Consider the following 56,582-nt stretch of genomic DNA (forward strand, 5'->3'; position numbering starts at 1 on the left):
TATGTACCGCCTTGGAGTCACGTCGGTGACCCCCTCCCGCTGCCCGGTCGTCAGGTTGTCAAGATCGAGGCAATCAGCGTCACACGGGAGGGCAATCCGGGCATTCCGGGTTCGGCCGAGGGAGGGACGTGACGGGGTGTGGCAGTGCGAGACAATGACCGCATGGAGATGCCGAGCAACGATAGGTCGCCGGAGAACGCCCAGAAGATCCTGGTCGTGGGTCAGGATGGCATGGCACTCGGTGGCACGGACGCGGATGACGACTCCCGCGAGATCCCGGTGACGGAGATGGTGGAGCAGCCCGCGAAGGTCATGCGGATCGGCAGCATGATCAAACAGCTGCTCGAGGAGGTGCGGGCGGCTCCCCTGGACGAGGCGAGCCGGGTCCGGCTCAAGGAGATCCACGCGAGCTCGGTGAAGGAACTGGAGGACGGACTGGCTCCGGAACTCGTCGAGGAGCTGGAGCGGCTGTCCCTGCCGTTCGCGGACGAGGCGACCCCGAGCGACGCGGAACTGCGCATCGCGCAGGCCCAGTTGGTGGGCTGGCTGGAGGGTCTCTTCCACGGGATCCAGACCACGTTGTTCGCCCAGCAGATGGCGGCCCGCGCCCAGTTGGAGCAGATGCGCCGCGCCCTTCCGCCGGGCGCGAGCCACGAGGGCCTCGAGGACCCGCGCACGGTCGGCCGCACCGGTGGACCGTATCTCTAGATCAGCGGACGTGTGAGCACGCCACGGCCCTGTTCCGGACCCGAGGGTCCCGGAACAGGGCCGGTCGCTTCTCCCGGGTCGGGACGCGGGTCAGGACGGGGGGTTGCCCGTCGAGACGGTGAGCGTGATCTCGGGTACCGCCTTGGGGTCGACGTCCGTGCCGGCCGGCGGGAACTGCTCCCGGACCGAGCCCTCGCCGTAGGTGTTCTCGTCGACTTCCGTGATCTTCATCTTCCAGCCGGCCGCCTGGAAGCACTCCTTGACCGACTTGATGTACTTGAACTGGAAGTTGGGGAGCCGGACCTTGGTCGGGTCGTTGTACGACTCCTGCGGCTCGCTGCACTCCGTCGGGTCGATCGTCTTCGACGTGTCCGGGCCGCGATAGCCCGCCGCCTTGCCGTCCGATGCCGGTGCCGAGGCCGAGGTCGAGGCGCTCGTGCTGCTCCCGCCCTGTCCCCCGGTGTCGTCGCCGTCGCCGTTCATGTTGAGGGCCACGAGCAGACCGCCCACCGCGACGAGCGAGACGAGGACCGCCCCGACGACGACCGACCGGTTGCCGCCGCCGGAGGGCGCCTTGGCCGTCACGGTCTGCGGGGTGAGGTGGTACGGGGCGGGCGTGGACGGCCCGTGCTGCCCGGCGTACCCGGGCACCGGCGTCCCGTAGCCGCCCTGGTGCCCCTGGGGGGTCTGGTGCGCCTGCTGCGGGTAGCCGTACGCCGGACCGGGCGGCGTCGGCGCCGGGGTGCCGTACGGGCCGGGCGGGGTCGGCTGGTACGGCGTCTGCACCGGGCCGGTCGGCGCCGGAGTCGCCTGGTCGACCGGCGGGAACACCGCGGCACTGACACCCGCCCCGCTCGACGTCTGCGCCCCGGGGACGATGCTCGGCGCGGCCGCCTGGAGGGAGGCCGCCACCCGCAGGCACTCGTCGCGCATGGCGACGGCGGTCGGGAAGCGCTCGTTCGGGTTCTTCTTCAGCGCGCGGGCGATCAGCGCGTCCACCGCGGGCGGCAGCGCGCGGTTGATCGAGGAGGGAGCCACCGGCTCCTCCTGGACATGCGCGTACGCGATCGCCAGCGGCGAGTCCGCCTCGAACGGCAGCCGCCCGGTGACCAGCTGGAACAGCATGATGCCGACCGAGTAAAGGTCGCTGCGCGCGTCCACGCCCCGGCCGAGGGCCTGCTCGGGGGAGAGGTACTGCGGGGTGCCGACGACCATGCCGGTCTGCGTCATGGAGGTGACGCCCGACTGCATGGCGCGGGCGATGCCGAAGTCCATCACCTTGACGACGCCGCGCTTGGTCACCATCACGTTGCCGGGCTTGATGTCACGGTGGACCAGCCCCATCTCGTGGCTGATCTCCAGCGCCGCGAGCACGTCCGCGGTGACCTTCAGGGCCTTGTCGGCGGGCATCGCGCCGAGCGTGCGGACGTCCTCGTCGAGGACCGACCCGAGCGGGCGGCCCTCGACGTACTCCATGACGATGTACGGGGTCGTCGTCCCGTCGACGTCGTCCTCGCCGGTGTCGAAGACGGAGACGATGTTGGTGTGGGTGAGCTTGGCCACGGCCTGGGCCTCGCGGCGGAAGCGCTCGCGGAAGGCCTGCTCCCGGCCCAGTTCGGTGTGCAGGGTCTTCACCGCGACCTGGCGGTCGAGCACGGCGTCGTAGGCGAGGTGCACGGAGGCCATGCCGCCTTCGCCGAGCAAGTCGCGCAGCTGATAGCGGCCACCGGCGAGGGCCCGCCCCGCGTACCGGCCGTTCGCTCCGTCCTGGCTCATCTCCGCTTGTCCCCCATAGCCGTCCGCGCCGTGACCGTTGTTGATCGAATGACCCATTCTCGGCCAAGTCTGCCTCAGGGCACGGACACGTCAAGCTCGGTGCCCGTTCCGTGACCGTACGCGAAAGAAGCGTCGCGCAAGCGTTACAGGTGTCGAACCGGCGGTGCACAGGATTTGCGCGACAGCGCGTGCTACGGCTTTGATGGCCGATCCGTCCTCGGCCGATCGAGGGGGTCGCCCCGGACCGGAGGCTTGCGCCGAGGCTGTAGCGTGGCCGACGGAGACCGTGACAACACCGCGCGCACCGCGGGCAGAAACGACGGCGAGGACCGATGGCACAGCAGCAGCGCGCCCAGGGCCCGTCCGACCCCGAGGCGACTGGCGGCGGAATGTCAGATGCGCCGGAGTTGTGGGGTAACGGCGGACTGGTGGGGGACGGTCGGTACCGGCTCACCCACAGACTGGGCCGGGGCGGAATGGCCGAGGTGTTCGCGGCCGAGGACGTACGGCTCGGGCGCACCGTCGCCGTCAAGCTGCTGCGCGCCGACCTCGCCGAGGACCCGACCTCCAAGGCCCGCTTCACGCGTGAGGCACAGTCGGTGGCCGGCCTGAACCACCACGCGATCGTCGCCGTGTACGACTCCGGCGAGGACGTCGTGGGCGGCCAGTCGGTGCCGTACATCGTGATGGAGCTGGTCGAGGGCCGCACCATCCGCGATCTGCTGATCGACGCCGAGGCGCCGGGGCCCGAGCAGGCCCTGATCATCGTCTCCGGGGTGCTGGAGGCGCTCGCCTACTCGCACCAGCACGGCATCGTGCACCGCGACATCAAGCCGGCGAACGTCATCATCACCGACAACGGCGCCGTGAAGGTGATGGACTTCGGCATCGCCCGCGCCCTGCACGGGGCGTCGACGACGATGACGCAGACCGGCATGGTCATGGGCACCCCGCAGTACCTCTCCCCCGAGCAGGCGCTGGGCAAGGCCGTCGACTACCGCTCCGACCTGTACGCGACGGGCTGCCTGCTGTACGAACTCCTCGCGCTGCGCCCGCCGTTCATCGGCGAGACCCCGCTTTCGGTGGTCTACCAGCACGTCCAGGACATCCCCACGCCGCCGTCCGAGCACGCCGACGCCGCGCCGCCGGAGCTCGACGGGCTCGTCATGCGCTCGCTCGCCAAGGACCCCGACGACAGGTTCCAGACGGCGGAGGAGATGCGCGGCCTGGTCCAGTACGGCCTGCAGATGCTGTACGACCAGGGCAGCCACACCGGCACCTGGAACACCGGCCCGGTGCAGGCGCACGACGGCCGGCACGTCCAGCCGGCCGGATACGCGAACACGACCGTGCTGCCGCACGGCGGCGACGGCTCCGGCACCACGATGATCCCGCAGCCGATCCTGCCGGCCGGGTACGGCAGCGGTGACGACGGCGGTTTCGAGGGACACGGCAACCGGGGCAGCGGCCGCGGCAAGCTGTGGATCCTCGCCGTCCTCGCGGTGATCGCCGTCGTGGCGGGCGTGGCGCTGGCGCAGTACTCCGGTGGCGGCACCGGGAACGGCTCCGACACCACGCCGCCGCCGACCGTCTCGCACTCCGCCGTGGACGACAAGGCCACCGAGAGCCCGAGCGACGAGGCCACCGACGACTCCTCGGACACCTCGTCGGACGACCAGCAGGGCAACGGCTCGCACTACAAGCCGTCGTACACGCCGTCGTGGACGCCGTCCGCGACCGCCTCCAGCGAGCCGTCGTACGAGCCGACCGACGACCCGACCACCGGCGACGAGGAGACGTCCGACCCGGCGCAGCCGTCGTCGAACCCGTCCACCCCCGCGGTCCCGACCGACGGTGGCACGGACGCCGGCGGCGCTACGGACGGTGTGACGGGCGGCTGACCGCCCGTCGGCCCGTCCGACGCCATCGGCGGCCACCGGCCGCCCGTCGGCCCGTCCGGCAGCACCGGCACGCGCGCGTGGACCCGAGGACCGGGTGCACGCGCGCGTCGCGTCGCGGGCGCTCACCCCGCGAACGCCTCGCACACCGCGTCGTACTCCCGTGTCCACCACATCACGAGCGCCGAGGCCGCGGGGAACTGGGGATCCGCGCGGGTGTCGCCCCGCTCGTAGTGCCAGCGCAGCATCCAGAAGTCGTTCAGGCGCTCCCACCACACCCGGTGGACGGCCGCGGCGAGCTCCGAGGGGGTGGCCCCCGCCGAGCGGCGGTAGGCGCGCGCGTAGGCCCGCGCCTTCGGCAGGTCGAGGGCGCCCACCGGACGTACGAAGAAGATCGCGGCGGCGCGTACGGCCTCCTCGGCGCGGGGCTGCACGCCCAGGCGGTCCCAGTCGACGATCGCAGCCGGGGCGTCGCCCTTGTAGAGCAGGTTGAACGGGTGGAAGTCGCCGTGCACCCAGCCCACCGAGGCCCCGTGCGGCGGCCGCCGGTCCGCGTGCCGCTCCAGCAGGGCGCGGCGTTCCAGCAGCCGGTGCCGGGCCAGTTCGTCGAAGGGGTCGGCGGGGCGGTGCCGGCCGACCCGGGCGAGCAGGTCGTCGATCAGGGCGAACGTGGAGTCCGGATCGGCGCTCTCCACGGGATGGGGGCTCGTGGCGGGCCGGGTGCGCCCCTTCGGTGGCATCACGCGCTCCAGACAGGCGTGTACGGCCCCCAGGAGGCCGCCGAGGCGTGCGCACTGCCCGGTGGTCAGCTGGCCGCCGTGGCGGTGGCGGCCGTCGATCCAGGGGTGCAGGGCGTAGGCGTGGCCGCCGATCACGGCGACGGTGCGCCCGTCGCGGCCGGTCAGCGGCGGGGCCACCGGGACGCCCAGGTCCGCCAGGCGCTGGGTGGCCCGGTGCCGGCGCTCGATCGCGGCCGGGTCGGCGGTGTCGGGATCGAAGTGGTGCTTGAGGAAGTAGCGGCCGCGGGTGGTGCACAGGCGGTAGCCGCGGTTCAGCAGCCCCTGGTCGACCGGTTCGCAGGCGAGGGCGGACCCGGCGGCGTACTGGCGCAGGAGGGCGCTCAACGGCGGCGACGGGGGCGCGTGAGGTGCACGGGGTGGTACGGAAAGGCGCGGCACGCGCCAGATGCTAGGGCACCGGACAAGGCTGTGAGCTGGGCGTTGTCACAGTAAGTCGCGGTCAGTCGCTTGTGGTCACATAGTGTGCTCGAACCGGTCCCGGCGGCCGTCGACGGAGGTCCGGAGGGAGCCGGGGCGATCACCGCGCACGTGTGTTCACTTTTTTCCGGTCTGCATCCGGGCCACGAAGGCGGCGGCCTGGGAACGCCGCTGCATCTCGAGTTTCGCCAGCAGGCCCGAGACGTAGTTCTTGATCGTCTTTTCCGCGAGGTGCAGCCGCTCGCCGATCTGGCGATTGGTGAGTCCCTCGCCGATCAGGTCGAGGATCCTGCGCTCCTGCTCGGTCAGCCGGTCGAGCCGGTCGTCGGCCCCGGCCTGTCCGCCCTCGCGCAGGCGCTCGCGCACGCGCGCCGCGGCCTGCGGGTCGAGCAGTGACTTCCCGGCGGCGACGTCGCGGACGGCGGTCAGCAGTTCGTTGCCCCGGATGGCCTTCAGCACATAGCCGGAGGCGCCCGCCATGATCGCGTCAAGGAGGGCCTCGTCGTCCGCGAACGAGGTCAGCATCAGGCATCTGACGGAGTCGTCCCGGGACCGGACCTCCCGGCACACCTCCACCCCGCTGCCGTCCGGCAGACGTACGTCGAGGACCGCCACGTCGGGCCGGGTGGCCGGAATTCGCGCCAGGGCCTCGGCGGCCGTACCGGCCTCGCCCACCACCTCGATGTCGTCCTCGACGGAGAGCATCTCGTGGACCCCGCGGCGTACGACCTCGTGGTCATCAAGGAGGAATACCCTGATTTTTCCATCTTCGTGCACCCGGCCAGTTTCCCACGTCAGCTCTTCCCGTGACATGGGTGAGCGGGATAACGTGCCGTTGCTCCGGCCTCCTGCAAGGCTGTGACCAGCAACCTTCCCGTCCATCCCGATTTACTTGGAAATCCAAGCAAAATCGCAGGTCAGGAGGGGTTTCACAGAAATGTGGAGCACTGGGTAACGTGACTGTTGCAGGGCGCTCGCCGGGGCACCTGTCACGCCTGTTCCCGGCCGAGTGGCACCCACCCCGTGCACGGGTGCCGGAACAGGTGAGCCGCTCCCTCCGGCTCCAAAAAGGAGCAGGGGGGACCCGAGCCTGCCGGCAACCCCGGGGGCCGGACCGACGGAGGAGCTACACGTGACCGTGGAGAGCACTGCCGCGCGCAAGCCGCGACGCAGCGCCGGTACCAAGCGCACGAGCGCCGGCAGCACGCCGGGCACAACGGGCGCGGAGCCGGAGCTCGTCCAGCTGCTGACGCCCGAGGGGAAGCGCGTCAAGAACGCCGACTACGACAAGTACGTCGCCGACGTGACGCCCGAGGAGCTCCGTGGTCTGTACCGCGACATGGTGCTCACCCGACGCTTCGACGCCGAGGCCACGTCCCTGCAGCGCCAGGGCGAGCTGGGCCTGTGGGCCTCGCTGCTCGGCCAGGAGGCCGCCCAGATCGGCTCCGGCCGGGCCCTGCGCGACGACGACTACGTCTTCCCGACCTACCGCGAGCACGGCGTCGCCTGGTGCCGCGGGGTCGACCCCACCAACCTGCTCGGCATGTTCCGCGGTGTGAACCACGGCGGCTGGGACCCCAACAGCAACAACTTCCACCTGTACACGATCGTCCTCGGCTCGCAGACCCTGCACGCCACCGGCTACGCGATGGGCGTCGCCAAGGACGGCGCGGACTCCGCCGTGCTCGCGTACTTCGGCGACGGCGCCTCCAGCCAGGGCGACGTCAACGAGTCGTTCGTCTTCTCGGCGGTCTACAACGCCCCGGTCGTGTTCTTCTGCCAGAACAACCAGTGGGCGATCTCCGAGCCCATCGAGAAGCAGACCCGCGTCCCGCTCTACCAGCGAGCCCGCGGCTTCGGTTTCCCCGGCGTCCGGGTCGACGGCAACGACGTCCTGGCCTGCCTCGCGGTGACCCGCGCGGCCCTGGAGCGCGCCCGGCACGGCGAGGGACCGACGCTGGTGGAGGCGTTCACGTACCGCATGGCCGCCCACACCACCTCCGACGACCCGACCCGCTACCGCCGCGACGCGGAGCGCGAGGAGTGGGAGGCCAAGGACCCGATCCTGCGCCTCAAGGCCCACCTGGAGAACGAGGGCCACGCCGACGCGGCCTTCTTCGAGGAGCTCGAGACGGAGAGCGAGGCGCTCGGCAAGCACGTCCGCGAGGTCGTCCGGGCCATGCCCGTACCGGAGCACATGGCGATCTTCGACAACGTGTACGCGGACGGGCACGCGCTCGTCGACGAGGAGCGCGCGCAGTTCGCCGCCTACCAGGCGTCCTTCACGGGCGGAGAGGCCGAGTAATCATGGCTGTTCAGACGCTTCCCCTCGCGAAGGCGCTCAACGAGTCGCTGCGCAAGGCCCTGGAGACCGACCCCAAGGTCGTCGTCATGGGCCTGGACGTCGGCAAGCTGGGCGGAGTCTTCCGGATCACCGACGGCCTCCAGAAGGACTTCGGCGAGGACCGGGTCATCGACACCCCGCTCGCCGAGTCCGGCATCGTCGGCACCGCGATCGGCCTGGCGCTGCGCGGCTACCGGCCGGTCGTGGAGATCCAGTTCGACGGCTTCGTCTTCCCGGCGTACGACCAGATCGTCACCCAGCTCGCGAAGATGCGGGCCCGGTCGCTGGGCGCCGTGAAGGTGCCGGTCGTCATCCGCATTCCGTACGGCGGCGGCATCGGTGCCGTCGAGCACCACTCCGAGTCCCCCGAGTCGCTCTTCGCGCACGTCGCGGGCCTCAAGGTCGTCACCCCGGCGACCCCCTCCGACGCCTACTGGATGCTCCAGCAGGCGATCCAGAGCGACGACCCGGTCATCTTCTTCGAGCCCAAGCGCCGCTACTGGGACAAGGGCGAGGTCGACACCGACGCCATCCCGGGCGAGCTGCACAGGGCCCACGTCGCCCGCGAGGGCACGGACCTCACGCTCGTCGCGTACGGCCCGATGGTCAAGACGTGCCTGGAGGTCGCCGCCGCGGCCGCCGAGGAGGGCAAGTCCCTGGAGGTACTGGACCTGCGCTCGGTCAGCCCGCTGGACTTCGACACCGTCCAGGCCTCGGTCGAGAAGACCCGCCGCCTGGTCGTGGTCCACGAGGCGCCCGTGTTCTTCGGTTCCGGCGCGGAGATCGCCGCCCGGATCACGGAGCGCTGCTTCTACCACCTGGAGGCTCCGGTGCTCAGGGTCGGCGGCTACCACGCCCCGTACCCGCCGGCCCGCCTGGAGGAGGAGTACCTGCCTGGCCTGGACCGGGTGCTCGACGCCGTCGACCGTGCCCTGGCGTACTGAGGAGAGGGTCGTGACGACGATGACCGAAGGGTCCGTACGCGAGTTCAAGATGCCCGACGTGGGCGAGGGACTCACCGAGGCCGAGATCCTCAAGTGGTATGTCCAGCCCGGCGACACGGTGACGGACGGCCAGGTGGTGTGCGAGGTCGAGACCGCCAAGGCGGCCGTCGAACTCCCCATCCCCTATGACGGAGTGGTCCGCGAACTGCGATTCCCCGAAGGCACCACGGTGGACGTGGGCACGGCGATCATCGCGGTGGACGTGGCGGGCGGGGCCGCCCCCGTCGAGGCCCCGGCGCCCGCCGCGGCGCAGCAGGAGGAGCCCCCGGCACCCGAGGAGCCGGCGGCGCCGGCCCGCACGCCGGTCCTCGTCGGCTACGGCGTGGCCACCTCCTCCACCCGTCGGCGCCCCCGCAGGAGCACGCAGGCCCCGGGCCAGGCGGCCCAGGAGGCTTCGGCGGCGATCCAGGGCGAGCTGAACGGCACGGGCGGCCCGGCCGCCACCGCCGGGCAGCGTCCGCTGGCCAAGCCCCCGGTGCGCAAGCTGGCCAAGGACCTGGGCGTGGACCTGGCGCAGGTGGTTCCGTCCGGTCCGGACGGCATCGTCACGCGTGAGGACGTGCACGCGGCGGCCGCCGCCGCGCAGGCCCCGGCCGTCGCCGCTCCGGTGACCCCGGCGGCGTCCGCCCCGGCCGCCGCCCCGGCTCCGGTGCAGGCTCCGGCGCCGGTCGCGGCGTACGACGCCGCCCGCGAGACCCGGATCCCGGTCAAGGGGGTCCGCAAGGCGATCGCGCAGGCCATGGTCGGTTCGGCGTTCACCGCGCCGCACGTCACGGAGTTCGTGACGGTCGACGTGACGCGCACGCTGAAGCTCGTCGAGGAGCTGAAGCAGGACAAGGACATGCAGGGGCTGCGGGTGAACCCGCTGCTGCTGATCGCCAAGGCCCTGCTGGTCGCCATCAAGCGCAACCCGGACGTCAACGCGTCCTGGGACGAGGCCAACCAGGAGATCGTGCTCAAGCACTACGTCAACCTGGGCATCGCGGCGGCCACCCCACGCGGTCTGATCGTGCCGAACATCAAGGACGCGCAGACCAAGACGCTGCCGCAGCTGGCCGAGGCACTGGGCGAGCTGGTGTCCACGGCGCGTGAGGGCAGGACCTCGCCGGCGGCGATGCAGGGCGGGACGGTGACGATCACCAACGTCGGCGTCTTCGGCGTCGACACCGGTACGCCGATCCTCAATCCGGGTGAGTCCGCGATCCTCGCGGTCGGTGCGATCAAGCTCCAGCCGTGGGTCCACAAGGGCAAGGTGAAGCCCCGTCAGGTCACCACGCTGGCCCTGAGCTTCGACCACCGTCTGGTCGACGGCGAACTGGGATCGAAGGTGCTCGCGGATGTCGCGGCGATCCTGGAGGAGCCGAAAAAGCTGATCACCTGGGCGTGACGGTCGTCTCGACCGGATAGGCTCGACGCAGAGAGGGGCCGGCCGCAACTTCGGTTTGCGACCGTCCCCTCTCTGCCGTTCCGGGTCAGGTGTTCCGGATCAGGGCCGGTTGAGCACGTAGATCGGCGCCCCGTCCTCGCTTGCGCCCCGGGAGTGGATGCAGGCGTGCTTGCGCAGCATGCGCAGGCTGTCGTTCACCCGGTGCACCGAGAGTCCCGTACGGGCCGCGATGGACTCCAGCGGCTGACGCAGCTCACCCGTCTCGACCAGGACCGGGACGATCGCCACTGCCACCGCCCACACGTCCGACGTCACGGACAGCCGCCGCCGCCAGTCGGCCAGCACGGACTCGGTGGTCGGGTTCACCGGGCAGGCGGCGGGCGCCGGACGGTCGAGGGCCAGGGTGTCGAGCCGGTTCGCGATGCGTTCCAGGGCCAGCGCAACGGCCTGCTGCGCCGCGATGGCCTCGCGTTGCATCTCCAGCAGGGTGTGCTGCATCTCCATCATGCTCGTCTGGATGTCCACCGTGGTCCGTTGCAGGTCCACCATGGTGCGTTGCAGGTCCACCGTGGTGTGCTGAAGGTCCACCGTGGTGCGCCGCAGAGCGAGCGACTCCTGCCGGGTGACGGCGAGTTGCTCGTCCGCCTGGATGTTGCGCTCCTCGAGCCGGACGATGGCGTCGGCGACCTGCTGCGGCATGGCGTACGCGATGGGGGCGCCCGGTGCGGCGGGCTGCACCTCGGCCTCCTCCAGGGTGTACGAACCCTCGCGCTGGACGGTCTCGATCACCTCGGCGCACCACTGCTTGAAGGGCGCGCAGGCGGGCTTGGTGCAGCCGTTGACGAGCAGGATCAGACCCTGGAGATCGATGAGCTGCAAGTCTCGGCGCCAGTTCCTGCCTGGGGGAATGCTGAGACCGTAACTTCCAGTGACGGTCTCGAGATTGTCTCGATGTTCTTCGGGTACGTGATCGGAAAGAGCCTTCCGCGAGTTGGCGTACCCCAACTCCTTGCACACGTCGACCGCAGGGAACCAGTGCGCCCCGCCCGGCAGGGTCAGCCGGCGGACCCGGGCTCCCGTGGCCGCGTAGACGAAGTCGCCGACGTCGATCGCGTCGTACTGCTTGCCCGCGTCGGGCCGCTTGCTGGGTTCATTCATGTGAACCACCTCCGCTGCGGAACGTAGAGCGGAGGAAATCGAATATGCCAGCCAGCGCAATGATGTTCACCGTTGCGGGTGAAATCGGGCGGAAACGCCGAGGGGGGTCCTTCCGCCGCCGCGGAAGGACCCCTCCTCGATAGGTGTGCGTCAGGCCAGTCGCGCGAAGCCGTAGTTGAGGAGCTTCGTGGCGTCCGTGGCGCGCTGCGTCACGTTGGTGTCGGCGAGGATCGTGCCGATGACGGTCTTGCCGTTCCGGGTCGCGGCGAAGACGAGGCAGTACTTCGCCTCGGGGCCGGAGCCGGTCTTCACGCCGATGGCGCCGCTGTAGGTGCTGAGCAGCGTGTTCGTGTTCGTCCACGCGGCCATGGTGCGGGTGCTGCCGGTCTTGGTGATCGTCTTCGCCGTGTACGACTTGGTCTTGACGATCGCGCGGAAGTTCGCGCTCTTCATCGCGCTGCTGGCGAGCTTCGTCAGGTCCTTCGCCGTCGAGTAGTTGCTGCCGCTGCCGATGCCGTCGAACGAGTCGAAGTGGCTGTTCGTCATGCCGAGGCTCTTGGCGGTGGAGTTCATCTTGGCGAGGAACGACTTCACCCGCAGGGCCCTGGTCGAACCGGTGCCGTACTTGTCGGCCAGCGCGTACGCGGCGTCGCAGCCGGACGGCAGCATCAGACCGTAGAGCAGCTGGCGGACGGTGACCTTGTCACCGACGATCAGGTGGGCGGACGACGCGCCCTTGGCGACGATGTAGTCGCTGTACGCCTTCTGGATGGTGACCTTGGCGTCCAGGTTGAGGTTGGACTGCGAGAGCACGACCTTCGCGGTCATGATCTTCGTGGTGGAACCGGTGGACAGCTTGGTGTCCATGCCCTTGTTGTAGAGCGTCGCACCGTTCGCGTTGTTCATCACATAGCCGGTCTTGCCCAGGATCGACGGCGTGGTGACGGCCTGCGCGGGTGCGGCGGCGAAGGCTCCGGTGGCCAGCACGGCGCCCGCGGTGACGGCTACGGCGGCGACACGGCGGCGACGGATGCCCTTAATGCCCTTTATCAAGTGAGTTACCCCGAATAAGTTGAATGCCCCTGTTGTGCGGCCGAGTTGGCGGGCTACAGCGAGAGGGCCGCAAGTGTGTGACACGTAAGTAGCACAGAAGGTTGTGCGGTTGCTGGGGCCGAATTCCCTGAACGGGTGAAGAGGGAGAGGTTCGTCCGGTCCGGGGTCCGGATGCTGGAACGGACGCCACCATGCGTACGTGATGTATCTATCCTGTGGGCATGAGCCTGGCCGTCAAACAAGCACCCGCCGCCGACCGCGTCTACAGCCACGTCAAGCAAGCCGTCCTGGAGCGCCGTTACGAGGGCGGCACCCTGCTCACCGAGGGCGAGCTCGCCGAGGCCGTCGGGGTCTCGCGCACCCCCGTGCGCGAGGCACTGCTGCGGCTGGAGGCCGAGGGGCTGATCAAGCTCTACCCGAAGAAGGGCGCCCTGGTCCTGCCGGTCTCCGCGCAGGAGATCGCCGACGTCGTGGAGACCCGGCTGCTGGTGGAGGAGCACGCGGCGCGCAAGGCCGTACCCGCCCCCGCCGGTCTCCTCGAACGGCTGGAGGGGCTGCTGGCCCGCCAGAAGGCCCAGGCCGCCGCCGGGGACCTGGCGGGCGCCGCCGTCACCGACCGCTGCTTCCACGCGGAGATCGTCCGCAGCGGGGGCAACGAGATCCTCTCCCGCCTCTACGACCAGCTCCGCGACCGCCAGCTCCGGATGGGCGTGGCGGTGATGCACTCCCACCCCGACCGGATCGCCAAGACCCTCGCCGAGCACGAGGAGATCCTCGGCGCGCTGCGCGCGGGGGACGCGGAGGCGGCCGTCTCCCTGGTCCACCGGCACATCGGCTGGTTCTCCCATCTGGCCCGGGGCGAGGTCCGATGAGCGGCGGCTCCAGGCCCGTGACGGTGCTCCCCTCGGACCCGCCGGGCGGCCGTCGCGCCGTGGCCGTCTGGTCCATCGGCGTCGCCGTCTACTTCGTCGCCGTCATCTTCCGCACGTCCCTGGGCGTGGCGGGACTCGACGCCGCCGACCGCTTCCACGTGGGCGCCTCCGCGCTGTCCACCTTCTCCATCCTCCAGTTGCTGGTGTACGCGGGCATGCAGATACCCGTGGGGCTCCTGGTGGACCGGCTCGGCACCAGGAAGGTGCTGACCATCGGCGTCGTGCTGTTCACGGCCGGGCAGCTGGGCTTCGCGTTCTCACCGTCGTACGGCACGGCGCTCGCGTCGCGGGCCCTGCTCGGCTGCGGTGACGCGATGACGTTCATCAGCGTGCTGCGGCTCGGCTCGCGCTGGTTCCCGGCGCGGCGCGGACCGCTGGTCGCGCAGCTCGCGGGTCTGGCCGGCATGGCCGGCAACCTGGTGTCGACGCTGGTGCTGGCCCGGCTGCTGCACGGCGTCGGCTGGACGGCGGCGTTCGCGGGCAGCGCGCTCGCCGGTGTCGTGGTGCTCGTCCTGCTGCTGCTGTTCCTGGAGGACCACCCCGAGGGGTTCGAGCCGGAGCCGTTCCCGCACCGGGGCGCCGCCTACGTCCGCCGTCAGATCCTCGCGTCCTGGCGGGAGCCGGGGACGCGCCTGGGGCTGTGGGTGCACTTCACCACCCAGTTCCCCGCGATGGTGTTCCTGCTGCTGTGGGGGATGCCGTTCCTGGTCGAGGCACAGGGGCTCAGCAGGGCCACCGCCGGTGAACTCCTCACGCTGGTCGTGCTCTCCAACATGATGGTCGGCCTGGTGTACGGCCAGATCGTGGCCCGGCACCACGAGGCCCGGCTGCCGTTGGCGCTGGGGACGGTGGGGGCCACGGCCGTGGTCTGGGCGGTGACGCTGGCCTGGCCCGGCGCGCACGCGCCGATGTGGCTGCTGATCGTGCTGTGCGCGGTGCTCGGGGCGTGCGGACCGGCGTCGATGCTCGGCTTCGACTTCGCGCGGCCGGCGAATCCGCCGGAGCGGCAGGGAACCGCGTCCGGCATCACGAACATGGGCGGGTTCGTCGCCTCGATGACGACGCTGTTCGCGGTGGGTGTGCTGCTGGACGCCACCGGCGACGACTTCACCGTCGCCTTCTCCGCGGTGTTCGTCCTCCAGGCGCTCGGTGTCAGCCAGATCCTGCGCCTGCGGGGCCGGGCGGCCCGGCGGGAGCGGGAGCGGCTGGTGGCGTCCCGGGTGGAGACGGTGCACGTACCGGTGTGAGGGTGAGCGGGCCCACGGGCGGGTGTCCCCCGCCCGTGGCCGGCCCCACCGGGCCGGCACGCCTCCGCGTCACCGGGTCACCCGCGTCATGGGGTCACCGCGCCACGACGTCACCGCGCCACGACGTCACCGCGCTACGGGGTCACCCGCGTCACCGGGTCACCGCGAAGTTCCGCAGGATCGCCCCGGTGAGCTCCGGGTCGCCCTCCGTCTTGATCCGGTCCGCCACCGCGTCCGCTGACACCCGGCCGCAGGCCAGGCGCACGAAGGTCTCCCAGTCGAGGGTGAGGGTGGCGGCGGGGCCGAGGGCGGGGGCCGTCTCCAGGGTGCCGCGGCCCTGGATGTCGACGCGGATCGTGCGCAGGAACTCGACGGGCCCGTGCACGTCGAGGACGACCGCCGAACTGCGCGGAGCCTGCGCCTTGTCGGCCACGACCTGGGGGAGGGCGGCGAGCAGCACGTCGCGGGCGATGTGCGCGCCGGGGGAGTCGAGGTCGCCCGGACGGCCGAGGGCGGCCCGCAGGTCCTGCTCGTGCACCCAGACGTTGAACGCGTGGGTGCGCATGGACTCCTCGAGGGTGACCTCGGTGCTGAGGTGGCCGCGCACCTTCGTACCGGGATCGCGGGATTCGTTGCGCAGCTGGCGGTTGCGGCGGATGACCGTGTACTCCAGCTCCGACGTCATCTCCGGCGCCGTGTGGTGGCGGCGGACGTCGACCTGCATCTCCATGTAGCGCTGGTGCTCGTTGGTGACGTGGAACAGGTCCCGCGGCAGGGTGTGGATGGGGCGCGGGTCGCCCAGCATCTCGCAGTCCAGGCCGATCACATGCGAGACGACGTCCCTGACCGACCATCCCGGGCACGGGGTCCGCCGGTTCCACTCGCCCTCCACGAGCGGCTGGACCAGTTCGGATATCGCGTCGATGGAGTGGGTCCAGGCGTCGGCGTAGGGCTGGAGGGTGGGATGCAGACTCACGGAACGGGACCCCTCGGCGGTCGGTACACGGTTGGTTTACGGCGGCGTTGCCAGCGGGAGGTGACAATCGGTGGGTGCCTCGGCTCCCCCTATTCTCGGCTCCGCTCGAATCGGGGGGACCCCCAAGTTACGCTGCTGCGAGGCACCCCGGCAGTGCTTTCGTGTGACGATCGTAGGCCCGTGTGGACGGCTCGAATGCCAGGACGGTGGTAGTGTGCGCGCCTCTTTGATCCAAGTCGCCGTGGACGAAGGCGAATCGACCGCGTCACGGCGGGCCCGGGTGGCCTCTCTGGTACGGGATCGGGCGGGCGCCGCCGACCTGGTGATGCTGCCCGAGCTGTGGACCACGGGCGCCTTCGCCTACGAGCGGTTCGCCGACGAGGCGGAGCCGCTCGACGGGCCGACCCACGAGGCGATGGCGAAGGCCGCGAGCGAGGCGGGCGTGTGGCTGCACGCGGGCTCGATCCCGGAGCGGGACCCGGACGGCTCCCTGTACAACACCTCGCTCCTCTTCTCCCCCTCCGGAGAGCTCGCCGCCGCCTACCGCAAGATCCACCGCTTCGGATTCGACAAGGGCGAGGCCGTGCTCATGGGCGCGGGTACGGAACTGCGCACCGCGCGCCTGGCCGGCACCACGGCCGGTCTGGCCACCTGCTACGACCTCCGTTTCCCCGAACTCTTCCGCGGGCTCGTCGACGCCGGCGCCGAGGTGCTGCTGCTCCCGGCCGGCTGGCCGGAGCGCCGACGCGCGCACTGGACGCTGCTGGCCCAGGCGCGGGCGGTGGAGAACCAGGCGTTCGTGCTCGCGTGCGGAACGGCCGGGACCCATGCGGGAGTCCCCCAGGCGGGGCACTCGATCGTGGTCGATCCCTGGGGCGAGGTCCTCGCGCAGGCGGGCCCCGAGGAGGAGGTCCTCAGCGTGGAGTTCGACCCGGCGAAGGTCGCCGCGGTCCGGGAGCAGTTCCCCGCCCTGAAGGACCGGGTCCTGGGACTGGCCGCGCCCCTTCGCTGAGGAACCGGGATCAGTCCCGCACCCGTTCTCCCTCCCGCTCCTGCTCCGCCAGGTGGATGACGCACACCGCCACCGCGATCAGCAGCGCCGGATCGGCGTCCTCCCGTACGACGTCGACGCCGTACGTCTCCCGCACGTGCAGCCACCGCCGGGAGACGACGGCGAGCAGTTCGCCGTCGTACTCGACGGCGAACTCGCGGTCGAGGACCTTGCCGCCGACGTCCAGCTCGGTGCCGTCCACGAGCGACACCCGGTAGTGGTTGCGCAGCAGGGAGAGCCGTTTGCGGCGGATCGTCGCGAGCGGCTCGCCGTCCCGCTCGATCGCCATCGTGTCCCGCAACGTCAGCATCCTGCGGTGGAAGTCGATCAGGACGCGGCCGCGGGCGTCCTTCAGCTCGAAGGTGTCGCGCAGCCGCATCGCCTTGCCGTCGACGAGGAAGACCTTCTCGCCGTGCTCGTCCTCGATCCAGTAGTCGTCGCCGAAGCCGAGCAGCCGGTCGCGTACCAGGAATCTCATGCCCGCATGACTTCCCCGACGCGGACCGATCGTCACGGGGTGATCGCCCTGCCCGCCGTCCCGGCGCGGTGGGCAGGGCGGGACCACGTCCCAGCAGCGGTGATGGCACTCTGGGATCATGAGCGACTCCTCTCCCCGCCGTGTCCGTGTCCGTGCCCCCGAGCTGATCGGCAAGGGGGGCTGGATCAACACGGGCGGGAAGGACCTGAAGCTCGCCGACTTCCGAGGTCGCACATTGATCTTGGATTTCTGGACCTTCTGCTGCATCAACTGCCTGCATGTCCTCGACGAGCTGCGGGAGCTGGAGGAGAAGCACCGGGACACCGTCGTGATCGTCGGTGTCCACTCGCCGAAGTTCGTGCACGAGGCCGAGCACCAGGCGGTCGTGGACGCGGTCGAACGCTACGGGGTGGAGCACCCCGTGCTCGACGACCCGGAGCTCGCCACCTGGAAGCAGTACGCGGTGCGGGCCTGGCCGACGCTGGTCGTGATCGACCCCGAGGGCTACGTCGTCGCGCAGCACGCCGGTGAGGGACACGCGCACGCGATCGCGCGGCTCGTCGAGGAGCTGGAGGCCGAGCACGAGGCGAAGGGCACGCTGCGCCGCGGCGACGGGCCGTACGTGGCGCCGGAGCCCGAGCCGACGGTGCTGCGCTTCCCCGGCAAGGCGCTGCTGCTGCCCTCCGGGACCTTCCTGGTCAGCGACACGACCCGGCATCAGCTGGTGGAACTCGCCGAGGACGGCGAGACGGTCCTGCGGCGGATCGGATCGGGGGCGCGCGGGTTCGCGGACGGTACGGCGGACACGGCGACCTTCAACGAGCCGCAGGGTCTGACGCTGCTGGACGGGGCCGTGGTCGTCGCCGACACGGTCAACCACGCCCTGCGGCGCCTGGATCCGTCGACCGGCGAGGTGACGACCCTGGCGGGCACCGGCCGTCAGTGGTGGCAGGGTTCGCCGTCGTCAGGACCGGCCCGGGAGGTCGACCTGTCCTCGCCGTGGGACGTGGCCGTCTTCGGCGGCCGGGTGTGGATCGCGATGGCGGGCGTCCACCAGCTGTGGGCGTACGACCCCGCCGCCGGGACCGTCGCCGTCGCGGCGGGGACGACCAACGAGGGGCTCGTCGACGGGCCGGGGACCGAGGCCTGGTTCGCCCAGCCCTCCGGGCTCGCGGCCACCGCCGACCGGCTGTGGCTCGCCGACTCCGAGACGTCCGCGCTGCGCTGGGTGGACCTCGACGGCGTCGTCCACACGGCCGTGGGCACCGGCCTGTTCGACTTCGGGCACCGGGACGGGGCCGCCGGGCAGGCGCTGCTCCAGCACCCGCTGGGGGTGACCGCGCTGCCCGACGGTTCGGTCGCCGTCGCCGACACCTACAACCACGCGCTGCGTCGCTACGACCCCGCGACCGGCGAGGTGAGCACGCTGGCCACGGATCTGCGGGAGCCGAGCGACGCCGTGCTGGTGGGCGAGGACATCGTGGTGGTGGAGTCGGCCCGGCACCGGCTGACCCGGCTGCGGCTGCCGGAGGAGGCGGTGCGGGTGGAGTCGGTCGCCCACCGCACGCAGCGTGCGGCCACGGAGGTGCGGCCCGGCCGGCTGCGGCTGGATGTGATCTTCCAGGCGCCGGCGGGGCAGAAGCTGGACACCCGTTACGGTCCCTCGACCCGGTTGCTGGTCTCCTCGACCCCGCCCGGACTGCTGCTGGCGGGGGAGGGCGCGGACACGGATCTCGCGCGCACGCTGGAGCTGGACCCGGCGGTGACCGAGGGCGTGCTGCACGTCTCGGCGATGGCCGCGTCGTGCGACGACGATCCGGCCAACGAGTACCCGGCCTGCCATGTGCACCAGCAGGACTGGGGGGTTCCGGTCCGCCTCACCGAAGGCGGGGCGGACCGGCTGCCGTTGGTCCTGGCCGGCATGGACGACCAGGAGACGGCACGGGGTGCCTGACGGGTCGAACCCGTCGGCCTCGGACGCCCTGACGTCTCAGGGCGTCCGAGGAGCCGGGGAGCCCTGACCTCTCAGGGCGTCCGACGAGCCGGAACGCCCCGGTGGGCCGGGGCGTTCCGGCGGTTCAGCGGCGGCGCGGGCGCGGCGCCAGCTTGAACAGGGCCACTCCGGCCGCCACCAGCGTGGTGGCGGCAACCATCATGGCCATGCTGTTCATCCACATTCCGGTGGCGGCCAGCGTGGCCCCGCCGGCGCCGGTGGTGCCGACACCTATGACTCGTCCGTACATGGTCGTTCTCCTTGGTGCTGATGTGCTGTCGGAAGGTGTGGGGGGCTCATGTGGCCACCCACTTCTCCTCGCTGCGGCGCAACAGGCCCCACAGCGAGGCGAAGTAGACGGCGTGCTGGAACAGGTCGTAGAGCATCTCCGGGATCATCAGCAGCGCCACCAGGAGTGCCTTGGGGCCGGCGCGACGGACGGAGACGGTCTTCTCGACCACGAAGATCAGGCCGATCGAGGTCCAGAACGGGGACAGGCCTGGCAGGCCGTAGATCGCCGTGCACGCGATCATGAAGGTCAGGTAGACCAGGAACGAGAGCGCGCCGAAGCCCATCAGGAACTGCTGGACGAAGTAGCGGGCGGTGACCCGGGTCCAGCCGTAGTCGCGGAGGTTCTCCAGCGCTCCGCGCTGCCAGCGCAGCCGCTGGTGCCACAGCTTGGGCAGGGTGGGCATGACCTCGGTGACGACCTCGCAGCCGGCCGGGGACATGGCCCGGTAGCCGAGGGTCTTGACCGCCTTGGTCATCTCGTCGTCCTCGGTGAGCGAGGCGAGGCTGTAGTAGCTGTTGCCGCCGCCGATCGTGCCGGCGCGGCGGGCGGCGCGCACCTCGCGCAGCACCCGGGCCCGGAACATGGTTCCGGTGCCGGTCAGCACCTGGGCCTTGCCGCCGGTGCGGTCCAGCTCCCAGGCGTAGCGGTGGAACTCCATGCGCTGGAGCAGGCCGAGGAGTCCGCCGCCCTCCTCGCCGTAGAACACCCCGCCGACGGCGCCGACCTTGCGGTTGAAGGTGCTGATGGCGGTCTCGGTGAACCAGGGGTTCAGCACGGTGTCAGCGTCCTGCACCAGCAGCAGGTCACGGTCGTCGAGGTGGGGCAGGATCCAGGCGATGGCCTGGTTGAGGGCGCCGGCCTTCTTGTGGGTGTTGCCCTGGGTGTGGAAGACCTGGGCGCCGTGGGCGGCGGCCACGGCGGCGGTGTCGTCGGTGCAGTTGTCGGCGACCACCACGATCAGGTCGGGGCGCCGGTTCTGCCGCCACAGGCCGTCGATGGCGTCGGCTATGCGGTCCTGCTCGTTGTGCGCCGGGATCAGTACCGCGAGCCGGGGGTTCTCGGCCGGTTCCTCGTGCGCGGCGTGCGCGCGGCGGGCGCCGTGGCGCCCCGTCGGTGAACTGGTCGCGTTGCTCCTTGCGGCGGGGTCGCCGAATACCGCCAGGTCGTGCACGGCAGAGCTCCCCCGTCGTGGAATTGCAAGACTCCATGGCCTCTGCGCGGCAGAGTCTTCACGATAGCCACATTGTTTGACAATACGGGGTCAACGCTTCACGTTCCGTGACTCACATCGGGTGAACGGTCCGCCCGCGCGGCCGGGGACTGCGGCGTTGTGCCGGGATCACACGCCGTATCCGTCGGAATAGCCGTCGCGGTGGTGGTGCCGTTCCTCCTCGACGACGGTGGCCGCGGGCGGCACGACCACCCGCCTGCGCCGGGCGATTCCACTGAACGTCGCCACACCGATCAGTCCGACCAGCATGAGGATGAGTCCGACCATGTCGAGGTCGACCCCCTGCATGTGCCAGTCGGTCGCGAACGTGAGAATGGCTCCCACCGCGATGAGGATGATGCATCCGCCGAGGCCCATCAGGCTCGCCTCCCTGTCCGGACCGGTCGTTCCGGTCCTGGACTGCGGGTACCCCCGTTGGCAACACCCATGCCGCGGCGGGCTGTTGCTAGCCGGCCAGGAACGCCGCCAGTGCGTTCGCCAGCAGGTGCGGGTCGTCCGCGCCGCACAACTCCCGTGCGCTGTGCATCGACAGGATGGCCACGCCGATGTCGACGGTCCGGATGCCGTGGCGGGCCGCGGTGATCGGGCCGATGGTCGTGCCGCAGGGCATGGAGTTGTTGGAGACGAAGGACTGGAACGGGACGTCCGCCTTCTCGCAGGCGGCGGCGAACACCGCGCGGCCCGTACCGTCGGTGGCGTAGCGGTTGTTGACGTTCACCTTGAGGATCGGGCCGCCGTTGACGCGCGGGTGGTGCGTCGGGTCGTGCCGCTCGGCGTAGTTGGGGTGGACCGCGTGGCCGGTGTCGGAGGACAGGCAGACGGTGCCGGCGAAGGCGCGGGCCCGGTCCTCGTACGACCCTCCGCGGGCGAACACCGAACGCTCCAGCACGCTGCCCAGCAGCGGGCCGTCCGCGCCGGTGTCGGACTGCGAGCCGTTCTCCTCGTGGTCGAAGGCGGCGAGGACGGGGATGTACGGCAGGTCGTCCAGGGCCGCCACCGCCGCCAGCGCCGCGGTGCCGGCGTGCACCGACAACAGGTTGTCCATCCGTGGCCCGGCCACGAGGTCCTTGTCGCGGCCCAGGTAGGCGGGTGCCTCCACGGAGTGGACCATCAGGTCCCAGCCGGTCACCTCGCCCGCGGCGACGCCCGCCTCCTCCTCCACGAAGGCGATCAGGTCTCCGTCGCGCACCCGGTCGCCGAGGCCCCAGACGGGCTGGAGGTGGCGCTGCTTGTCGAGCTTGAGCCCCTCGGAGTTGACCGCGCGGTCGAGGTGGATGGCGAGCTGCGGCACACGCAGCAGCGGCCGGTCGACGTTGACCAGACGCGTCGAGCCGTCGCGCAGCGTCAGCCGTCCGGCCAGGCCCAGGTCGCGGTCGAGCCAGGAGTTGAGCAGCGGCCCGCCGTAGATCTCCACGGCCACCTGCCGCCAGCCGTGCGCGCCGGTGTCCGGCAGCGGCTTGACCCGCAGGTTGGGCGAGTCGGTGTGGGCCCCGACGATCCGGAAGGGGGTGTGCGGCGTGGCGCCCGCGGGGACGTACCAGGCCACGATGGCGCCGCCGCGCAGCACGTACTTGCCGCCGCTCGTCCCGTCCCAGGCGTCCGTCTCCGAGACCTGCCGGAAGCCGGCCTTCTCCAGCCGCTCGGCGGCGTTCGCCACCGCGTGGTACGGCGACGGGCTCGCGCTCAGGAAGGTCATGAGGTCGTCGGTGTGGCCGCGGTCGAAGCGGGAGGGTTCGCTCATGGGTTCACCTTAACGACGGACGAGGGCCCGTTCCCCATCACTGGGAACGGGCCCTCGTGAGGGCTTGGTGGAGCTGTTTCCGTACGGCCCGGGACCGGCGTGGACCGTCGCCCGCCCCCGGGGACCGGCGGCGGGCGACAGGGGACGGCGGGCGGGACTAGAAGGCGGCCTCGTCCAGCTCCATCAGGTCCAGGTCGACGTCCGTGGCCACCTTGCGGGCCAGGGTGACGCCGGGCAGGACGTTGGCCGCGAAGAACTTCGCCGCCGCGATCTTGCCGGTGTAGAAGGCCCGGTCCTTGGCGGAGGCCGTCTCCAGCTTCTCGGCGGCGACCGCGGCGCCCTTGAGCAGCAGGTAGCCGACGACCACGTCGCCGGAGGCCATCAGCAGGCGGGTGGTGTTCAGGCCCACCTTGTAGATGTTCTTGACGTCCTGCTCGGTCGAGGCGAGGTCGGTCAGCATCAGACCGACGATGGCCTCCAGCTCGACGGCCGCCTTGGCCAGGTGGTCGCGGGCGGCGGACAGCTCCTCGCCGCCCGTGCCGATGGCGAGGAACTTCTTGATGTCCTCGGCCAGGGAGTTCAGCGCGGCGCCCTGGTTGCGGACGATCTTCCGGAAGAAGAAGTCCTGGCCCTGGATCGCCGTGGTGCCCTCGTACAGGGTGTCGATCTTGGCGTCGCGGATGTACTGCTCGATCGGGTATTCCTGGAGGAAGCCGGAGCCGCCGAAGGTCTGGAGCGACTGGGCGAGCTGCTCGTAGCCCTTCTCGGAGCCGTAGCCCTTGACGATCGGCAGGAGGAGGTCGTTCAGGGCCTCGGCGGCGGAGGTGTCCTCGCCGGCGGCCTCCTTGATCTGGATCTCGTCCTGGACCGCGGCCGTGTACAGGACCAGGGCGCGCATGCCCTCGGCGTACGCCTTCTGCGTCATGAGCGAGCGGCGCACGTCGGGGTGGTGCGTGATGGTGACCTTGGGCGCGGTCTTGTCCATGAAGTTCGCGAGGTCGGTGCCCTGGACGCGCTCCTTGGCGTACTCCAGCGCGTTCAGGTAGCCCGTCGACAGCGTGGAGATGGCCTTCGTGCCGACCATCATGCGGGCGAACTCGATGATGCGGAACATCTGGCGGATGCCGTCGTGCTTGTCGCCGATCAGCCAGCCCTTGGCGGGGTGGCGGTCGCCGAAGGTCATCTCGCAGGTGTTGGAGGCCTTGAGGCCCATCTTGTGCTCGACGTTCGTCGCGTACACGCCGTTGCGCTCGCCCAGCTCGCCGGTCTCGAAGTCGAACTCGTACTTCGGGACGAGGAAGAGGGACAGGCCCTTGGTGCCGGGGCCGTGGCCCTCGGGGCGGGCGAGGACGTAGTGGAGGATGTTCTCCTCCATGTCGTGCTCACCGGAGGTGATGAAGCGCTTCACGCCCTCGATGTGCCAGGAGCCGTCCTCCTGCTGGATCGCCTTGGTGCGGCCTGCGCCCACGTCCGAGCCGGCGTCGGGCTCGGTGAGGACCATCGTGGAGCCCCAGCGCTTCTCGACGGCCATCGCGGCGATGTGCTTCTGGACGTCGTTGCCCTCCTCGAAGAGGATGCCCGCGAACGCGGGGCCGGAGGAGTACATCCAGACCGCCGGGTTCGCGCCGAGGATCAGCTCCGCGTACGCCCATATCAGGGAGCGGGGCGAGGTGGAGCCGCCGATCTCCTCGGGCACGCCGAGGCGCCAGTACTCGGAGTCCATGAACGCCTTGTACGACTTCTTGAAGGAGGCCGGCACCGGGGCGGTGTTCGTCTCCGGGTCGAAGACCGGCGGGTTGCGGTCGGCGTCGGTGAAGGACTCGGCCAGCTCGTTCTCCGCCAGGCGGGTCAGCTCGGCGAGGACGCTCCTGGCGGTCTCGGTGTCCATCTCCTCGAACGGGCCGCTGCCGTACAGCTTGTCGCGGCCGAGCACCTCGAAGAGGTTGAACTCGATGTCGCGGAGATTCGACTTGTAGTGCCCCATGGCGACGGCTCCGTAGAGGGATCGGCGAGGCGCTGAATCCTCGCGACTGTTTCACTTACCAACAAGTAGCTAGATGATGCTACCCGCCAGTAATAAGATGCAACCCCGATCGGGTCATCTGTGACTCGTTACTCTTTGGGGCATGTACGGCTACGACCAGAGCGCGGGTGCCCAGCAGGGGTACGCCCCGCCGCAGCAGCAGATGCCCGGCGGTGTCGGCGGTTACGGCCAGCAGCCGCCGCACTACCCGGAACCGTCGCCGCCCTCGCTGGTCGACGCGGTCCGTGCCTTCACCACCGGCCAGGTGGCCGCGGAGGACTTCCAGCAGGTCTTCGCCACCTCGAAGGTCTACTGCCCGCGCGGTGACAACCCTGGCTTCCTCGCGCTGCACAACACCCAGCAGCCGGTGATCCCGATGTTCAGCTCCCTCAAGGAGCTGCGCCGGTACGCGGGCAAGGAGTCCAAGTACTTCGTGATCACCGGAGCCGAGGTGATCGACCTGCTGCCGACCGGGTACGGGTTCGTCCTCGACATGGAGGGCGAGTACCGGATGGTCTTCGACGCCAAGGCCGTGGAGCAGATGGTCGAATTCGCGATGCGTCGCATGTACGGCTGACCGTCCGCCCAGGCCGCCCGATCCAGCCGCCCCGGCCGACCCCGATGCCACGACCCGAGCCCGGAGGGAATTCCCTCCGGGCTCTCTCCGTTGAGGGTGGCAGAAAGTTCAATGCTCAACTAATCTGGTTGCACAAGGAGGTACCGACATGCCCGCAGTAACCGTCGAGAACCCGTTGACGCTGCCCCGTGTGGCCGCTCCCGCCGATGCGGTGGCCCGCCCCGTGCTCACCGTGACGACCGCGCCCAGCGGCTTCGAGGGCGAGGGCTTCCCGGTGCGCCGCGCGTTCGCCGGGATCAACTACCGCCATCTGGACCCGTTCATCATGATGGACCAGATGGGCGAGGTGGAGTACGCGCCGGGCGAGCCCAAGGGCACCCCCTGGCACCCGCACCGCGGCTTCGAGACCGTCACCTACATCATCGACGGCGTCTTCGACCACCAGGACTCCAACGGCGGTGGCGGCACCATCACCAACGGCGACACCCAGTGGATGACGGCGGGCTCGGGCCTGCTGCACATCGAGGCGCCGCCGGAGTCCCTGGTCATGTCGGGCGGGCTCTTCCACGGCCTCCAGCTGTGGGTGAACCTCCCGGCCAAGGACAAGATGATGGCCCCGCGCTACCAGGACATCCGCGGCGGCAACGTCCAGCTGCTGTCCACCCCCGACGGCGGCGCGCTGCTGCGGGTCATCGCCGGTGAGCTGGACGGCCACCAGGGCCCCGGCATCACCCACACCCCGATCACGATGATCCACGCGACACTGGCCGCGGGCGCCGAGCTCACCCTGCCGTGGCGCGAGGACTTCAACGGCCTCGCCTACGTGCTGGCCGGACGGGGTTCGGTGGGCACCGAGCGCCGGCCGATCAAGCTGGGCCAGACGGCCGTCTTCGGCGCGGGCTCCTCGCTGACCGTCCGCGCCGACGCACAGCAGGACTCCCACACCCCGGACCTGGAGGTCGTGCTCCTGGGCGGACAGCCCATCCGGGAGCCGATGGCCCACTACGGCCCGTTCGTGATGAACAACCAGCGGGAGCTCCAGCAGGCGTTCGAGGACTTCCAGAAGGGCCGCCTGGGGACCGTTCCGGCGGTGCACGGGATGACCGAGGGCGGACCGCAGGCCTGACGCTCCGTCACCCGGGCGGGCCGTCCCGACGGGACGGCCCGCCCGTCGCGTGATCGGGTGGAGGTGTGCACCTGCTTCCCGATCCCGCCCGTCGGCTCGCCGCCTGGTGTGCCGTCGTCCTGCTGGTCGCCGGGGTCGGCTATCTCGGGATCCGGCTGTGCGCCGAGCTCCGTACGGCCGTGACGCCCGTGCTGCTCGCGCTGCTGGGGACCGCGCTGCTCGGGCCGCTGCACCGCCGGCTGGTGAAGGCCGGGGTCAACCGGTCCGTCGCGGCCGTGGTCACCTGTGTCGCCGTGGTGGCCGTCGTCGGCGGAGCCGTGTACATCGTCGTCGCGGCGCTCGTCCACACCGGGGACGAGATCGTCGCCTCGCTCAGGACCGCGGCGCGCAGCATCGCCGACCACTTCGGTGCCGCCGGCACCTCGCTGGACGACCTCGCCGGCCACAGCAAGGAGCTGCTCTCCCGGTTCGGCGGGACCGCCGCCTCCAACGTCATCAGCGGGGTCAGCGTCGTCGGCGAGACCATCGCCGTCGCCGTTCTGGCCCTGCTGCTCGTCTTCTTCTTCCTGCGCGACGCCCACCGGGTCTCCCCCGCGCTCAGGTCGCTCGCCCCGCGCGGCACCGCCGACACCGTGGAGGTGATGGCGCGGCGCGCCTTCGAGGCCGTCGAGGGGTTCATGCGCGGGACGACGCTCATCGCGCTGATCGACGCGGTCTGCATCACCGTCGGTCTGCTGATCCTGCGGGTGCCGGGGGCCATCGGGCTCGGCGCGCTCGTCTTCGTCGCCGCCTACATCCCCTACCTCGGGGCCTTTCTCTCCGGGTCGGTGGCCGTGCTGGTCGCGCTCGCCGAACGCGGATTCGTCATCGCGCTGTGGGCGCTCGGTGTGGTGGTGGGGGTGCAGCTGCTGGAGGGGCATGTGCTCCAGCCGGCGATCCAGAGCCGGACCGTGCAGATGCATCCGGCCGTGGTGATGCTGGCGATCACCGCGGGCGCGTCCGTGGCCGGGATCCTCGGGATGCTGCTGTCCGTGCCGCTGACGGCGGCCGTCTTCGGGGTCCTGCACGAACTGCGCACCCGTCACCTGCCGTCCGGGCCGTCCGGGCCGTCCGGGTCGTCCGGACCGTCCGGGCCGTCCGGGCCGTCCGGGCCGCCCGAGGTGCCGTCCGGGCCGTCGGAGGCATAGCGCGGGCCCCGAGGCGCTGTCCGGGCCCTCGCGGGGACCCGCCCCCGGACCTGCCGTACTAATGGTGGGGAGGTGATGACGGACCGGCCGGTAGGCTGGGGTGAGGTTTCACGTGAAACACGACCCCGATCCGCGAAGGCTGGATGAACGACGATGCATCGGTACAGGTCCCACACCTGCGGCGAGCTCCGCGCCTCTGACGTCGGCACCGACGTCCGGCTGAGTGGCTGGCTGCACAATCGGCGCGACCTGGGTGGCATCCTCTTCATCGATCTGCGCGATCACTACGGCATCACGCAGCTCGTCGCCCGCCCCGGCACGCCCGCATACGAGGCTCTCGACAAGGTGACCAAGGAGTCGACGGTCCGCGTCGACGGCAAGGTCGTCTCCCGCGGCAGCGACAACGTCAACCCCGAGCTGCCCACCGGTGAGGTCGAGGTCGAGGTCGGCGAGGTCGAGCTGCTCGGCGCCGCCCAGCCGCTGCCCTTCACGATCAACGCCGAGGACGGGGTCAACGAGGAGCGGCGCCTGGAGTACCGCTTCCTGGACCTGCGCCGCGAGCGTATGCACCGCAACATCATGCTGCGTACGGCGGTCATCTCGGCGATCCGCCACAAGATGACGGCGCTGGGCTTCAACGAGATGGCGACCCCGATCCTGAGCGCCACCTCCCCCGAGGGCGCCCGCGACTTCGTCGTGCCGTCCCGCCTGAACCCGGGCAAGTTCTACGCGCTGCCGCAGGCCCCGCAGCAGTTCAAGCAGCTGCTGATGATCTCGGGCTTCGACCGGTACTTCCAGATCGCGCCCTGCTTCCGTGACGAGGACGCCCGTGCGGACCGTTCGCCGGGCGAGTTCTACCAGCTCGACGTGGAGATGTCCTTCGTCGAGCAGGAGGACGTCTTCCAGCCCATCGAGAAGCTCATGACGGAGCTCTTCGAGGAGTTCGGCAACGGCCGTCATGTGACGTCCCCGTTCCCGCGGATCCCGTTCCGTGAGTCGATGCTGAAGTACGGCTCCGACAAGCCGGACCTGCGGGCCCAGCTCGAGCTGGTCGACATCACCGACATCTTCGAGGGCTCGGAGTTCAAGGCGTTCGCCGGCAAGCACGTGCGCGCGCTGCCGGTGCCGGACGTCTCGGCCCAGCCCCGCAAGTTCTTCGACCAGCTCGGCGACTTCGCCGTGACGCTGGGCGCGAAGGGCCTGGCCTGGGTCCGGGTCGCCGAGGACGGCTCGCTGAGCGGCCCGATCGCGAAGTTCCTGACCGAGGAGAACGTCGCCGAGCTGACCAAGCGCCTGTCGCTGGCGGCCGGTCACGCCGTCTTCTTCGGCGCGGGCGAGTTCGACGAGGTCTCGAAGATCATGGGCGCGGTCCGCGTCGAGGCCGCCAAGCGCGCCGGCCACTTCGAGGAGAACGTCTTCCGGTTCTGCTGGATCGTCGACTTCCCGATGTACGAGAAGGACGAGGAGACCGGCGCGATCGACTTCTCGCACAACCCCTTCTCGATGCCGCAGGGCGGTCTGGAGGCCCTCCGGACCCAGGACCCGCTGGACATCCTGGGCTGGCAGTACGACATCGTCTGCAACGGCGTCGAGCTGTCCTCCGGCGCGATCCGCAACCACGAGCCCGAGATCATGCTCAAGGCCTTCGAGATCGCGGGATACGACCGCGAGACCGTCGAGGAGAAGTTCGCGGGCATGCTGCGCGCCTTCCGCTTCGGCGCCCCGCCGCACGGCGGCATCGCCCCCGGCGTCGACCGGATCGTCATGCTCCTCGCGGACGAGCCCAACATCCGCGAGACGATCTCCTTCCCGCTCAACGGCAACGCCCAGGACCTGATGATGGGCGCGCCGACGGAGCTGGAGGAGGCGCGACTGCGCGAGCTGCACCTCTCGGTGCGCAAGCCGCAGCCGAAGTAGCGGAGCGCGGGAAGCGGAACCCGCTCCCGGACGAGCCCTTGCGAAGGGGGCCGGAAACCACATCGGTTTCCGGCCCCCTTCGCCGTTCAGGCTCTGATGCCGCGGTCCTAGGTGTCGTACCGCCCGTCCCAGGGCGCGCCGAAGCCGAGGTGGTCCGGGTAGAGCTCGGCCCAGGCCTCGCCGTCGTCCTCCCCGGTCAGCAGGCCGAACAGCACGCCTTCGACGGTGACGCGGAAGGGACTGACCGCGATGTCCGTGTAGGTGCGCCGGGGCAGGCTGCGGAGCTTGGTCGCCAGGTGGGCGCGGGCGTGGGCGAGCACCGACGTTCCTCCGTGCGGGGACCGCTGCTGCTCGGCCCAGGTGCCGGCGCACCAGATCTCCGAGTCGCGGTAGCGGCCGTCGGCGTCGAAGAGATGCAGCACCGAGTACAGGCGCTTGTGCACCTCCCAGCCGTCGTCGGGACGGTACTTCTCGGGGAAGGCGTAGGTGACCGAGCCCAGGAACTGTCCGTCCGCGTAGCGGCCGACGGCCTGGGTACGGCCCTGCGGCTCGTAAGCGATCGGAATGACCTCAGGGACTGGCATGGCGAGAACCATACGTATCCGCTGTGGCGACTTTCACTCCAGGGTCCTGAGATGACCGTCGGTCTTCCGGAGGAGCCGCTCCCTGGCCCCTTTTGCACGCACATGGCAACGCACAGTCCTTCCCCACGCTCCTGACAGGGCCCGTGCCTAACGTCACCGCCCATGACGGGAAACCAAGGACCAGCACACAAGCGGAGCATGACCCGGCGCAAGGTCGTCGTGGCGGGCGGAGCGGCCGTGGCCGTGGCGAGCGTGGGCGGCGGAGTGGCCGTGACCGCCTTCGCCGGTGAGCCGGGCACCGGCTCGACCGCGTCGGCCACCGCCGCGGAGACCTGCTACAAGCTCACCTCGGAGACCACCGAGGGTCCCTACTACATCGACGCGGACAAGATCCGTAAGGACATCACCGGGGACAAGGAAGGCATCCCGCTGACCCTGGTCCTCAAGGTGATCGACTCCGAGACCTGCAAGCCCATCAAGAACGCGGCCGTCGACATCTGGCACTGCGACGCGCTGGGCATCTACTCCGGTTACGAGAGCCTGTCCACCGGCGCCGGCGCGCCGACCGACGCCCCCTCGGGCGCGCCGACCGACGTTCCGAGCAACGCCCCCTCCGGCACTCCCACGGGTGAGCCCCCGTCCGGCGCGCCCTCCGGCGGCACCGGCGGCGGTGGCCACGAGGAGCCGACCGACGACGAGCGCTATCTGCGCGGCACCTGGAAGACGGACCGCAGCGGTCACGTCACCTTCAAGACGATCTTCCCGGGCTGGTACCGGGGTCGCTGTGTGCACGTCCACGTCAAGGTGCACGTGGACGGCGAGTGGACCGACGCGGGGTACGAGGGCGGGCACACCTGCCACACGGGCCAGTTCTTCTTCTCCGAGGAGTCCGTGCTGGCCTCCGCCGAGGTGGCGCCTTACTCCACCAGCACCACCGAGCGCACCACGCTCACCGAGGACACGATCTACGACCAGAGCGGCACCGCGGGCGGCCTGCTCAAGCTGAAGTACGACAAGAAGCACATCGCGAAGGGGGTGCAGGCCTCCCTGACCCTGGGCGTGGACCCGGACGCCACCCATGACGGCACGGACGACGCGGTGCAGCCGGGGGCGTCGGCCTCGGCGGCGTAGTACGGACCGCCCCGGCTCCGGGGCGCTCGCGCCCGAACCGGCGAGAGCGCCCGGGACGTCACCGTCCCGGGCGCTTTTCGGCGCACCGGACCGCCGGCGGGCGCCATGACGTGCTCACGGCGGTCAGATCAGCTCGTGCAGGCCGTTGCCGCTGAGGAGCGTGCCGTACTTCTGGGTGAGGTTGACGGAGGCCGCGTTGAAGACCCGGCTGCCCTTGGCCGTCGGACCGGAGGCACCGCCCGGGAACACCCAGACCGCGCCGGTGAAGTTGTTCTCGCCGGACGCGCCGACGAACAGCTCGGGCCTGCCGTCGTTGTTCACGTCCCCGACGGAGACGGTGGTGCCGAAGAAATCGTCCGTCTCGTTGCCGCCGCCCACGCCCGCGGTGAACTGGCTGAAGGAGTAGGAACCGGCGCCCAGCGCGCCGGAGCGGCGGCCCGGGATCACCGTCACCTCGCCGGACCGGTTCTTGCCGGCGACCCCCTCGTACGGCGTGCCGACGACGATGTCCGCGAGGCCGTCCCGGTTCAGGTCGGCCACGGCGAGGGCGCCGCCGAATGCGTCGTTCTTCTCGCTGACGCCGGGCACGCCCGCGGTGTTCTGGGTGATCTGCGCGGGTTCGGCGTCCTCCGAGATACCGGCCGCGCTTCCGTACCAGACCAGGACCCGGCCGCCCGAGGCGCCGTCCACACCGGCGACATGGGGTTCGGCCGGGTCGCCGACCACGAGATCGGCGAATCCGTCGCCGTTGACGTCGCCGGAGGCGGCGATGAAACCGTTGCCCTTGAGCGGACCGTCACCGTACTCGGGGTACGCGTAGACCGCGCCGCCGCTCAGATCGCTCAGGCCGACGGTGACGAGAGCCTGGCTGGGAGTGGCGTTGCCGTTGAAGTCGCCGAGCGTCACGCTCGCCACGGACGGGGTGTTCTCCTCGACCGAGCGGGTCCCGTAGGTGCCCGTCCGGCTGAACGGACCCTTGAAGCTCACGGTGCCTTCCGTCCCGGCCACCACGATCCGCTCCTTGGGACCGCCGCCGAGGCTGAGAGCGGCGAGATCCAGCCCGAACCGCGTGCCGTGCGTCGACGTGGCGGTGGGCAGCGGCAGCTGGGTGGCCGTCGTCAGCCCTGCCTTGCTGCCCCACAACACCGTGACCAGGCCGAAGTCCTTGCCCTCGGCGGTGTCCTCGTACGGTGCGGAGACCACCAGGTCGGCGTAGCCGTCGCGGTTGAGGTCGGCGGTGGCGGTGGCGGTCCCGAAGCCGTCGCCCGCCTCCGCGGAGCTGGGCACCCCGGCGGTGTTCTGCGTGATGGTCGTGCGCCGGGCCGCCGACAGCCCCGACTTCGACCCGTACAGGACGACCACCGCGCCCGCGCCCGCCTGGCCGGCCACGTCCGCGCCCGGCGCGGGCAGGACGGCATCGCGGTACCCGTCGCCGTTGAAGTCCCCGGGAGTGGCGCCGTGCACGGCCCAGGACGGTCCCGCCGACAGCAGGGTGGCCCCCATCAGCCCCGCGAGCAGTAAGGCGGCGGATCTCCAACTGCCTCCGGACGTACGACCTTTCATGGCCATGTTCATCCCCCTCGGTCCCTGGCGCACCATCCGTGCGCCGGTGTGACGCGGCGGATTGTAAAGGTTGAAGGTGACATGTAAATGCGGGTGCGGCCGTGCTCCGGAGGCGATTTCCGGCCCTCCTCGTGCGGGCAGGGCGAAGAGTGCCGTTTTCTCAGCTCGCTGACAGACTGCCCCCCTAGTTTTCCGGCGCATGACAGAGAATCAGGAGCCCCAAAGGCTTCCGGAATCAAGGGAATTGACACGCCGTAAGGTCGTAGTGGCCGGAACCGGAGCGGTCGTTGCGGTGAGTCTGGGAGGCGCGTTCGCGGCGGATGCCTTCGCCGACGACGCGGGCGGCGCCAGACAGGCCCCGGCCGCGGCCACGAGCGGCACCGAGGCCTGCTACCGGCTGACCTCCGAAGCCGTCGAAGGTCCGTACTACATCGACGCGGACAAGATCCGCCGGGACGTCACCGAGGACCGGGAGGGCATCCCGCTGCTGCTCGCCCTCAAGGTGATCGACTCCGAGACGTGCAGGCCGGTACGGAACGCCGCCGTCGACATCTGGCACTGCGACGCCTCGGGTGTCTACTCCGGCTACGAGTCCCAGGGCAGCGGCGGTGGCGGTCCCGCGCCCACCGGTGAGCCCCCGACCGGCACTCCGACCGGCGAACCGCCGTCGGGCGGCCCCGGTGGCGGCAACCCCGGCGGGCACCAGGAGCCGACCGACGACACCCGCTATCTGCGCGGCACCTGGCGGACCGACCGGCACGGTCACGTCACCTTCAAGACCGTCTTCCCGGGCTGGTACCGGGGTCGCTGTGTGCACGTCCACGTCAAGGTGCACGTGGACGGCGAGTGGACCGACGCGGGGTACGAGGGCGGGCACACCTGCCACACGGGCCAGTTCTTCTTCGACGAGGAGTCCGTGCTGGCCTCCGCCGAGGTGGCGCCTTACTCCGCCAACACCACCGAGCGCACCACGCTCACCGAGGACACGATCTACGACCAGAGCGGCACCGCGGGCGGCCTGCTCAAGCTGAAGTACGACAAGCGGAACATCGCCCGTGGTGTCCGTGGGTCGATCACGGTGGGCGTCGACCCGGACGCCACCAACGACGGCGAGGGCGCCCCGCCGCAGCCGAGCGCGTCGGCCAGCCCGTCCGCGTCGGCGTCCTGACGGACCGACGCGGTGACGCACAGCGGGCCCGGTGGCGCCGTACGACGTCACCGGGCCCGCTGTCGCAAGAGCCGTGGCTACTCCGGCGAACCGCCGAAGCGCTCCTTGTACGTCTCCAGGTCCTCGTCCGTGAGCTTGGCGAAGAGGACCGGCGGAACCGTGAACGGGGTGCCGGCCGGGACCGCGGCGAGGGACTTCGCCTCGGCCTCGGTGACCCAGGCCGCCGTGTCGTCGGAGAGGGAGAAGGCCGCGCGCATCGTCGCCGCCGTCGCCGGGATGAACGGCTCCGAGACCACCGAGTAGAGGTGGATCAGGTTCATCGCCGTGCGCAGGGTGAGGGCCGCGCCGTCCTTGTCGGTCTTGATCTCCAGCCAGGGGGCCTTCTCCTCCAGGTAGGAGTTGCCCGCCGACCACAGCGCGCGCAGGGCGGCGGCCGCCTTGCGGAACTGGAGGGCCTCCATCTGGGACTCGTACTCGGCGAGCAGCCGGGCGATCTCCTCGCCCAGACGCGCCTCCGCCTCGCCCGGCTCGCCGCCCGCCGGGACGTCGTCGCCGAAGCGCTTGCGGGAGAAGGACAGCACCCGGTTGACGAAGTTGCCCAGCGTGTCGGCCAGGTCCTTGTTCACCGTCGCCGTGAAGTGCTCCCAGGTGAAGGACGAGTCGTCCGACTCCGGGGCGTTGGCGATCAGGAAGTAGCGCCAGTAGTCGGCCGGGAGGATGTCCAGGGCCTGGTCGGTGAAGACACCGCGCTTCTGGGACGTGGAGAACTTGCCGCCGTAGTACGTCAGCCAGTTGAAGGCCTTGACGTAGTCGACCTTCTTCCACGGCTCGCGCACGCCGAGCTCGGTGGCGGGGAACATCACCGTGTGGAACGGGACGTTGTCCTTGGCCATGAACTCCGTGTAGCGGACGGTGTCGTCGGCCTCGTACCACCACGACTTCCAGTCCCGGTTCTCCGGGTCCTGGTCCGCCCACTCCTTCGTCGCGCCGATGTACTCGATCGGGGCGTCGAACCAGACGTAGAAGACCTTGCCCTCCGCCGCCAGCTCCGGCCAGGTGTCCGCCGGGACCGGCACGCCCCAGTCCAGGTCACGGGTGATCGCCCGGTCGTGCAGCCCCTCGGTCAGCCACTTGCGGGCGATGGAGGAGGCCAGCTGCGGCCAGTCCGCCTCGTGGCGCGCGACCCAGGCCTCGACCTCGTGCTGGAGCTTGGACTGGAGGAGGAAGAGGTGCTTGGTCTCGCGGACCTCCAGGTCGGTGGAGCCGGAGATCGCCGAACGGGGGTCGATCAGGTCGGTCGGGTCCAGCACGCGGGTGCAGTTCTCGCACTGGTCGCCGCGGGCCTTGTCGTAGCCGCAGTGCGGGCAGGTGCCCTCGACATAGCGGTCCGGGAGGAAGCGGCCGTCGGTCGGGGAGTACACCTGGCGGATCGCCCGCTCCTCGATGAAGCCGTTCTCGTTCAGCTTGCGGGCGAAGTGCTGGGTGATGTCCCGGTTCTCCGCGGACGAGCTGCGGCCGAAGTAGTCGAACGCGAGTGCGAAGCCGTCGTAGACCGCCTTCTGCGCGTCGTGCGCCTGGGCGCAGAACTCGGCCACCGGCAGGCCCTGCTCCTTGGCCGCGAGCTCGGCGGGGGTGCCGTGCTCGTCCGTCGCGCAGATGTAGAGGACGTCGTGGCCGCGCTGGCGGAGGTACCGGGAGTACACGTCCGCCGGGAGCATGGACCCCACCATGTTGCCCAGGTGCTTGATCCCGTTGATGTACGGAAGGGCGCTGGTGATGAGGTGTCGAGCCATCGCGGGCTGCTCCCAAGTCGCTACGCGGGGTGACGATCGTCGGTTCTCTGGTCGTCTCTGAACCTTGAAATCGTAGCCGACATGGGTACGCCGCCCGCCTCCCGTTTTAAGGGGTGGGAAGCGGACGGCGCGGGTGGTGCCCGGCGGTGCGGCCGGTCAGGCGGTGGGTTACGGACGCCAGGCGGCCAGTACGCCCTCGTACAGCTCGGTGTCCGTGAGCTCGAGCGGGGTCGGGCCCGCGTGGAAGAAGGCCGCGTTGCCGGTGTTCAGCTTGCGGAGGTAGTCGAAGGCCTTGTTCTCCAGGTCGCCGAAGGCGACGAAGGAGAAGAAGAGGGACGGGTTGTTCTTCGCGGCGTCCGCGAGGGACTGGGTCGCCGGGGTCTTGGCGTCCGGGGCGCCGTCGGTCTGGAAGACGACCAGGGCGGGGTCCGCCGTGCCGGACTTCTCGTAGTGGGCGACGATCGCCTCCACGGCCGCGTGGTAGCTCGTACGGCCCATGCGGCCGAGGGAGCCGTGCAGCTCGTCGATCCGGTTCTCGTGGTCGGCGAGGGTGAGGTCGGCGGTGCCGTCCACCTCCGTGGAGAAGAAGACGACGTGGACCGTGGCGTCGGCGTCCAGGGTCGCCGCGAGGGCGAGGGCCTGGTCGGCGAGGGCCTGGGCGGAGCCGTCCTTGTAGTAGGGGCGCATCGACGCGGAACGGTCGAGTACGAGGTACAGCTTCGCCCGGGTGCCGGTGAGGCCGCTCTTCGCCAGCGCGGCGACGGCGGCGCTGTGGGCGCTGGCGAGACCGGGAGCGGTGGCGGTGAGCTGGGCGAGCGGGGCGACGGGCTCGGCCTCGGGGGCCGACTCCGTCGCGAGTGCGGGCTCGGGGGCCGTCTCCGGCTCGGTCTCGGTCTCCGACGTGAGCGTCGGCTCGGGCTCGGGTTCGTTCTCGGGCTCCGGCTCGGTGACAGGCTCGGTGGCGGGTTCCGCTTCCGCTTCCGGCTCGGGCTCCGCTTCGGCCGCGGGCTCGGTCGCGGGGTCCGCCACGGGCGTGACCTCGGCGACCGGCTCGGCCGCGGCCTCGGGCTCGCCCTCGTCCGCGCCCTCGGTCTCCGTCACCGGCTCCGAAGGCGTCTCGGCCTCGGCGATCGGCTCAGCCTCCGCCTCGGTCTCGGCGACCGGTTCGGCCTCCGGCTCGGACGCGGCCTCCGGCTCCGGCGTCGGCTCGGGCTCGGCCACCACTGCCGTCTCCGGCTCGGAGGGGACCTCGGCGACCGGCTCGGTCTCGGTGACCGGCTCGGCCTCAGCCTTGGCGACCGGTTCGGCCTCAGCCGTCGGCTCGGTCTCGGTGACCGGCTCGGCGTCAGCTTCGGCGACCGGCTCGGCCTCGGCCTCCGCCTCGGCGATCGGCTCGGCCTCCGCCTCGGTCTCGGCGACCGGTTCGGCCTCGGTCTCGGTGACCGGTTCGGCCTCAGCCGTCGGCTCGGTCTCGGTGACCGGCTCGGCGTCAGCTTCGGCGACCGGCTCGGCCTCCGCCTCGGCGATCGGCTCAGCCTCCGCCTCGGTCTCGGTGACCGGTTCGGCCTCAGTCGTCGGCTCGGTCTCCGGCGACTCCGCCGGCTTCGGGACCGTCACGTTGTCGAAGGCCGCCGCCACCAGTTCGTGCTCGTCCTGCTCGGACGTGCTGCGCGGCTCGGGGACCTGGGCGGTTGCCGCGGTTTCCGATGCCGGCTCCTCGGAGGGGGCCGTCGGTTCCTGAGTGGGGACCGTCTCCTGCGTGGGAATCTGCTCCGCACCCTTTGTCTCGGCGGCGTGATCCTTGCGTGAGCGGCCGAATGCGTTCCGCAGGAGAGTCAGAATGCCCATGTGCGCAACCCTTCGCGTGAGTTGATGCCCGTTAATCCCTGGCCAGGACGGACACGTAAGGTTAGCGGCCCCAGGTGGTGATCTTGGGGTGGGGTGAGTGACGTCGGGCCGCCTGTGTCAACACCGTGTCCCCGGCCATGCCGCCCCCATGGTTAACACCCCTGCCGCGGCAATGGGTTCACTCTCGTCCACCGCTTCGCGACGGGTCCGCGCACGCGTACTCCCGACGCCCGCCGCTCAGTGCGGGGACGCGATCGCCCGGGCCACCGCGACCTCCTGGCGTACCGGTTCCAGGACGCTGTCCGCCGGTCCCGTGAGGTCGCTGCGGACGGCGACCAGGGTCTTCGCCTCCCGCAGGCCCGCGGACAGCTCTCCCAGCTGGCGCGCCACCTGGGACACCTCCGCCGGCGACGGCGCCGCGGCCCCGTGCTTCACGCGGACCCGGGCCGCGGTCGTGGCGTCCACGATGCGTTCCACGGCGACGACGAGCGGCCACCAGGCGGCGGCGCGCCGGCCGACGGGCGGCGGCTCGGTCAGCGCGCGCTGGAACTCCGTACGGACGTCGGACAGGTCGCGGTAGAGGCGGCGGCGCATCCGGGCGCGGACCGCCGGGGCCGTTCCCGCGCCGAACGCGGACTCGACGTAGCGGGCGGTGTCCGCGACCGCGTCCGCCAGGCGGTCGCCGACCCGGGTGTGCCAGCTCTCGGGCCACAGGAGGTAGCCCGCCACCAGTGCGATCGCGCAGCCCGCCAGGGAGTCCACCAGACGCGGCAGGAGCAGGGCCGTGCCCAGGTGGTTGAGGATGTCGGAGAGCAGCAGGATCACCGGGGTGATGGCAGCCGTCTGGTAGCCGTAGCCGCGCGGCGTCAGGATCGGGATCAGCGGGGCCAGCAGCATCATCGTCGGTACGTCCCACCAGCCGCGCGGCACCTGGGTCAGCACCGCCGCCGCGAGGACCAGGCCGGCCACCGTGCCCAGCGCGCGCAGCAGCGCCCGGGAGAAGACCGAGCCGAAGTCGGGCTTGAGGACGAAGGTGATGGTGAGGGCGACCCAGTAGGAGCGGGGGACCGGGATGGTCGAGACCAGGACCTGGGCGAGGCCGATGCACAGGGCCAGCCGCAGGCCGTAGCGCCAGGCGGCGGCGGAGAGGGCGGCGCCGCGGGCGGCCCGGGCGGTGCGGACGTGCAGCGCGGTGATGGGAACGGCGGAGACGGCGACCGGGACGGCGGCGGGGCCGCGCCCGGGCGGCGCCGGGGCGGTGGCGGGGCCGAGCAGGTCCACGTCGGGGGCGGCAACGACCTCGGCGGCGTGGCGCAGGGCGTGCTCGACGGCGCGGCCGGCCTCTTCGGTGGGGGTGGGCAGGTCGATCGGCGTCGGGCCGGTGCGGCCGCTCTCCACGGCGACGGCGAGCCGCCGTACCGTCCCCGCGACCGGGGGCGCGAGGCGGTGGCCGCTCTGGTGGGCGGCCGGGGCGGCCTCGACCACCGGGGTGACGGCGTTGAGCTGCGCGAGCAGCCGGGTGAGGTCGGGGCTGCGGCCGTGCTGGTGGGTGCGGCGGGCGAGGATGACGTCGTACGACTCGTTCAGCGACCGGGTAACGGCGCGCCGGGCCTCGTCGTACTCGCCGGGCACCCCGCTGCCGCAGGCGGCGAGCAGGTCGGCGACGGCGCGGTAGCTGTCGGCGACCGCGGCCCGTTCCGGCACCCCGGAGCGCAGCGGCCAGAAGAGCAGGGCGAGGAGCAGCACCAGCAGTCCGCCGCCGGACATCAGGATGGGCGCCAGCCACCAGGCGCCGGGCAGCGGCAGTCCCGCGCCGATCACCGAGTTCAGCAGCAGGACCAGGCCCGACGCGGAGGCCACGGCGCCGATCGTCGAGATCATCCCGGAGACGAGCGCGATGCCGGTGAGGGTGGCGACGGCGACCCAGCCGTGGCCGAAGACGAGGCTGCCGAGGGCGACCCCGACGGCGCCGAACAGCTGGGGGATCGCGATGTGCAGGATCCGCAGCCGGTAGGCGTCGGCGGTGTCGCTGATGACGCCGGACATGACGCCCATGGACGCGAGGGCGCCGTAGTCGGGCCGGCCGGCGGCCAGTCCGAGGGCCAGTGGGAGCGCCATGGCGATCGAGGCGCGGACGGCGGCGGCGCGGTTGACCGGGGCCTGCTGGGGCTGGAGGTTCCGGACCAGCCAGTCGGGAGGGGCCAGGCTGGTGCGGAACTCTCGCGACATGGGCCCATTATGGGCACCTTGTTCGGTTCGTTCGCGCCGGTGGAGCGTGCCGCGGCCGTGCTCCGCGAGCGGGTCCGGCACCCGGGGCCTGCGACCGTGTCCGGCCCCCGGCTCCCGGCTCCCGGCTCCCGGCTCCCGGCTCCCGGCCCCCGGCTCCCGGCCCCCGGCTCCCGGCCCCCGGCTCCCGGCTCCCGGCCCCCGGCTCCCTGGCCCCGCGGTCGCGTCCGGCGCCCGCGTCCGGCGCCCGTGTCCGGCGCCCGCGTTCTAAGGCAGTGCGTCCACCCAGGTCAGGAACGCCTCCAGAGCCGCGTTGAACTCGGCCGGCCGTTCCAGGTTCGGCAGATGGGCCGCGCCCTCGATTACCCGGAGCGTGGAGTCGGGCAGGAGCGCGTGCATCGACTCGGCGTCGGCGACCGGGGTGTACGTGTCGTCCGCGCCGACGACGACCAGGGCGGGGACCGGCACGCGGGTCAGCAGGTCCCGGTAGTCGGGGCGGTCGGCGCGGCCCCGGAGCGCGGCGGCGGCGCCCTCGGGGTGCGTGGCCGTCATCATGCGGTGGACGTGGGACTTGACGGCCGGGGCCGCGCCGGGGTCGACCATCTTCTCCAGGACCTCGTCGGCGTAGCCGCGCATGCCCTCGCGCAGCAGTCGGTCCGCCATCGCGTTGCGGGTGACCCTGCCCTCGGGGGTCTCCGCCGCCGGGAACGTGTCCGCGAGGACCAGGCCCCGGACGCGGTCGCCGAAGCGGTCCTGGCACTCCATCGCGATCTGGCCGCCCATCGACAGGCCGGCCAGGACGAAGGTGTCCACCTCCAGGTCGTCCAGGAGCGCCTCGATGTCCTGGGCGAAGCCGGACAGCGGGGTGCGGCCGGGGACCACCGGCGAGGCGCCGTAGCCGCGCAGGTCGGGTGCGACGACCCGGCGCCCGGACGAGAACGCCTCGATCTGCGGGGCCCACATCGAGCGGTCGAAGGGATGGCCGTGGACGAGCACGAGGGGGACGCGCGGAGGGCGGGGGCCACGAGGGGCGCGGGAGGTGCCGGGGACTTCGGGAGCCGGGTGGATATCCGGTCCTTTGTCCTCGTACGCGAGGAAGGGCGGCATGTGTTCGACCTTAGGGCGCCTCAACTACTCGGTGCAATAAGATCTTTGCTCTCGGTGCAATCCAGTGGGGGCTCGGATGGACGACTACCGGCGCATGGCCGACCGCATAGCCGACGACATCGCCGCCGGACGGCTCAGGCCCGGCCAACGGCTGGCTCCGCAGCGGATGTTCGCGCGGCGGCACGGGATCGCCGGGTCGACGGCGGGCCGGGTGTACGGCGAACTCGTGCGGCGCGGACTGGTGGTGGGCGAGGTCGGCCGCGGCACCTTCGTACGGGCCGCGGCGGCGGGGCCCGCAGGGCGCGCGCTGACCGAGGAGGCGACCCGCACGCCGGTCAATCTGGAGCTCAACTACCCCTCCGCGCACGGCCAGTCCGAACTGCTCGCGGCCGCGCTCGAGCCACTGCTGCGGCCCGACGTCCTGGCCGAGTCGCTGCGTCCGGCGGCCGCCGCCGGCACCGCCGAGGCCCGTGCCGCCGCGGCCGGCCTGCTGGCCGCCCCGGGCTGGCGGCCCGACCCCGCGCAGCTCCTGTTCACCGGCAACGCGCGCCAGGCCGTCGCCGCCGCCCTCGCCTCCCTGGTCCGCCCCGGTGGCCGGGTCGGGGTCGAGGAGCTGACGTATCCGCTGGTCAAGGAGATCGCCGCCCGGCTGGGCATCGTCCTGGTCCCGCTGGCCACCGACGCGGACGGGCTGCGCCCGGAGTCCCTCGCCGCCGCCCACCGCTCCGCTCCCCTGTCCGCGCTGTACCTCCAGCCGACGCTGCACAACCCGACGTCGGTCACCACCCCGCCCGAGCGGCGGCTGCGGATCGCGCGGGCCGTCACCGACCTCGCGCTGCCCGTCGTGGAGGACCGCGTCTGGTCGTTCCTGCGCCCCGGGGACACCCCGTTCGCCGCCGGTGCCCCCGGACTGACCCATGTCGTCGACGGTCTGTCCAAGCGGGTCGCGCCCGGACTCACCGCCGGTTTCCTCGTCGTACCGCCCGGGCGGGTGGAGGCCGTGGCCGCGGCGGTCCGTTCCGGGGGCTGGAGCGCGGGACGGTTCGCGCTGGAGGCGGCCGTGCGGTGGGCCGGGGACGGCACGGTGCGGCGGCTGGTGGCGGCCAAGCGCGCGGACGCGGCACGGCGGCAGGACATCGTCGCGCGGGAGCTGGCCGGCTTCACCGTGCAGACCGACCCGCACTCCTGCTTCGTCTGGTGGGACCTGCCCGCGCCCTGGCGCGCCGACACCTTCACCGCCGCCGCGGCCGCGCACGGGATCGCCGTCACCCCGGGACCCGCCTTCGCCGTGGACCCGGGCCGGACCCCGGACGCGGTGCGGCTCGGTCTCGCCTCCGTCTCCGAGGCCGAGCTGACGCGAGCGCTGCGGACCCTGGCCGGGACGGCCCGCACGGGCGGAGGGCGGGCGGGCGAAGCCGGGGCGTGAAGGCGCGGCGTGAAGGCGCGGGGCGAAGGCGGAAAGCGAAGGCGCGGGACGAAGGCAAGGTGTGAAGACCGGGGCCGCGGCGCGGGTGTGGGCGGCCGGCGGTCTTCGGGGGCGTCAGATACGGGCGCGGGGCGGTTCCTGCGGCTGGGCCGCGACGGACGCCGCCGCCGAGGCACGGCGGCGGGCGAGGTGGCGGCGGGCGAGCTGGGCGCCGACCGCCACGGTCAGCCCCAGGGCCAGCAGCAGCCACGCCGCCGTACGCAGGGTGGACGTGAGGGCGTCGTAGACCGCGCCGGCGGCCCGGTGCGAGACCTCCGCGGGCAGGTCGTCCAGGGTCAGCCGGCGGCCTAGGGCGACCGCGAGGGCCAGCAGCGCGCCGCCCGCCGCGGTGCCCAGGCCGGTCGCGGTGATCGCCCGGCGGCGGCGGACGGCGAGGCCGATGCCGGCGACGGCGAAGACGCACGCGGCGACGGGGAGCCAGAAGCCGGCGACCTCGAGCACGCCGTACCCCTTCCGGAGGCGTCCCAGGTCCTCGGCCGCGAGCACGGGGACGCGCGCGTGCCGGACCGGGATGTGGTCCGCCAACGCCACGTGGGCGTCGACGAGGTGACGTTTGACCGCGACGGTGACCGGGGCGAGATCGACGGTGACCGCACGGTCGCGCTCGCCGCGCAGGGCGCGCAGGACGGCGTCGTGGGTGGCCCGGTTGCCCTCGTTCCAGGCGGCGCGGAAGGCCTCCGTCCGGGTGAGCGAGCGCACCGCCTCGTGCACGAACGGCGCCACCGTGCCGCGCAGCGGGCGCACCACCGTCCTGCGCCGGTCCACCTCGCGCATGATGCCGTCGCCGACGGTGTCCGCGACGGCCTCGCGGACGTCCGGGTCGTCGGCCAGCGGCGCCATCGTGGTGACGTACCGGTCGGTGTCCGTCAGCCCGTACGCGGCCCACGCCGACAGCGCGCCGAGCGGTGCCAGCAGGCACGCCAGCGCGATCAGCACGGCCGACAGGGCGGAACGCAGGGGTCGGGACACGCTTCCAGGGAAGGGCCCGCGCCCGCGGAGCGCGAGCGGGGTGACTGCGGACGGGTGCACAGGTCCCGCCGAACGGGGTTCCCTTGGCGGAACCGGGCGATCCGCTCTCCGGTGGAGGGTTCACCCGGACGGGTGTTTCCTGGTTCAGGGGAGAAGGAGGTCGATCATGCGCACCACTACGGCCCTGCGGACCCTGGCCGCGGCCCTGCTCACCAGTGGCGTCCTCGCCGTGACGGCGGCCGGCACCACCGCGACGGCAGCCCCGCCGACCCTCGCCCGAGGACACGGTGGCGGCGGGGGAGCGTTCGTCGGCCCCTGGACCCTGGGCGTCGTCGCGGCCCCCGGCCTCCTGGACGTGCGGCAGCTGCCCACGTCCTTCTCGCCCGTGGTGAACCGTCTGCCGCCCGGTTTCCAGGACCGCGTGCAGTGCGTGGCGCTGGGTCCGGGCTTCAACGGCAACCCGTACTGGTACTGGCTCTCCGGTGTCCGGGCCTGGGCCCCGGCCGGCTTCGTGTTCACGTACGGCGCACGCGTGCCGTACTGCTGAACACGTCCGAAGCCTCGTCGGGCGGCGCGGACGGCAACTCCCGTCGCCGGGCGAGTGGAGGGATGAGGGAAACGAATGGGCCCCGGCCACAGCCGGGGCCCATTCGCCGTTCCGCTCGAGCCGGGGTCAGGAGATCCGACGCCCCGCCGCGTCCTCGTGCGTGTAGTAGCGGTAGAACATCACCACGAAGCAGACCGCCGCGATCGCCAGCGACCAGCCCACGGACCGCCAGACCGTCGCGCCCGTCTGGCTGAACAGGAAGCCGAACGCGCTGCCCGCGAACGCGGCCCACACCAGGGCGTGCAGCTCACGCCGCATGAACGGGGTGAGCCTGCGGATCGCCATCCACAGCGCGATGAACGCGATCGTCGTCACGAACCCGAACAGCAGGTTCCAGCCCGTGATGGGTCCGCCGTCGCGGCGGTTGGCCGCGGCCCAGTAGCCGTAGACGAGCCCGAGCACGACGGGTATCGCCCACTCCGCCGTCCTGTGGGTCCGTTCGCCGAAGACGTCCATGGATCCGCCGGATCCGCGGGTTCTCCGCGCGGGTGCCGCATGAGCCATGAGAGCACTCCTCTCCCTCGACCCCCCGCTACCAGCGCACACCTGGGCAGGGGTGCTGGCAAGTCGGCGGAGATGCAACACCCCGACCCTCATGTTTCGCTGGGCACCGTGAGTGACGGTGCCCGGAGGACGCTGAACAGGCTCGTCCGGTACGCCCGGGCCGGGCATTTCGACGCCCCGCTCCGGTTCGACCTGCTGCGGGTGGGCGGGGTCAGCTTCACCTGGCTGGCGCCGCTGCTGCTGCTCGTCGGCATCGCGCTGGCCGACCTCGGCACCGGCACCAGGTTCCGGACCGTCTCCTGGATCGTGCTCGTGCCCGCCCTCGCCGCCGCCCTCTGCGGCGTGTGGGGCACGGCTGTGTTCGTGGCGCTCGGGCTCCTCACCTACCTCGCCGTGGACCGCGTCTGGCCGCAGCAGTTCCAGACCAGCCTGCCCGACCTCATCCTCATCGCCGTCGGCGGCGTCCTCGCCGTCCTGGCCTGCGCGGTCCGGGTGCGCGGCGAGCTGCGGATGGTGCACATGATGGACATCGCCGAGACCACCCGCCGTACCGTGCTGCGCCCGCTGCCGCCGGTCTGGGGCGGCCTGGACCATGCGGCCGTCTACCTCGCGGCCGACAGCGAGGCCAGGGTCGGCGGCGACTTCTACGACATCCAGCCCGGACCGCACGGCACCCGGGTCCTGCTCGGCGACGTCCAGGGCAAGGGGCTGTACGCGGTGGAGGCGGCGGCCGCGCTGCTGGGCACCTTCCGGGAGGCGGGATACCACGAGGCGGAACTGTCGACGGTGGCCGCGCGCCTGGAGACGCGGATGCGGCGCCACCGCGAACACACCCGGGCGCTCGGCCGCGACGACGGCGACCGCTTCGCCACCGCCGTGCTCCTCGGCTTCCCGCTGTCCGGTCCCCCGACGGTGGAGCTGGCCGTCTTCGGCCACGAGCCGCCGCTGGCCGTCGGACCCGACGGGGTGCGGGCCCTGCCGGAGGGGGACGGACTGCCGCTGGGCCTGTGCGACCTGGTGGGCACCGGCGGACCGCCCAGCGTCCGCCGGGTGTCGCTGGCGCCCGGCGAGACACTGCTGCTGGTCACGGACGGGGTGACCGAGGCCCGGGACCGGGCCGGGGTGTTCTACCCGCTCGCCGACGAGGTGGCCCGCGCGCTCGCCCGCGACCCGCGCGTCACCGAACCCGGCCGCCTGGTCGGCTTCGTACGGGACGGCACCCTGCGGCACAGCGCGGGGCGCCTCGAGGACGACACGACGATCTTCGCCGTACGACCGCGGGTCACCGCCGGCGAGACCCCCTGGGACGGACATTCGCCGTCCTGACCCGACCCTTTGCAGCCGCAGCCGTTACGGTGCTGCCGTAGGTGATCGACAGGGGGAGGGACCATGCCCGGAACCGTGCTGCTGCTCGCGGCCTCACCCGTGGGCAAGGGGTGTCTGGTGGACGCGGCGTCCGTGCTCCCCGTGCTCGCGGCGGTGCCGCCCGCGGTACTGGCCGGCGCGGACACCGCGAACGTCGTCGAGCTGGCCGACCCGCTGGAGCCGCAGGCGGTGCTCACCCGGCTGCGCGCGGCCGCGGCGGCCCCCGGCCCGCTGACCGTGTTCGTGACCGGCCAGCTCCAGCTCGACCGCCGTCAGCACCTGCCCCATCTGGCGCTCGCCCGCACCACCCCGGCGAGCGTGCGCTACACGGCGTTCCCGTGGCACTGGTTCCGGGAGGAGCTGCGACTGCGGGCGCCCGGCACCACGACGCTCGTGCTCGACCTGCACGCGGACGCCGAGACCTGGGAGCTGCTGCGGACCGCGCCGCTGGACTGCGGGCGCACCACCGCCGTCTACGGGCGGATCGCGCCGCCGCCGGCCCGCAGGGCGGTCGCCGTGCCCGCGTACATGAAGGCGGTCGCGACGATTCTGCGCAGCGGGCACCGGCCGGTGCCGGCGCAACTGCACCAGCAGGCCTGGGACAGGCTGGCCGGTGAGGGGCGGGCGGCGGGTGTCGCGCTGGCCGTGCCCGCGCCGGCGGCCGGCGATCCGCACGCCTCCCTGACGGCCGCCGTGCAGTCCGGCCGGCACGCCGAGGCCGACGCGCTCGCCGCGCGCTGGGAGCAGGCGGCCGTACTGGCCCACGGGCCCGCCTCGGACGACGCCCTGCACTGGGCGGAGGTCCGGGCCGATCTGGCGATGTTCGCGGGGGACGCGGAGCGCAGCTGCCGTACCTGGCTCGCGGTGGCCGGGGCCCGGCTGGCGGCCGGACAGGCCCCGGACGCCCCGGCGGTTGAGGAGGCCGTGGACCGGGCCCACCATCAGTGGGGGCAGCTGCGCGACCCGGACCGCTCGCGTGAACTCGGCTCCATGCTCGCGCAGTTGCGCGGCCGGGTGCCGGGCAGGCGCGAGGGCGCGCTCGGGCATGTCCAGCGACGGCTGGAGGAGTTGCAGACGCGGGGGTGACGGCCGACTTTCGACCGCAACCCCCGCGCCCGCGGCATTACTTGGTGTAGACGAAGTACTTCCAGGCGCCGTACGTAGTCGCGTTGACGTTGTCACCGGACTTGGTGTCGATGTAGTCGGAGCGGACCCGGAAGCGGTCGCCCACGGCCGGGGCGCCGTCCAGGGTGAGCGCGTCCTTGCCGGTCGAGCCGAGCGCCCAGTACCCGGAGTACGTGGTGTGCCAGGCGCCGCCGTAGTACTGCTGGATCTGCATCTGGTACTTGCGGCCCGGGTACGTGGTCATCGTCGTGGTGGCGACCGGGTCCTTGGTCCTGTGGAAGTAGGCGTACGTCTCGTTCCACGCCCGCGCGGTCTTGTAGGCGCCGCCGAGCGCCGTCGAGACCTTCACCTGGGTGTAGACCGTGGAGGCCGCCGACACCGTCGCGGCGGTCCGGGAGTCGCCGGTGAACTTCGCGGTGACCTTGGTGTCGCGGGTGAGGTGGACCGTGGCGGTGAAGTTGCCGCTGGAGTTCACCGTGCCCCTCTTGACCAGGACGTTGGGCTTGTCGGAGCCGTACGGGTCGGCCCAGATCTCCACCGTGCGGTTCTTGTAGGTGCTGCCGAGGTGCGCGGTGAACGTCACGTCGGCGCCGTAGCCGTACACCTTGCCGGTGTTGTTCACCGTCAGCGTGGTGGCGTTCTTGGAGACCGTCACCGCGGCCGAGGCGGTGGCGCCGATGTGGTCGGCGTCGCCCGCGTAGCCGACGGAGTACGTGACCTTGCCGCCGGACGGCGGGGCGTCCGTGAAGGAGTACGACCCGTTGGTGACCGTGGCCGTGCCGAGCGCCTTGCCGGTGGGGGACTCCTCGTCGGTACGGGTCACGGTGACCTTGGTGCCCGCGGGGAACGCGGGCGCGTCCGCTGCGGAGGTCAGCGTGCCCTTGACGGTGAGCGCCTTGCCGCGGGTGGCGGTGGCCGGCGCGGTGGCGGTCAGCTTGGTGGCGTTCCTGGAGACGGCCACCGCGGCCGAGGCGTTGGCACCGGCGTGGCTGTCGTCGCCCGCGTAGGTGACGGAGTACGTCGCCGTGCCCTCGGCCGACGGGGTGTCGGTGAAGGAGTACGTGCCGTCGGCGGCGACCGCGGTCGTGCCGAGCACCTGGCCGCCAGGGGACGCGGTGTCGGTGCGGGTGAGGGCGACCGTGGCGCCCGCGAGCGGAGTCGCGTCGTCCTTTGAGGTCAGCGTGCCCTTGACGGTGAGCGTCCTGCCGCGGATGGCGGTGGCCGGAGCGTCGGCCGTCAGCGCGGTGGGCGTCCTGGTCGGGTCGTCGTACACGCGCAGCGCGTAGGTGTCCGTGCCGTTCACGGAGGCGACGGACACCGCGAACAGCTTGCTGCCGTCCGGCGTCCAGGCCAGGCCGCGCGGGGCGAGGGTGTCGGAGGACGAGTTGCCGGTGCTGCTGCCGAACTCGTACTTCCGCAGCGGCAGCGTGGTGCCCTGCTTGAAGACGTAGACGTCCGGGTCGTACCAGGAGAAGGTGCCCGCCGCGACATCGCCGTTCGGGGCGATGTCCACCGCGTTCGGGTACGTGTTCGTCTCGTACCGGCCGTCCTTGGACAGGTCCGTGAGCTTGTAGACCGCCTGGTAGTACGGGGCACCGCTGGCCGTGACGACGTCCTTGCCGTCCGGGGTGACCGCCAGGTCGGCGAGGTTGCCGCCGCCGGTGCTGCCCGGGTCGAAGGCGTACGCGGTCTGCGTCGCGGTGCCCGAGGACACGTCGTACACCGCGAGTTCGACCGGGCTCTGGCTGACGGCGCCCGCGACGAGCGTGTCCGGGGCGCCGGGTGAGGCGTCCAGGATCGGGGCCGAGTACCAGGAACGGCCGGTGGCCTGGGCGAGCGAGACGACCGGCTCGGTACCGGTGAGGTCCAGCGAGCCGATGTTGCCCTGGGCGGCGCCGCCGTAGCCGAACCACAGCTTGCCGCCCGCCTGGGCGAGGTACTGGGGGCTGGCGGTGCCGGTGGAGTAGCGGTGCGCCTCGGTCGCGGTCGCCGTGTCGACGGCGACGATCGCGTCGACGTCGCCGACGGCCGCGTAGAGGGTGGCGGAGTCGGCGGACAGTTCCAGACCGAGGACTCCGGGCAGCGAGCCGATCGTCCTGACGACCTGGCCCGCGTAGTCGGTCACCACGATCTGACCGCTGGTCGGGTCGCTGATGAAGACCCGGTGGTGCACCCCGTCGACGACCATGTCGCCGGTCGAGCGAAGGGGCAGGGAGGTGCTGGAGTCGGCCGCTGCCGACCCGGCGCCGGTCGCGACGAGCGCGACGGAGCTGAAGACGACGGCGAGTGCCGTCGCCACCGGAAGAGTGCGTCTGCGCACGATGTTTCGAACCCCCCGGAACGAAAGTGGAATCAGACTGCGCAGGCTAGGTCATGTCACTGACAATCAAGTAAACCGGGGGGTAACAGAGGCGTGAGAGGTCTGAGTTGTGTGAGACTCAACCGTCCTCGGAAGGGGCGCCGACCTCGTGGACGGAGTCCCGCGGGCCGTCCGCGGGCCGGGTGACCCCGGTCCCCCGGTCCACGGCCCGGGCCGGTCCCGCGTTCGCCGCGATGACGAGGGTCGCCGCGGCGAGCACGGCCGCGGCCAGGCCTCTGGCGTAACGCGTGGAAGTGCGTCCCTGCACGGTGACCTCGCAACGACGACAGTGAAGTGTTAAGCATGCTTAATTCGCGGTTTAACCTAGGGCGTGTCATGGCCTAACGGCAAGAGGCGCAGGGGTAGTTGGGGGAGTCCAGGCATGGGGGAGCGAGACGAACCCGAGGTCATCGGACGCAGAGTGCAGCGCCTGCGCAGCGAACGCGGCCTCACGCAACGGCAGTTGGCGGAGCCGACCTACACCCCCGCCTACATCTCCACCCTGGAGGCCGGACGGGTGCGGCCCTCCGACGAGGCGCTCAGGCACCTCGCCGAACGGCTCGGCGTCGACTTCTCGGAGCTGGCCACCGGACGCTCCGCCCGGCTCGTCACCGATCTGCGGCTGCGGCTGACCGAGGCCCAGCGCACTCTGGCCACGGGCGAGGCCGAGGAGGCGGCGCGGCGGTACTCCGCCCTGCTCGCGGAGGCCGAGCCGCAGGGGCTGACCGAGGTGCGGGCCACCGCGCTGCTCGGGCTCGGCGAGTGCGGGATCGAGACCGGCGACCTGGTGTCGGCCCGGGAGTACTTCGAGCGGGCCGAGGCGTGTCTGGCCGGGCATCCGCTGCCGGTCCGGGCACCGGCGCTGCGCGGACGGGCCGTCTCCCACTACCTCGCCGGTGAACTCCGGTACGCCGTCTACCTGCTGGAGTCCACCCTCGACGAGCTCAACCGCGGCGGACTGCACGACCCCGACGCGCTGCTCCTGCTGTACGCCTCCGCCATCGGCCCCTACATGGACATGGGCGCCCACGCCCGCGCCGCCCAGGCCGCCGAGTTCGCCCTCGCCCTCGCGCCCCAGGTCGCGGATCCGGCGCTGCTCGCCCGGATGCACCGGTCGGTCGCGCGCACCCTGCTCGCCGAGGGCCGGGTCGCCGAGGCCGACGCCTCGCTGGTGAAGGCCGCCGAGCTCTACCGGCAGCTCCAGCTCCGCACCGAGCTCGCCAACTGCCACTGGATGCGCGGCTACGTCTGCGCGCAGAACGGCGACCTGGAGCGGGCGGAGGACGAACTGCGCGAGGCCCTGGCCATGCTCTCCGCCAAGCGCGCCGCCCTCTACAGCAGCCAGGTCGCCGTCGAACTCGCCGACGTGCTGCACCGGCGGGGCAGGTCGGGGGAGGCGGCCGACCTGCTGAACGGCGTCCTCGGCGACCTCTCGCCCGAGCGCGGCGCCGTGCACGCCGCCGGCGCCCACCGGCTGCTCGGCATCATCGCCGAGGACGCCCGCGACACCGAGGCCGCCGAGGAGCACTATGTGCGCGCGCTGAGCCTGCTGGAGCGGGCGGGAGCCGCGGGCGACCTCGCCGACCTGTGCCGGATGCTCGGCGACCTGCTGCGCCGCACCGGGCGGGTGGAGGCGGCGCTGGACGCCTACCGGACGGGCCTCGGGCACCGCACGGCGCCCGGTACGACGACCCTGGGACCGGCGCCCGCACAGCCGCCGCTCTGACGCCGCTCCGAACGACGGCGCGCCCGCGGCCGGGTGGGTGCGTGGCCGTCAGACCTGGGCGCGGCCCTGTCTGCGGACGTCCGCCAGGCGTTGTACGCCGAGCTGCACGGCCGCCTGGGTGGCGTCGTTCGGCACGTCGCCCATGCCGCCGTTGGTGAAGGCGAACGTGTCCCCGCCGACCCGCACCACGGCCACGTCCAGGGAGAGGGTGGCGGGATCGCCGTCGAGCGGCTCGCCCTTCGGCCCGGTCACCGCGGTCAGCGTCACATGCAGTCCCTGCCGGGCGTCACCGGCCTCGGGCAGCGGCGCGTCGGTGACGTAGACGTCCTGGACGGCGCCCGTGGTGGTCGTGGCCGTGAACCGCGCGCACACCTGCGGCAGCGTCTTCAGCCAGGCCAGCACGCCGTCCACGGCCTTCGGCGGCTGTCCGGAGACCTGGTAGCGCAGCTGCGCGCCGGTGTCGGAGTCGTCGAGGCCGGTGACCGCGCGGGCGGGGGCGCCGAGGAGTTCGTCGGCGTAGAGGGCGTCCAGCAGCCGCTGGCACTGGCCCGCGGGGGTCTTCGCCTTCAGCAGCCCGTCCCGCCAGGTCGCGGCGCCCTGGGTCGGGACCCAGGGGCCGCCCAGGTCGGTGTCCGTGATGAGGGCGGCACGGGCCTGGTCGTCGGTGAGCGCGGTGGTGGTCGAGGGGGCGTGAGCGGACGGGGCGGTGGCCGCCGCGGACGAGGCGGGGACGATCGGGGCGTGCGGTGCTCCCTCGTCCGCGCTGAGACAGCCGGACGCGACCAGCAGGGTGGCGGCGGACAGGGCGGAGGCGAGGAGGGTGCGAGCGCGGATCATCGGGTGCCTCCGGCGGATGGTTCGGGAGTCCGTCCCTCCACCGGATCACCGGGGGTACGAGCCGGCCAGCGCGGTGGGCCGTACGGGTGAGCGTGCCCGCAGCGGCGAGGAGCGCGCCGTACAGCACGACGCCCCGGTCCCCTCGACGCGAGGGGACCGGGGCGTCCGGGCCGGGGCCCGGGTGGGTCAGGAGCGGGCCGTGCGGCGGCGCTTCGTCGCCATGACGATGGCCGCGCCGCCGACCAGGAGGGCCGCGGCACCGCCGGCGATGACGCCGGTGTTGCTGCCGCCGCCGGTCTCGGCGAGGTCCTTGCTGCCGCCGTCCGGGGTGGCGGCGGCCGCGGCGGTGTCCGTGGCCGACTCGGAGGCGTCCGCGCCGGCCGCCGACTCGTCGGCTGCCGGGGTGGACTCGTCGGCGGCGGGGGTGGACTCGTCCGCGGCCGGGGTCGTCTCCGTGGACGACGCCGGGGTCGTCTCGGTGCCCGCCGGGGTGGTCGCCGGGGTGGTCGTCGGGGTGGAGGTCGACGTCCCGGTGGTGCAGTCCTTCGTGCCGCCGTTCCAGGCCGCGATCAGCTTGTCCTTGATGACGGCGCCGTTCGGGCCCTCGGGCAGGTTGCCGTGCTCGGAGCCGTCCTGGGCGTCGAGCTTGCCGTCGAACTTGACCGCGCCGCGGTAGAGGTCGACCTGCGCGAAGCAGCCGGCGTCGGGAACGGCGATGTCGAGGGTGTCGGTCGCGCCCGGCTTGACGGTCACGGTGTCGAAGCCGACGAAGACCTGCTTGCCGGAGCTGGCGAAGGTGGCGCCGTGGGCGAGGTAGGAGGCGAGCGACGCGGTGCAGGTCGACGCGCCACCGGCGGCGCGCACGGTGATGTGCACCTGGCCGTCCGCGGTCGGCCTGAGGTTCTGGTCGTCGACCTTGACGGAGGAGAAGAAGGCCGTGCCGTCGAGGGAGAACTCGCAGCGGTCGGTGCCGGTCTCGGTGCCGGCGCCGGTGCCCGGCTTGTACGTGCCGCCGGACTTCCAGCCGTCGCCGCCGGGGGTCTCGTGGGCCCAGGCGCCGGAGGCGCCGGCGACGGAGGCGGCGCAGAGGGCGAGTGCCGCGGCACCCGTCCCCAGCAGGCGGCGCGCGGTGGTGGGACTCGCTATGGACATATGTATCCCATTCCTGGTGTGCATGGGGGGTATGGCTCGGTCGCCGAGAGCGTCGGCACCTGAAGCGACACTGGGCTCAATGGTCACATGTGCCACAGCGTCAGCACATCGTGGATGCCGTCGCTGAAGACTGTCAACCTGCCTCTATGAAGAAGCGGTTCACGCTTCATCACCATTTCGCCATACAGGGAATGGTCCCTTCCGGAGTGCCTGAACGTTCGCCTTCCGGGCAATGTGGACAGGCTTGTGGGTGTTGCCCGGACCTGTCCGACCGCACCGAAAGGGACACCGCGTGCCCGAACTGCCCGACCTCTCCTCCAGGAACCCCGACTGGTGGCGCCAGGCCGTCGTCTACCAGGTCTACCCCCGCAGTTTCGCCGACGCCGACGGTGACGGGCTCGGTGACATCCGCGGCGTCACCGAGCGGCTGGACCACCTCGCGGCCCTCGGGGTCGACGCCCTGTGGCTCAGCCCCTTCTACCCTTCCGAACTCGCCGACGGCGGCTACGACGTGGCCGACCACCGGGACGTCGACCCGCGCCTGGGCACCCTGGACGACTTCGACGCCATGGTCGCCGAGGCGCACCGGCTGGGCCTGAAGGTGATCGTCGACATCGTGCCCAACCACACCTCCCACCGGCACCCCTGGTTCCAGGAGGCGTTGCGCGACGGTCCCGGATCCGCCGCCCGCGACCGGTACGTCTTCCGGGACGGACGCGGCGCGCACGGCGAACTCCCGCCCACCGACTGGCAGTCCGTCTTCGGCGGCAGCGCCTGGCGCCGGGTCGCGGACGGTCAGTGGTACCTGCACCTCTTCGCCGCCGAGCAGCCCGACCTGAACTGGGACCTCGACGAGGTCCGCGCCGACTTCCGCACCACCCTGCGCTTCTGGTCCGACCGGGGGGTCGACGGCTTCCGCGTCGACGTCGCGCACGCGCTCGCCAAGGACCTCGCCGAGCCGCTGCGGGACGTCGGCGGCGTCGGCGCGACCGGAGAGGAGGCCCTCGACCGGGTACCGCCCGGCAGCCACCCCTACTACGACCGCGACGAGGTGCACGAGATCTACCGCGACTGGCGTCGTGTCCTCGACGCCTACTCGCCGCCGCGCACGGCGGTCGCGGAAGCCTGGGTGCCGGGCGCCCGCCGCGCGCTGTACGCCCGCCCGGACGAACTCGGCCAGGCCTTCAATTTCGAGTACCTCCAGGCAGGTTGGGACGCGGACGAGCTGCGCGCGGTCGTCGCCGACTCGCTCGCCACGGCCCGCACGGCCGGCGCCTCCGCCACCTGGGTGCTGTCCAACCACGACGTCGTACGGCACGCCTCCAGGCTGTCGCTGCCACCGGGCACGGACGACAACGCCTGGCTGCTCTCCGGCGGCCGCGCGCCCGCCGTCGCCGCGGAGGCGGGGGTGCGCCGGGGCCGGGCGGCGACGCTGCTGATGCTGGCGCTGCCCGGCGCGGCCTACCTCTACCAGGGGGAGGAACTCGGTCTGCCCGAGGTCGCCGACCTGCCCTTCGAGGTCCTCCAGGACCCCGTCTGGGAACAGACGGGCCATGTCCGAAAGGGCCGCGACGGGTGCCGGGTGCCGCTGCCGTGGACGACGACGGGGCCCTCGTACGGCTTCGGAGCGGGCGGCGCGTGGCTGCCCCAGCCGGCGTCCTTCGCGTCGTACGCCGTCGCCGCCCAGGCCGGGGTGGACGGCTCGACCTTGGAGCTCTACCGCACGGCCCTGCGGCTGCGCCGCAAGCTGCTGGAGGGCGAGGAGCTGACCTGGGCGGAGGGGGCCCCGCCCGGAGTGGTGGCGTTCGCGCGTTCCGGGAGCTGGCGGTGCGTGACCAACCTGTCGGACGCGCCGGTCCCGCTGCCGCCCGGGGAGGTGCTGCTGAGCAGCGTTCCCCTGGGCGGCGACGGACAGCTCGAACCGGACACGACCGTCTGGCTCGCCTAGGGCTTGTCCCAGCGCCTTCGCCCTGTCCGGCCGCGGGGGTCCCGGCTCACTTCGAGGGCGGCGGCAGGGCGACCGGGGTGGCCGTGGCGGTCGGCGGCGGGGTGAGCACCACCTGCGGCTGGCCGCCGGACGGCGGCGGCGGGGTCAGGTCCGTGTCGGGCAGCTTCGGCGGGGTGGTCTGCTGGAAGAGCACCTGGTCGAAGTCGACCAGGCCGGTCTTCTCCATCACCGTGATGTGGTCCAGGACGGTGTCGTTGGCCTGGTCGGCCAGCGCCCGCACCAGGGTGTTCTCGGTGGTGGAGCGGATCTTCGCGACCGTGTTGAAGATCGAGCCGTGGGTCATGCGCAGGATGTTGGCGAAGTCGGTGTCGAACTGCTTGCCGCTGTCCGCGTTCAGCGTGGTGACGAAGCCCTGCTGCTGCGGGCTCGCCAGGTCGGGGAGCGTGATGTTCAGCATCGGGGCGATCTTGCGGCAGGTGGTGTCCAGCGCCGCGTGCCCGTCGATCAGGTGCTGGCTCGCCGTGATGACGCCCTTCGACTGGCCCTTCTGCAGACCCATCTGACCCACCGGGTACTCCCACAGGCCGGCCGCGCGCACCTTGACCACGAAGTCCCGGTCCGCCTCGGTCAGCGGTCCCCACTGGGTCTGTGCGATGACCCGTGAGGGCGCCGTCGACACGGTGGTGAGCCCCAGCATCGAGGGGTAGGCCAGTGCGGCGAGTGTCAGGCTCAGGGCACCACCTACGAAGAGGGTTCCCATCGCGTTCCGCGAAAAGCGCACCGTGCCTCCTGCCCGGTCGGGGATGCGTCCGTCCGCAGGGCGGGGGACGGGTCTGACGCAGAGCAGTACGGATGCGGCGCCGGTGAAATTCTCTAGGTTTGGTAAAGAAATGGCAAGGTGGTCGATAAATCGGCAGGTGGTTTCGGCGGGCGGCCGCCGCTGGAGCCGCCGCCCCGGTGCTTGGGCACCTCGGTACCTCAGTACCTCAGCGCGGACCCGACCTCCGCCTTCACCTCGCCGGACAGGTTGTGCGTACTGCGGGCGGTGGCCGTGCCCGTCTTGCCGGCCGGTACGTCGGAGACGGTGACGACGACCGTGTCGACCAGCTTGCCGCCGGAGTCCTTGAAGACGACCTGGACGGCGAACGACTTGGTGGCGTCCGCGGTGTTCTTCACGGTGATGCCGACCGTGGTGCGACCGTCGGCAGCGGTCGCCGGGGTCCCGAGCTGTACGTCGTCCTTGGCCTCGACGCCGTTCTTGACCTCGCCGAGCCTGCGGCCGGCCTCCGCCGTCGCCGACGAGATGGCCTCCGTGGCCTGCGCGGCGAGCGAGGAGATCGCGGCCGTCGCGCGGGCGCCCGCCGACGCCACGGCGGAGGCGGCCTTGCTGGCCGGGCTCGTCGCCGTGCTGCCGCCACCGCCGCAGCCGGTCAGCGCCACCGCCAGGACCGCCGCTCCTGCCGTGCCCGTAGCCCAGCGTCCCCGGTAACCGGCCATGTCGCCTCCATCGCTCGATGCGTTCGGTCGTACGCGTTCGGTCGTTCCGGCACCAGTGAAGGGCCGTACCGGCCCGGCCGCATGCGGGGCCACCCGTACGGCCCAACCCCTGTGGTGACTTGGTTGATCCGGGTGGACGGTCGAGGAGGACGGCAAACGACGGAAACGACGAGACGGGGTACGGCAATGACCGAGCAGCCTCAGCCGAAGTGGGACAGCGCGCACCGCGCCTCCGCCACGCAGCCGCCGGTGAACTCCGGCTGGGTCACGG

At 71.8% G+C, this 56,582-nt stretch carries 48 protein-coding genes (1 of these 48 cut by a window edge); 22 read left to right on the forward strand and 26 right to left on the reverse strand.

Annotation, left to right across the window (positions count from 1 at the left end; translation table 11 throughout):
* Window positions 1–162: 162 nt before the first annotated feature.
* On the forward strand, window positions 163–708 hold the full coding sequence (locus ACWC24_RS03390) for a bacterial proteasome activator family protein (RefSeq protein WP_450661140.1): 546 nt from the start codon (window positions 163–165) through the stop codon (window positions 706–708).
* A gap of 90 nt (window positions 709–798) precedes the next feature.
* Here ACWC24_RS03390 and ACWC24_RS03395 read toward each other — a convergent pair whose 3' ends face one another.
* Complete coding sequence (locus ACWC24_RS03395; RefSeq protein ID WP_450661141.1) at window positions 799–2,484, reverse strand: protein kinase domain-containing protein; 1,686 nt, start codon at window positions 2,482–2,484, stop codon at window positions 799–801.
* Between the two features lie 332 nt (window positions 2,485–2,816).
* Between ACWC24_RS03395 and ACWC24_RS03400 the strand changes: the two genes are divergently transcribed.
* Complete coding sequence (locus tag ACWC24_RS03400) at window positions 2,817–4,385, forward strand: protein kinase domain-containing protein (RefSeq protein ID WP_450661142.1); 1,569 nt, start codon at window positions 2,817–2,819, stop codon at window positions 4,383–4,385.
* Window positions 4,386–4,507: 122 nt separating this feature from the next.
* Here ACWC24_RS03400 and ACWC24_RS03405 read toward each other — a convergent pair whose 3' ends face one another.
* Both ACWC24_RS03405 and ACWC24_RS03410 read right to left on the reverse strand, forming a co-directional pair.
* Window positions 4,508–5,560 (reverse strand): phosphotransferase, encoded by a 1,053-nt coding sequence (locus ACWC24_RS03405; RefSeq protein ID WP_450661143.1) that lies wholly within the window; start codon window positions 5,558–5,560, stop codon window positions 4,508–4,510.
* Window positions 5,561–5,716: 156 nt separating this feature from the next.
* Window positions 5,717–6,376 (reverse strand): response regulator, encoded by a 660-nt coding sequence (locus tag ACWC24_RS03410; protein ID WP_450661144.1) that lies wholly within the window; start codon window positions 6,374–6,376, stop codon window positions 5,717–5,719.
* Between the two features lie 355 nt (window positions 6,377–6,731).
* Between ACWC24_RS03410 and pdhA the strand changes: the two genes are divergently transcribed.
* The 3 genes from pdhA to ACWC24_RS03425 are packed head-to-tail and all read left to right on the forward strand — an operon-like array spanning window position 6,732 to window position 10,334.
* The gene (gene pdhA, locus ACWC24_RS03415; protein WP_450661145.1) at window positions 6,732–7,904 is read left to right on the forward strand and encodes a pyruvate dehydrogenase (acetyl-transferring) E1 component subunit alpha; all 1,173 of its coding nucleotides are present in this window, start codon (window positions 6,732–6,734) and stop codon (window positions 7,902–7,904) included.
* A 2-nt stretch (window positions 7,905–7,906) separates the two neighbouring features.
* Window positions 7,907–8,887 (forward strand): alpha-ketoacid dehydrogenase subunit beta, encoded by a 981-nt coding sequence (locus ACWC24_RS03420; RefSeq protein ID WP_450661146.1) that lies wholly within the window; start codon window positions 7,907–7,909, stop codon window positions 8,885–8,887.
* Window positions 8,888–8,897: 10 nt separating this feature from the next.
* The gene (locus ACWC24_RS03425; protein WP_450661147.1) at window positions 8,898–10,334 is read left to right on the forward strand and encodes a dihydrolipoamide acetyltransferase family protein; all 1,437 of its coding nucleotides are present in this window, start codon (window positions 8,898–8,900) and stop codon (window positions 10,332–10,334) included.
* A gap of 99 nt (window positions 10,335–10,433) precedes the next feature.
* On the opposite strand, the gene ACWC24_RS03430 is transcribed toward ACWC24_RS03425, so the two are convergent.
* Entirely contained in the window at window positions 10,434–11,492 is a 1,059-nt protein-coding gene (locus ACWC24_RS03430) for a BRO-N domain-containing protein (RefSeq protein WP_450661148.1), read from the reverse strand.
* A gap of 150 nt (window positions 11,493–11,642) precedes the next feature.
* Window positions 11,643–12,545, reverse strand: coding sequence for a D-alanyl-D-alanine carboxypeptidase family protein (locus ACWC24_RS03435; protein ID WP_450661149.1), 903 nt, complete (start codon window positions 12,543–12,545; stop codon window positions 11,643–11,645).
* A 221-nt stretch (window positions 12,546–12,766) separates the two neighbouring features.
* On the opposite strand from ACWC24_RS03435, the gene ACWC24_RS03440 reads away from it, so the two are divergent.
* Both ACWC24_RS03440 and ACWC24_RS03445 read left to right on the forward strand, forming a co-directional pair.
* Window positions 12,767–13,417, forward strand: coding sequence for a GntR family transcriptional regulator (locus ACWC24_RS03440; protein ID WP_450661150.1), 651 nt, complete (start codon window positions 12,767–12,769; stop codon window positions 13,415–13,417).
* On the forward strand, window positions 13,414–14,724 hold the full coding sequence (locus tag ACWC24_RS03445; protein WP_450661151.1) for an MFS transporter: 1,311 nt from the start codon (window positions 13,414–13,416) through the stop codon (window positions 14,722–14,724). Before ACWC24_RS03440 ends, ACWC24_RS03445 begins: the two co-directional genes overlap by 4 nt.
* A 151-nt stretch (window positions 14,725–14,875) precedes the next feature.
* Here the strand turns inward: ACWC24_RS03445 and ACWC24_RS03450 are convergent, their stop codons facing one another.
* Complete coding sequence (locus ACWC24_RS03450) at window positions 14,876–15,700, reverse strand: maleylpyruvate isomerase family mycothiol-dependent enzyme (RefSeq protein ID WP_450661152.1); 825 nt, start codon at window positions 15,698–15,700, stop codon at window positions 14,876–14,878.
* A 214-nt stretch (window positions 15,701–15,914) separates the two neighbouring features.
* Between ACWC24_RS03450 and ACWC24_RS03455 the strand changes: the two genes are divergently transcribed.
* A complete protein-coding gene (locus ACWC24_RS03455) occupies window positions 15,915–16,712 on the forward strand; it encodes a carbon-nitrogen family hydrolase (RefSeq protein WP_450661153.1) in 798 nt (265 codons plus the stop codon).
* A 10-nt stretch (window positions 16,713–16,722) separates the two neighbouring features.
* Here ACWC24_RS03455 and ACWC24_RS03460 read toward each other — a convergent pair whose 3' ends face one another.
* Window positions 16,723–17,229, reverse strand: coding sequence for an LURP-one-related/scramblase family protein (locus ACWC24_RS03460; protein WP_450661154.1), 507 nt, complete (start codon window positions 17,227–17,229; stop codon window positions 16,723–16,725).
* Between the two features lie 118 nt (window positions 17,230–17,347).
* Here ACWC24_RS03460 and ACWC24_RS03465 point away from each other — a divergent pair, with 118 nt between their 5' ends.
* On the forward strand, window positions 17,348–19,183 hold the full coding sequence (locus ACWC24_RS03465; protein ID WP_450661155.1) for an NHL domain-containing thioredoxin family protein: 1,836 nt from the start codon (window positions 17,348–17,350) through the stop codon (window positions 19,181–19,183).
* Between the two features lie 124 nt (window positions 19,184–19,307).
* On the opposite strand, the gene ACWC24_RS03470 is transcribed toward ACWC24_RS03465, so the two are convergent.
* The 5 genes from ACWC24_RS03470 to ACWC24_RS03490 all read right to left on the reverse strand — a co-directional run bounded on the left by ACWC24_RS03470 (window position 19,308) and on the right by ACWC24_RS03490 (window position 24,470).
* Window positions 19,308–19,472, reverse strand: a complete 165-nt coding sequence (locus ACWC24_RS03470; RefSeq protein ID WP_450661156.1) for a hypothetical protein — start codon at window positions 19,470–19,472, stop codon at window positions 19,308–19,310.
* A gap of 46 nt (window positions 19,473–19,518) precedes the next feature.
* A complete protein-coding gene (locus ACWC24_RS03475) occupies window positions 19,519–20,676 on the reverse strand; it encodes a glycosyltransferase (RefSeq protein WP_450661414.1) in 1,158 nt (385 codons plus the stop codon).
* A gap of 177 nt (window positions 20,677–20,853) precedes the next feature.
* Complete coding sequence (locus tag ACWC24_RS03480) at window positions 20,854–21,102, reverse strand: DUF6458 family protein (RefSeq protein WP_450661157.1); 249 nt, start codon at window positions 21,100–21,102, stop codon at window positions 20,854–20,856.
* Window positions 21,103–21,190: 88 nt separating this feature from the next.
* The gene (locus ACWC24_RS03485; RefSeq protein ID WP_450661158.1) at window positions 21,191–22,486 is read right to left on the reverse strand and encodes a M18 family aminopeptidase; all 1,296 of its coding nucleotides are present in this window, start codon (window positions 22,484–22,486) and stop codon (window positions 21,191–21,193) included.
* A 157-nt stretch (window positions 22,487–22,643) separates the two neighbouring features.
* Window positions 22,644–24,470, reverse strand: a complete 1,827-nt coding sequence (locus ACWC24_RS03490; RefSeq protein ID WP_450661159.1) for an acyl-CoA dehydrogenase — start codon at window positions 24,468–24,470, stop codon at window positions 22,644–22,646.
* Between the two features lie 142 nt (window positions 24,471–24,612).
* On the opposite strand from ACWC24_RS03490, the gene ACWC24_RS03495 reads away from it, so the two are divergent.
* The 4 genes from ACWC24_RS03495 to aspS all read left to right on the forward strand — a co-directional run bounded on the left by ACWC24_RS03495 (window position 24,613) and on the right by aspS (window position 29,316).
* Window positions 24,613–25,086 carry an SseB family protein gene (locus tag ACWC24_RS03495; protein WP_450661160.1) on the forward strand — a complete coding sequence of 158 codons (474 nt, stop codon included), beginning with the start codon at window positions 24,613–24,615 and terminating at the stop codon, window positions 25,084–25,086.
* Between the two features lie 148 nt (window positions 25,087–25,234).
* The gene (locus ACWC24_RS03500) at window positions 25,235–26,212 is read left to right on the forward strand and encodes a pirin family protein (RefSeq protein ID WP_450661161.1); all 978 of its coding nucleotides are present in this window, start codon (window positions 25,235–25,237) and stop codon (window positions 26,210–26,212) included.
* 65 nt (window positions 26,213–26,277) lie between these two features.
* A complete protein-coding gene (locus tag ACWC24_RS03505) occupies window positions 26,278–27,399 on the forward strand; it encodes an AI-2E family transporter (protein ID WP_450661162.1) in 1,122 nt (373 codons plus the stop codon).
* Between the two features lie 153 nt (window positions 27,400–27,552).
* Window positions 27,553–29,316: an aspartate--tRNA ligase gene (gene aspS, locus ACWC24_RS03510; RefSeq protein WP_450661163.1), complete on the forward strand. Its 1,764-nt coding sequence runs from the start codon at window positions 27,553–27,555 to the stop codon at window positions 29,314–29,316.
* Window positions 29,317–29,423: 107 nt separating this feature from the next.
* Here aspS and ACWC24_RS03515 read toward each other — a convergent pair whose 3' ends face one another.
* On the reverse strand, window positions 29,424–29,900 hold the full coding sequence (locus tag ACWC24_RS03515) for a hypothetical protein (protein ID WP_450661164.1): 477 nt from the start codon (window positions 29,898–29,900) through the stop codon (window positions 29,424–29,426).
* A 162-nt stretch (window positions 29,901–30,062) separates the two neighbouring features.
* Here ACWC24_RS03515 and ACWC24_RS03520 point away from each other — a divergent pair, with 162 nt between their 5' ends.
* The gene (locus ACWC24_RS03520) at window positions 30,063–31,031 is read left to right on the forward strand and encodes a dioxygenase family protein (RefSeq protein ID WP_450661165.1); all 969 of its coding nucleotides are present in this window, start codon (window positions 30,063–30,065) and stop codon (window positions 31,029–31,031) included.
* A 123-nt stretch (window positions 31,032–31,154) separates the two neighbouring features.
* Here the strand turns inward: ACWC24_RS03520 and ACWC24_RS03525 are convergent, their stop codons facing one another.
* Complete coding sequence (locus ACWC24_RS03525) at window positions 31,155–32,600, reverse strand: VCBS repeat-containing protein (RefSeq protein WP_450661166.1); 1,446 nt, start codon at window positions 32,598–32,600, stop codon at window positions 31,155–31,157.
* Window positions 32,601–32,793: 193 nt separating this feature from the next.
* Between ACWC24_RS03525 and ACWC24_RS03530 the strand changes: the two genes are divergently transcribed.
* Window positions 32,794–33,762 carry an intradiol ring-cleavage dioxygenase gene (locus tag ACWC24_RS03530; RefSeq protein WP_450661167.1) on the forward strand — a complete coding sequence of 323 codons (969 nt, stop codon included), beginning with the start codon at window positions 32,794–32,796 and terminating at the stop codon, window positions 33,760–33,762.
* A gap of 77 nt (window positions 33,763–33,839) precedes the next feature.
* Here ACWC24_RS03530 and metG read toward each other — a convergent pair whose 3' ends face one another.
* The 4 genes from metG to ACWC24_RS03550 form a co-directional block, all read right to left on the reverse strand.
* Entirely contained in the window at window positions 33,840–35,555 is a 1,716-nt protein-coding gene (metG, locus tag ACWC24_RS03535) for a methionine--tRNA ligase (RefSeq protein WP_450661168.1), read from the reverse strand.
* Window positions 35,556–35,723: 168 nt separating this feature from the next.
* Window positions 35,724–37,403, reverse strand: coding sequence for a VWA domain-containing protein (locus ACWC24_RS03540; RefSeq protein ID WP_450661169.1), 1,680 nt, complete (start codon window positions 37,401–37,403; stop codon window positions 35,724–35,726).
* Window positions 37,404–37,640: 237 nt separating this feature from the next.
* Complete coding sequence (locus ACWC24_RS03545) at window positions 37,641–39,632, reverse strand: FUSC family protein (RefSeq protein ID WP_450661170.1); 1,992 nt, start codon at window positions 39,630–39,632, stop codon at window positions 37,641–37,643.
* Window positions 39,633–39,896: 264 nt separating this feature from the next.
* Window positions 39,897–40,736 (reverse strand): alpha/beta fold hydrolase, encoded by an 840-nt coding sequence (locus tag ACWC24_RS03550; RefSeq protein WP_450661171.1) that lies wholly within the window; start codon window positions 40,734–40,736, stop codon window positions 39,897–39,899.
* 76 nt (window positions 40,737–40,812) lie between these two features.
* Between ACWC24_RS03550 and ACWC24_RS03555 the strand changes: the two genes are divergently transcribed.
* Entirely contained in the window at window positions 40,813–42,162 is a 1,350-nt protein-coding gene (locus ACWC24_RS03555) for an aminotransferase-like domain-containing protein (protein WP_450661172.1), read from the forward strand.
* Window positions 42,163–42,276: 114 nt separating this feature from the next.
* Here the strand turns inward: ACWC24_RS03555 and ACWC24_RS03560 are convergent, their stop codons facing one another.
* Window positions 42,277–43,191: a hypothetical protein gene (locus tag ACWC24_RS03560; RefSeq protein ID WP_450661173.1), complete on the reverse strand. Its 915-nt coding sequence runs from the start codon at window positions 43,189–43,191 to the stop codon at window positions 42,277–42,279.
* Between the two features lie 166 nt (window positions 43,192–43,357).
* On the opposite strand from ACWC24_RS03560, the gene ACWC24_RS03565 reads away from it, so the two are divergent.
* Window positions 43,358–43,738, forward strand: coding sequence for an SH3 domain-containing protein (locus ACWC24_RS03565; protein ID WP_450661174.1), 381 nt, complete (start codon window positions 43,358–43,360; stop codon window positions 43,736–43,738).
* Window positions 43,739–43,864: 126 nt separating this feature from the next.
* Here ACWC24_RS03565 and ACWC24_RS03570 read toward each other — a convergent pair whose 3' ends face one another.
* Window positions 43,865–44,302: a hypothetical protein gene (locus ACWC24_RS03570; protein WP_450661175.1), complete on the reverse strand. Its 438-nt coding sequence runs from the start codon at window positions 44,300–44,302 to the stop codon at window positions 43,865–43,867.
* Between the two features lie 72 nt (window positions 44,303–44,374).
* On the opposite strand from ACWC24_RS03570, the gene ACWC24_RS03575 reads away from it, so the two are divergent.
* Both ACWC24_RS03575 and ACWC24_RS03580 read left to right on the forward strand, forming a co-directional pair.
* Window positions 44,375–45,628: a PP2C family protein-serine/threonine phosphatase gene (locus ACWC24_RS03575; protein ID WP_450661176.1), complete on the forward strand. Its 1,254-nt coding sequence runs from the start codon at window positions 44,375–44,377 to the stop codon at window positions 45,626–45,628.
* Between the two features lie 63 nt (window positions 45,629–45,691).
* Entirely contained in the window at window positions 45,692–46,753 is a 1,062-nt protein-coding gene (locus ACWC24_RS03580) for a hypothetical protein (RefSeq protein ID WP_450661177.1), read from the forward strand.
* Between the two features lie 37 nt (window positions 46,754–46,790).
* Here ACWC24_RS03580 and ACWC24_RS03585 read toward each other — a convergent pair whose 3' ends face one another.
* Window positions 46,791–49,112, reverse strand: a complete 2,322-nt coding sequence (locus tag ACWC24_RS03585; protein ID WP_450661178.1) for an Ig-like domain repeat protein — start codon at window positions 49,110–49,112, stop codon at window positions 46,791–46,793.
* Window positions 49,113–49,230: 118 nt separating this feature from the next.
* Window positions 49,231–49,419 carry a hypothetical protein gene (locus ACWC24_RS03590; protein ID WP_450661179.1) on the reverse strand — a complete coding sequence of 63 codons (189 nt, stop codon included), beginning with the start codon at window positions 49,417–49,419 and terminating at the stop codon, window positions 49,231–49,233.
* 114 nt (window positions 49,420–49,533) lie between these two features.
* On the opposite strand from ACWC24_RS03590, the gene ACWC24_RS03595 reads away from it, so the two are divergent.
* The gene (locus tag ACWC24_RS03595) at window positions 49,534–50,877 is read left to right on the forward strand and encodes a tetratricopeptide repeat protein (RefSeq protein ID WP_450661180.1); all 1,344 of its coding nucleotides are present in this window, start codon (window positions 49,534–49,536) and stop codon (window positions 50,875–50,877) included.
* Between the two features lie 48 nt (window positions 50,878–50,925).
* Here ACWC24_RS03595 and ACWC24_RS03600 read toward each other — a convergent pair whose 3' ends face one another.
* Window positions 50,926–51,714, reverse strand: coding sequence for a hypothetical protein (locus ACWC24_RS03600; protein WP_450661181.1), 789 nt, complete (start codon window positions 51,712–51,714; stop codon window positions 50,926–50,928).
* A 186-nt stretch (window positions 51,715–51,900) separates the two neighbouring features.
* On the reverse strand, window positions 51,901–52,866 hold the full coding sequence (locus ACWC24_RS03605) for an LAETG motif-containing sortase-dependent surface protein (RefSeq protein ID WP_450661182.1): 966 nt from the start codon (window positions 52,864–52,866) through the stop codon (window positions 51,901–51,903).
* Window positions 52,867–53,167: 301 nt separating this feature from the next.
* Here ACWC24_RS03605 and ACWC24_RS03610 point away from each other — a divergent pair, with 301 nt between their 5' ends.
* Window positions 53,168–54,814, forward strand: coding sequence for a glycoside hydrolase family 13 protein (locus ACWC24_RS03610; protein ID WP_450661415.1), 1,647 nt, complete (start codon window positions 53,168–53,170; stop codon window positions 54,812–54,814).
* Between the two features lie 46 nt (window positions 54,815–54,860).
* On the opposite strand, the gene ACWC24_RS03615 is transcribed toward ACWC24_RS03610, so the two are convergent.
* Both ACWC24_RS03615 and ACWC24_RS03620 read right to left on the reverse strand, forming a co-directional pair.
* The gene (locus ACWC24_RS03615) at window positions 54,861–55,574 is read right to left on the reverse strand and encodes a DUF4142 domain-containing protein (protein WP_450661416.1); all 714 of its coding nucleotides are present in this window, start codon (window positions 55,572–55,574) and stop codon (window positions 54,861–54,863) included.
* A 218-nt stretch (window positions 55,575–55,792) separates the two neighbouring features.
* Window positions 55,793–56,311 carry an FxLYD domain-containing protein gene (locus tag ACWC24_RS03620; protein ID WP_450661183.1) on the reverse strand — a complete coding sequence of 173 codons (519 nt, stop codon included), beginning with the start codon at window positions 56,309–56,311 and terminating at the stop codon, window positions 55,793–55,795.
* 186 nt (window positions 56,312–56,497) lie between these two features.
* Between ACWC24_RS03620 and ACWC24_RS03625 the strand changes: the two genes are divergently transcribed.
* A protein-coding gene (locus tag ACWC24_RS03625) for a DUF7144 family membrane protein (RefSeq protein WP_450661184.1) crosses the window boundary here: on the forward strand, window positions 56,498–56,582 show its 5' end (the start). 371 nt of this gene lie beyond the right edge of the window; only the first 85 of its 456 coding nucleotides appear in the window; the start codon lies at window positions 56,498–56,500; the stop codon falls past the right edge of the window.

Source organism: Streptomyces sp. NPDC001443, assembly GCF_053597355.1.

Excerpts from the sequence above, each read along its gene's own strand:
- ACWC24_RS03390 (WP_450661140.1), top strand. The coding sequence starts at position 163 with ATGGAGATGCCGAGCAACGATAGGTCGCCGGAGAACGCCCAGAAGATC.
- ACWC24_RS03395 (WP_450661141.1), bottom strand. The coding sequence starts at position 2,484 with ATGAGCCAGGACGGAGCGAACGGCCGGTACGCGGGGCGGGCCCTCGCC.
- ACWC24_RS03400 (WP_450661142.1), top strand. The coding sequence starts at position 2,817 with ATGGCACAGCAGCAGCGCGCCCAGGGCCCGTCCGACCCCGAGGCGACT.
- ACWC24_RS03420 (WP_450661146.1), top strand. The coding sequence starts at position 7,907 with ATGGCTGTTCAGACGCTTCCCCTCGCGAAGGCGCTCAACGAGTCGCTG.
- ACWC24_RS03430 (WP_450661148.1), bottom strand. The coding sequence starts at position 11,492 with ATGAATGAACCCAGCAAGCGGCCCGACGCGGGCAAGCAGTACGACGCG.
- ACWC24_RS03440 (WP_450661150.1), top strand. The coding sequence starts at position 12,767 with ATGAGCCTGGCCGTCAAACAAGCACCCGCCGCCGACCGCGTCTACAGC.
- ACWC24_RS03445 (WP_450661151.1), top strand. The coding sequence starts at position 13,414 with ATGAGCGGCGGCTCCAGGCCCGTGACGGTGCTCCCCTCGGACCCGCCG.
- ACWC24_RS03460 (WP_450661154.1), bottom strand. The coding sequence starts at position 17,229 with ATGAGATTCCTGGTACGCGACCGGCTGCTCGGCTTCGGCGACGACTAC.
- ACWC24_RS03465 (WP_450661155.1), top strand. The coding sequence starts at position 17,348 with ATGAGCGACTCCTCTCCCCGCCGTGTCCGTGTCCGTGCCCCCGAGCTG.
- ACWC24_RS03470 (WP_450661156.1), bottom strand. The coding sequence starts at position 19,472 with ATGTACGGACGAGTCATAGGTGTCGGCACCACCGGCGCCGGCGGGGCC.
- ACWC24_RS03480 (WP_450661157.1), bottom strand. The coding sequence starts at position 21,102 with ATGGGCCTCGGCGGATGCATCATCCTCATCGCGGTGGGAGCCATTCTC.
- ACWC24_RS03485 (WP_450661158.1), bottom strand. The coding sequence starts at position 22,486 with ATGAGCGAACCCTCCCGCTTCGACCGCGGCCACACCGACGACCTCATG.
- ACWC24_RS03490 (WP_450661159.1), bottom strand. The coding sequence starts at position 24,470 with ATGGGGCACTACAAGTCGAATCTCCGCGACATCGAGTTCAACCTCTTC.
- ACWC24_RS03495 (WP_450661160.1), top strand. The coding sequence starts at position 24,613 with ATGTACGGCTACGACCAGAGCGCGGGTGCCCAGCAGGGGTACGCCCCG.
- ACWC24_RS03500 (WP_450661161.1), top strand. The coding sequence starts at position 25,235 with ATGCCCGCAGTAACCGTCGAGAACCCGTTGACGCTGCCCCGTGTGGCC.
- aspS (WP_450661163.1), top strand. The coding sequence starts at position 27,553 with ATGCATCGGTACAGGTCCCACACCTGCGGCGAGCTCCGCGCCTCTGAC.
- ACWC24_RS03515 (WP_450661164.1), bottom strand. The coding sequence starts at position 29,900 with ATGCCAGTCCCTGAGGTCATTCCGATCGCTTACGAGCCGCAGGGCCGT.
- ACWC24_RS03520 (WP_450661165.1), top strand. The coding sequence starts at position 30,063 with ATGACGGGAAACCAAGGACCAGCACACAAGCGGAGCATGACCCGGCGC.
- ACWC24_RS03525 (WP_450661166.1), bottom strand. The coding sequence starts at position 32,600 with ATGGCCATGAAAGGTCGTACGTCCGGAGGCAGTTGGAGATCCGCCGCC.
- ACWC24_RS03530 (WP_450661167.1), top strand. The coding sequence starts at position 32,794 with ATGACAGAGAATCAGGAGCCCCAAAGGCTTCCGGAATCAAGGGAATTG.
- metG (WP_450661168.1), bottom strand. The coding sequence starts at position 35,555 with ATGGCTCGACACCTCATCACCAGCGCCCTTCCGTACATCAACGGGATC.
- ACWC24_RS03540 (WP_450661169.1), bottom strand. The coding sequence starts at position 37,403 with ATGGGCATTCTGACTCTCCTGCGGAACGCATTCGGCCGCTCACGCAAG.
- ACWC24_RS03545 (WP_450661170.1), bottom strand. The coding sequence starts at position 39,632 with ATGTCGCGAGAGTTCCGCACCAGCCTGGCCCCTCCCGACTGGCTGGTC.
- ACWC24_RS03550 (WP_450661171.1), bottom strand. The coding sequence starts at position 40,736 with ATGCCGCCCTTCCTCGCGTACGAGGACAAAGGACCGGATATCCACCCG.
- ACWC24_RS03555 (WP_450661172.1), top strand. The coding sequence starts at position 40,813 with ATGGACGACTACCGGCGCATGGCCGACCGCATAGCCGACGACATCGCC.
- ACWC24_RS03565 (WP_450661174.1), top strand. The coding sequence starts at position 43,358 with ATGCGCACCACTACGGCCCTGCGGACCCTGGCCGCGGCCCTGCTCACC.
- ACWC24_RS03570 (WP_450661175.1), bottom strand. The coding sequence starts at position 44,302 with ATGGCTCATGCGGCACCCGCGCGGAGAACCCGCGGATCCGGCGGATCC.
- ACWC24_RS03575 (WP_450661176.1), top strand. The coding sequence starts at position 44,375 with ATGCAACACCCCGACCCTCATGTTTCGCTGGGCACCGTGAGTGACGGT.
- ACWC24_RS03580 (WP_450661177.1), top strand. The coding sequence starts at position 45,692 with ATGCCCGGAACCGTGCTGCTGCTCGCGGCCTCACCCGTGGGCAAGGGG.
- ACWC24_RS03595 (WP_450661180.1), top strand. The coding sequence starts at position 49,534 with ATGGGGGAGCGAGACGAACCCGAGGTCATCGGACGCAGAGTGCAGCGC.
- ACWC24_RS03600 (WP_450661181.1), bottom strand. The coding sequence starts at position 51,714 with ATGATCCGCGCTCGCACCCTCCTCGCCTCCGCCCTGTCCGCCGCCACC.
- ACWC24_RS03605 (WP_450661182.1), bottom strand. The coding sequence starts at position 52,866 with ATGTCCATAGCGAGTCCCACCACCGCGCGCCGCCTGCTGGGGACGGGT.
- ACWC24_RS03615 (WP_450661416.1), bottom strand. The coding sequence starts at position 55,574 with ATGGGAACCCTCTTCGTAGGTGGTGCCCTGAGCCTGACACTCGCCGCA.
- ACWC24_RS03620 (WP_450661183.1), bottom strand. The coding sequence starts at position 56,311 with ATGGCCGGTTACCGGGGACGCTGGGCTACGGGCACGGCAGGAGCGGCG.